The sequence below is a fragment of the Acidobacteriota bacterium genome (assembly GCA_009861545.1).
In the GTDB taxonomy this organism is placed as follows: domain Bacteria; phylum Acidobacteriota; class Vicinamibacteria; order Vicinamibacterales; family UBA8438; genus WTFV01.
Genome location: VXME01000040.1, coordinates 817 through 58187, shown reverse-complemented (window position 1 = coordinate 58187; position 57371 = coordinate 817). Strand labels below are relative to the sequence as shown.

Below are 57371 nucleotides of genomic sequence, written 5' to 3'. Positions count from 1 at the left end.
GCGGCTCGAGCGGCTTGATGTTCGCTTTCGTCATCGCCGTGGCGATGAACTTCGGCTCGTACTGGTTCTCCGACCGGATCGTGCTCAGGATGTACCGCGCGGAGCCGGTCGGTCCGGAGCACCCGCTGTATCGGATCACGGCGCGCCTGGCGCAGAGCGCCAACCTGCCGATGCCGAAGGTCTACGTCATCCCGGACGACTCTCCCAACGCGTTCGCCACCGGGCGGAATCCGCGGCACGCGGCGGTGGCGGCGACCACGGGATTGCTCCGGTTTCTCGACGAGCCGGAGATCGAGGGGGTGATCGCGCACGAGCTCGCTCACGTGAAGCACCGCGACATACTGATCAGCTCGATTGCCGCCACCGTGGCCGCCACGATCATGATGGTGGCTCGCATGGCCCAGTTCGCCGCGATTTTCGGCGGGTTCGGGCGAGATGACGAGGAGGGCTCCAATCCGCTTGCCCTGCTGGCGACGATCATCGTCGCGCCGCTCGCCGCGATGCTGATCCAGGCGGCGATTTCCCGTTCCCGGGAGTTCGCGGCCGACCGGGGCGCGGTCGCCATCGCCGGCAATCCCTACGGTCTGGCCGGCGCGCTGAAGAAGATCGACGCGGCCCAGCAGCGGATTCCGCTCGACGCGAATCCGGCTACGGCGCACATGTTCATCATGATGCCGCTGTCGGGCCGCGGCATCATGTCGCTCTTCAGCACCCACCCGCCGACGGAGCAGCGTATCCGCGCGCTGCTGGGAACGGTCTGAGGGATTCCGGGAAACCGAGGCCGTACTGGTGCGGCCGGCTCCGGTCGGAGATCGATGGGCGGGAGGTGCGCTGCTCGGGACCCGGCCGGTCTTTACTCTCCAGCCCGTACTTCGCCATCAGGGCTCCCATGACGGTCCGGAAGCGCGTCGCGTAGGACGCCGACGCGTGCTTGCCGGCGTAGAGGCGGCCGTACCCCGCGACGAGTTGCGGGTATTCGCGCGAGAGGAACCGGAGAAAGTGCCGGCGCGTGTCCCCCTCCAGATGCAGCAGGAGCGCACCGACATGGCTCGCGCCGCTGTCTGCGATCGCCTTCAGCGTCCGCTCGATTCCGGCCGGCTTCGAGCTGATGCCGGGGACGATCGGCGCCATCAGCACGCCGGCGTCGACTCCCGCGTCGCGCAGCCGGCGCAGGGCGCGGAGTCGTTGTAGCGGATGCGCCGTGCCCGGCTCGAGAGACCGCCAGGCGTCGACGTCCACCGTCGGGAGGCTGAACGTCACGGTGCAGCGAGTGCGGCGCGACAGCTCCACCAACAGGTCGGTGTCGCGCACGACCAGCGTTCCCTTCGTGATCAGTCCGACCGGCGTCGCGTGGGGGATCAGGACCGACAGGGTTCTTCGCGTGAGCCGGTGCCGGCCTTCTATGGGCTGATAAGGATCGGTGGCGGTGCCGAGGGCGACCATCTGGCCGTCGAGCGGCCGTCTGGACAACTCGCGCGCCAGCACGTCCGGAAAATTGCTCTTGACGAGCACCACCGAGGAGAAGTCGTCGCCCGCGTCGAGCTCCAACTGCGACTGGTAGCGGCGGGCGAAACAATAGTGGCAGCCGTGCGTGCATCCGCGGTACGGGTTGAGCGTCCAGCGGAACGGCATGCCCTCCACCCGGTTGAGGGCCGAGCGGCAGACGATCTCCTGGTAGACGGTGTTGTCCCCCCGGCGCACGCCGTCGGGGAGGCCGCCGACCCCGGCCTCGCGGACGGCGCGGGCCACCGCCCGCGTCGTCGGTCGCCCCGCGAGCTCGAAGAGTCTCGGCTGGTTCATCATGCGTCACTTTCGTTGTTTGTTCGCCTGCATCCTCGCACGAAGAGCCTGCGGCCGTCAACTGCCGGCGGGACGACCCTTCCCTCGGAGTCAGCCGACCGCGGCGCGCCAGTGGTCCAGGAGGTCGCGGAGGGTCTCGGACAGGGGAATCCGCGGCGCCCAGCCGACGTCCGCCGTGATTCGCGTGCGGTCGCCGCAGAGTACCGGGTAGTCGCTCGGGCGAAGCCGTGCGGGGTCGACGCGCACTTCGATCGGGATGGCCGTCAGGGAGACGAGCCTATCGAGAACCTCGCGCATGGGGTGAGCAGTGCCCGAGCAGACGTTGTAGACGGCGCCCGGCGTGCCGCGCTCCATGAGGTCACGGTAGGCGCGGACCGTGTCGCGAACGTCGAGCAGATCGCGTCGAGGGTCCAGGTCCCCTACCCGCAAGGCGGGTTCTGCGAGGCCGGCTTCGACGCGCGCGATCTGTCGCGCGAAGCTCGAGGCGGCGTACGACGGGTTCTGGCCGGGGCCGATATGCGTGAAGGAGCGTGTCCGAATGACGCCGAGGCCTTCGGCGGCGTAGCGTGCGGCCAGCATCTCCTGCGCCAGCTTGCTCAGGCCGTAGGGGCTCGCGGGACCGATGTCCGCGTCCTCGGCGAGCGCGCCGCGCCCCGGGCGATAGACGAGCGCCGAGCCGGGGATGAGGACCCGGGCCGACGGAGCGGCGCGTTCGATCGCCGCGAGCAGATGCTCGGTTCCGATGACGTTGGTCCGCAGCGTCGAGACACGGGCGTTCCAGGACCCGGCAACGGCGGCGGCTCCGGCGCAGTGGTAGACCTGGTCGGGCTCCAGCTCTTCGACGGCGCGGTGCACGGCGTCGGCATCGAGGACGTCGACCGCCCTGAGGGAGCGCCGCGCCGGACTGTCCGAAGCGGGGCGCCGCGCCTTGTCGCCGTCCGGGTTCGGGCGCCGCCAACCGACCACGTGCGGCGCCGGCTGTTCGGCGCCGAGCAACGCGACGAGATGGCTGCCGACGAAGCCGGCCGCCCCGGTCACCAGCACGCGCTGAGTCATCGGCGCCTCGCGATGCCCGGCGGGGCCGGACGGTACGCTACCGGTAGCGGCCTCCGGTGCCGCCGAAGTTGTTGGTGAACGTTCCCAGGCCGGCCAGCGTGAACGACACGGTGACGCGCCGGTCCCGCTCGACGAGTGCCCGGCTTCCGAGTCCCTCGAAGTTGAACACCTGGTAGTCCACGCGCAGGCCGCAGCACTGTGCGTTGTAGTAGAGGCGGATCATCTGGGCCAGGAACCGCCCGCGCCGGATGTCGTAATTGAAGTTGTACAGGCCGCCGAACCCGTTGTCCGACGTGCGGAACGACGTCGAGGAGTTGATGTAGTTGTCCAGTCGGGCAGGGTTGTCGAATCCGGGGAGGCCTTCGATGAAGCGGCGCTGGCTCCAACCTCCGTTCGTCGAGAGCCAGCCGCCGACCTCGTAGCTTCCCTCCGCGGAAATGGTCCGCATCGCTCCGGCGCGCAACAGAGGCACGTAAGCGCGGCGTGCGAAGTCCGGGTCGAACTCCATGCGCAACGTGCCGCCGATCTCGCGCGTGGGCTCGGCGCGCACGATCACCGACATCGGCGAAAAGTTGCTCGGCGGCGTACCGCTGAAGCTCGTCCGGAAGCTGCGGTCGTATTGCGCGGCGTTCTCGTCGGTGTAGTAGCTCTGGGTCACGGACGCGGAGAGGATCTCCCTCGCGACCGATTCCGGCCCGCCCTCGAAGACCCTGGCGTAGAGGCGGGTGTCGAGCCCGTACTCGACCCGCCAGACGTTGCCGACGATGGAATCGATGCCCTCGATGCGGACGATGCGATCGAAGTCGTCGATGGCGCTGACGCGCGAGATGCCCGTCCACGGCTCGATGAGGTGCTTCATCCGTTCGGAGTACCCGCTGTCCGGCGTGTCCCATATCTTGACGAACGAGGGACCGGTCGCGCGCGTCGACAGCTCGTAGAACTGACGGCCCACGCCGACCGCGACCTGTTCCCTGCCGCCTGTCGAGGCGGCGGTTTCGGGCATGTCGACGAGGCTCTCGTCCCAGTAGGTGGCTCGCCAGGCCGCAGTGGAGTCGATCTTCAGGAACGGCCAGCGGTTGAAGGGAATCTGCAGCACGGGGTACAGATCGAAGCGGCTGAGTCCGGAATCGACCTCCTGGGCCACCTCGTTCCGCACCCGGCGAGACTGTCTGAGCAGACGGGCGTACTCGGCGTCGAAGGAAACGTACATCGGGGTTCCGAAGAGCTCGGTCTTGCCGCGGCCGAACCCGATGCGCGGACCGGCGCCGTTGAGCGCCGAGTCGGTGCCGCCGAAGAAGGTCTCGTTGAGGTCGTAGGTGCCGCTCAGCTCGTATTCCCCTACCGGCCCGCTGACGTTGCCCGACGCGGTGCGCCGTGAGTTCGAGGCGTCGAAGACGTTCGTGTGATAGGTCTGGCGGACGGTGATGTCGGTGAAATAGTCCACCTGGGCCCGCGCGGTCCAGTCGCCCGGAAGCCCGTGACGCGCGTTTCCCCTGAACTCGTAGCTCCGCCGCTCCGGACGTGTGCGCGTCCGGCCGCGGGACGCGATATCGGCTTCCGGCTCGTTGAGGCGATACATTCGAAAGTCGCCCTGCGACCCACCGCCCCTCGTGTAGCGGTACTCGGCGCCGCGCCCGTCGCCGCCGTGCTGCGTGAACCAGTCGTGATAGAACGTCGCGTCCTGGCTCCGGTCGATCGCCCAGAAGAAGGCGTTGCTGAAGCTCGATCCCTGGTAGGTCGAGGCCCCGAACGTCGGCATGAGGAATCCGGTGGCGCGGCCGTCCTCCTGGATCGGGTAGAGCAGGCCCGGCATGTAGAACACCGGCACGCCCTTCACCTTGAGCACCGGGTGCAGGATCCAGGCGTAGCTGTCGAGGTTGAGGGTCAGCGACGTCGCGACGAGCTGCCATCGCGGCGTCGGCTGGAGACAGCTCGTGAACGCGCCCTTGGTGATCCGGTAGCTCCGCGGACCGATCCGCTCGATCATCTGACCATGGAAGAGCAGGTCCGGCTCCTGGGTCCCGAACATGCTCCGATCGACCTCCTCGCCCAGGTCGATCCAGCCGTGCGCCTCGTGGAACACGGCTCGCTGATCGTCGGTCCAGTACTCCACCCGATCTGCGGAGAGACGGACCTCGGGCGCCGAGAAGACGACGTTGCCGGAGGCGACCAGCCGGAGCGCGGGAGCATCGTCGTCGCTCGCGTTGTCGCCGTCCGGATCTTCGTTGTCCGGAACGGCGCCGTCGGCGGGTGGCGTTTCGCTCGCGGAGTCCTCCGGCGCTTCTTCCGGGTCGTCCAGGTAGATGTCGACCTGGTCGGCGTAGAAGTCGAAAGTGTCGCCCTCGAGCTCCACCTCTCCGGTCAGGCGCAGGTGGTCGGCGCTGATCATCTGCAGATTGAACTGCTTGTGGTCGAAAGGCAGACTCGCAAAGAACTGCGCCGCCGCTGCATCGGGGAGCAGCACGATCGCCAGCAGGCCGGCCAGAGAGAATCGTACCCCGGACGACGGTCGCGCGCGGCCGGCGGAAAAGGGGGGGTGATCGCGGGTTCCCGGCACTGCGCGCATCCAGCAACTGATTCTACTCCTGCTCGGGACCGGCTCGCGGGCCGAGGCGGCCCCGGTCGAACTCGTGCAGGACCTCGCCCACGAGATACATCGAGCCGGCGACCACCGCCAGGGGCCCGGTCCGCCAGGCGGAAGCGAGCGCGGCGACCGGCGAGGCGGCGAACTCGACCGGCACGTCGGGCCGGGTGGAGCGAGCCGCAGCGGCGAGATCCCGCGCGGGCCTCCCTCGCGGGTTGGCGATCGGTGAGCAGATGATCCGGCTCACGGCGTTGCCGAGCGCGGCCAGCATGCCGGCCCCGTCCTTGTCGGAGAGCGTGCCGAACACGAAAGGCAGGCCGGTGGGGCAGATCTCGGTCACGTAGGCGCCGAGGGCCTCGGCGGCGGCCACGTTGTGGGCCGGGTCGACGAGGATGCGCCGTCCGGCGGCGCAGTCGACCCATTCCAGGCGTCCACGCCACCGCACGCTCGCGAGGGCCTCCTCGATCGCGGCGCGGGTCGATGGTCCCCCGACAGGCGACAGCTCTTCCAGCAGTCGCACCGCCACCGCCGCGTTCCGGAGCTGGTGCCGTCCTCGCAGCGCGAAGCGCAGGGGACCGTAGCTCGCACGGGGCGTTCTCAGCTTCTCGATCCGGGTGACCCCGGCGTCGATGTGCCAGCGCGCGTCCACCTCCGCCCCGGCGTCGATGAACCGGGCGCCCCGCGCGGCCGCCGCCCGCAGCAGCACGTCGCGCGCCTCCGCCTTCTCCTCCGCGCTCACGACCACGGTGCGCGGCTTGATGACGCCCGCCTTCTCGAAGGCGATCTCGGCAAGCGTCGCACCCAGGTGCTGTTGATGATCGAGATCGATGGACGGGATGCCGACGGCCTGCGGGTGCACCACGTTCGTGGCGTCGAAGCGGCCGCCCATGCCCACCTCGAGGACCGCGATGTCGATCTCCCGACGCCGGAAGAGGGAGAGCGCCAGAGCCGTGGTCGCTTCGAAGAACGTGGGTGGGTGGGCGAGCCGTCCGGATGCGCGGAGCCGCTCGATCGTCGCCCGGAGATGCTCCGCTTCCTTCAGGAGGACGGCGTCGTCCACGGCACGGCCGTCGAGGGCGAACCGTTCGCTGAGATTGATCAGGTGCGGCGAAGTGTAGAGACCGGTGGAGTATCCCGCCGCGCGCAGCCCCCGCTCCACCATCGCGGCAACCGAGCCCTTGCCGTTGGTGCCCGCGATCAGCACCGATCGGAAGTGCCGTTCCGGATGCGCGAGCGCCGCGGTGAGCGCGTGCATGTTCCCGAGGCCGAGCTTGATGCCGAACCGCTGCAGGCCGAACAGATAGGAGAGCGGATCCTCGGGCTGCGGGCAGGCGGGCGACCGGATGACCATGCGACGGATCCGCTTCCGTGGCAGACGGCGCGGCTACACGGCCATGCGCGGCACGTAGTACCGCGTGCGGCCGCCCATGCCCTCGATCTGCTTCAGCAGATCGTCGAGCGCCGGCTCGCCCCACGCGCGATCTGAATCGGACATCTCCACTACCAGCAAGGGTGTAGCGGTGTAGTGAAAGAAGAAGTGATGGTAGGCCTCGTTCAGCTCGCCGAGATAGCGGTCACCCGGCGCGGCTTCGATTTCGCCGCCCCCTCCCCGGGCGCGCGCCCGCTGCCGCAGGAGGTCGGTGGGGGTTTGGAGGTAGATCACGAGGTCCGGCGCGACGATATCCGGCGCCAGCAGGTCGTAGAGCCGCTGATAGATGAAGAGCTCGTTGTCGTCGAGGTTGAGGTGCGCGTAGATCTTGTCCTTGTCGAACAGGTAGTCGGAGATGGTCAGGCGGTTGAAGAGATCGGACTGCCGCAGCCCGATCTGCTGCCGATGGCGCGCCAGCAGGGAGAAGAGCTGGGCCTGGAAGGCCGCGCCGGCTCGGCCCGCATAGAAGTCGGCGAGAAACGGGTTCTCCGTGTCGTCCAGAATCACTCCGGCGTCGAGCCGCGCCGCGAGACGCTCGGTGAGGGCTCCCTTGCCGACGGCTATCGGGCCCTCGATCGCGATGTGCCGAAAGTCCACCTCACGCGAGTATAGACAATGCGCGTGCTATGATGGCGGCGCTCGCCGACATCGTTCCCATGCAGCGCGCATCGCTGGCCGCCTGTCTCGTTTTCGTCGCGGGGTGCGCGTCCTCGCCGCCCGTTGCCGCCCCGCGTTCTCCCGAGCCCGCGGATCTCATGTCCTGGATCCTGAGGCTCGAGGATGAGCGCCGGCTCGCCGATCCGGCGCCCGCTCCCGGCGCCGCCGTTTCGCCGCCGCGGGCGACCGGTCCCGTTCCGCCTCGCGCGGATCTGCTGGCCCTGCTCGAGGTGCCGGAAGCGCACCTGCGCCGCAGGGCGGCGCTGGCCGTCGGGCGCGTCGGGCTCTCGGCCGGTGTCGACGCGCTGGCCGGGTTGTTGGCGGACCCGGAGCCGGAGGTGCGCCAGATGGCGGCGTTCGGCCTCGGCCTGATCGGCGACCCGGGAGCGGTGGACGTCCTGGTCGCCGCCCTCGACGATCCCGCGCCTCCCGTCCAGGGCCGCGCGGCGCAGGCGCTGGCCCGACTCGGCGCGGACTCCGCCGCCCCGGCAATCGGAGCCATGGTCCGACGCCATGTGACGTCGGCGTACGACCTCGACCCGGACGACATGACCTACCCGCAGAGCGCCTCGGTCGAGGCCTTCAGGCTCGGCCTCTACGCGCTCGGCGAGCTGCAGGCGTTCGAGCCGCTGGCCGAAGCGGTGCTCGGCGAGGATTCGCGGCCGATCCTCTGGTGGTGGCCGGTCGCCTACGCATTGGGGAGAACGGCAGACGAGCGGGCCCTGCCCGCGCTCGTGACCCTCGCGGGCGTTCGGGGCAGCGTCGGGGTGGCGCTTGCCGGAGAGGGGCTCGGCAGGCTGGCCGATCCGGATGGAACAGAAGCGCTCACAGACCTTCTCAGCCTGGAGCGACGGGGCCGGGCAGTGGTGCTCAGCGCCCTCCGGGCGCTCGGTGAGACGGACGATCCGCGCGCCGCCGAGGAGCTCGACCGCTTCGTCCGCATCGCGGGGCTGGACCGGCAGCTCCGGCGGGCGGCGGTGGACGCGCTGGCGAATCACGCGAGCCGGGCTTCGATCGAGGTCTTCGTCGAATTGCTCGGACACCCGTGGGCGCCGCTGCGAGCCGCTTCGATCCGGGCGCTTTCGCGGGTGGACCCGGAACGGTTCCTGCTCGTCCTGTCCGGCCTCGGCTCGGATCCCGACTGGCGGGTCCGGGCGGCCGCCGCCGAAGGCCTCGGCCACGCCAGCCCGGAGGCAGCCAGAGCCACGCTGGAAGCGATGCTGAACGACGACGATCAGCGGGTTCTGCCAGCCGTGCTCGACGCGCTGGCCGCCGGAGAGCCGACCGGGATCGCGAGCCTGCTGCTCGACCGGCTGGAGACGCCGGACGTCGTCGTTCGCGCGACCGTAGCGCGCCTGCTTGGGGAGCTGCAGCCGCCGGACGCCGAGGCTGCGCTCGCCGCCGCCTATGAAGCGGCCGAGCCGGACGCATCGTTCCTGGCCCGTGGCGCGATCGTCGATGCGCTGGCCGCGTACGGCGGCGATACGGCGCAGGAGACGCTCGGTGTGGCGCTGGCAGACCGGGATTGGCCGGTTCGCGTCCGCGCAGCGGAGCATCTCGCCCGCCTGGATCCCGAGTCGGATCCCGCCGCGGCGATCCGGCCGGCGCAGGGGCTGCGACGTGTGGACCACGCCGCTCCGCATCTGACGAATCCGCAGGTATCGCCGCACGTCTACATCGAGACGGCTCGCGGCACCATCGAGATCGAGCTCGCCGTGCTGGACGCGCCGTTGACCGCGGAGAGTTTCACCACTCTCGCACGCCAGGGCTTCTTCGACGGGTTGACGTTCTACCGGGTCGTACCGGGGGAAGCGGCGTACAGCGGGGATCCCCGGAGCGACGACAAGGGAGGAGCCGGGTTCACGCTCCGCGACGAGCCGAGCCAGCTACCGTTTCTCCGGGGCACGGTGGGGCTGGCGCGCGATCGGCCGGATACGGGTGGCAGCCGCTTCTTCATCACGCTCGCGCCGCAGCCCAGGCTCGACGGTCGCTACACGGCTTTCGGTCGTGTCGTCGCGGGGATGGAAGCCGCGGATGCGTTGCAGACGGGGGACCGGATCGACCGGGTCCTCGTGTGGGACGGCGTCCAGCCGCTCGCGGGCGCCGGCCAGCGTTGATTCGGCGCGGTGTTGCGGTCGCGGCGCGACGCCGTGGGTCTCGCCAGACTACTGCGGCGCAGGTTCTTGAGCCGTGTCGGTCAGGCTGGAGCGCAGCCGCCGCCGGCGCCGATGACGCGTGATCGCGAGATCGATCAAGCGGTCGATCAATGTCGGGTAAGACAATCCCGACGCCTCCCACAGCTTGGCGTACTGGCTGATCGCGGTGAACCCGGGCAGCGTGTTCGCCTCGTTGACGTACAGCCGGTCGCCGGATTCGTCCAGCAGAAAATCGACCCGCGCCATGCCGGCGCAGTCGAGGGCGCGGTATGCGTCGAGGGCCAGCGCGCGCACCTGCGCCGTACGCTCCGCGGAGAGCGGCGCCGGGATGACGATTCTGGACCGGTCGTCCAGGTACTTCGCCTCGTAGTCGTAGAACCCGCCGGGCGGTGGGATCACTTCGCCCGGCACGGATGCCTCCGGGGCCTCGTTGCCGAGGACGGACACCTCGATCTCCCGCGCAGCGGGCACCGCATGCTCGACGAGGAGCTTGTCGTCGAAAGCCCACGCCTCGTCGAGCGCGGAGCGCAACGTTTCCGCGTCGGTCGCGCGGGAGACGCCGACGCTCGATCCGAGATTGGCCGGCTTGACGAACACCGGGTAGCCGAGGCCGGCTTCGAGTCGCTCGAGGACCCCGCCGGGGTCGTTCTCCCACTCGACGCCGCCGACCACGCGGCCCGGGACCACCGGCAGTCCATGCGCCGTGAAGAGCACCTTCGCCACCGCCTTGTCCATGGCGACGGCCGAGGCCAGAACGCCGGCCCCGACGTAGGGCACGTTCGCCAGCTCCAGCAGCCCCTGCAGGGAGCCGTCCTCACCGAATGGCCCGTGGACGATCGGAAACACGACGTCGAGTGCGAGCTCGGCTACGCTTGCACGGCCCGTCGCGCGAGTTGCCGCGGACGCCCGCGGACCTGGATCCCGGTCGATGGTCAGGAGGGGGCTCGGTGTCGGATGGGCGACCAGGTGCACCTCGGTCTGCCGTTCCGCCGGCAGGCTCGAAGCCCTGCGGGCGTCGTCGATGACCTCGCCCGCAGACTCGATCTCCGGCGGTCGGTCCGCAACCGTCCAGCGCCCGGACTTGTCGATGAGGAGGGGGATCGGCTCGTAGCGGTCGCGGTCGACGTGCCTGAATATGGCGGCCGCGGATGCGAGCGACACTTCGTGCTCGCTCGATCGGCCGCCGTAGATGACGCCAATGCGAAGCCGGCCCACAGGTGGCTTGTAGTATACGTGACCGGGATGACGCAGAGGGCCGTTTTCGAGGTGGAAGCGCGCGACGGCCGCGCGCGCCGCGGCCGTCTGCTGACCCCGCACGGCGCGGTCGAGACGCCGGCGTTCATGCCCGTCGGGACCGCGGGCGCGGTCAAGGGGATGACGGCGCGGGAGCTCGCCGCGGCCGGCGCCGGCATGGTGCTGGCCAACACTTACCATCTTCACCTGCGGCCGGGCGACGAGCTCATCGCGCGGCGGGGCGGCCTGCATCGCTTCATGGGGTGGTCGGGGCCGATCCTGACCGACAGCGGCGGGTACCAGGTCTTCAGTCTGGCCGCCCGCCGCGTCATCGGCGAGGAAGGCGTGCGCTTCCGGTCGCACCTCGACGGCAGCGAGCACGAGCTGACGCCGGAGAGCGCCACCGAGATCCAGGCCCGGCTCGGCAGCGACGTCGCGATGGCGTTCGACGAGTGCACGCCCTGGCCGGCGTCGGTCGAAGAGGCGCGTCTCTCCATGGAGCGGACCCTGCGGTGGGCGCGGCGCTCGCGGGAGCGTCACGACCTGCTGTCGGGTTCGCCGCTCGGCGCCGGGGCCGCCATGACGACCCCGGGTCAGCTTCAGTTCGGCATCGTGCAGGGCGGCATGTATCCGGCGCTGCGCGAGCGCAGCGCACGCGAGACGATCGCGCTCGGCTTCCACGCCTATGCGATAGGCGGGTTGAGCGTGGGAGAGCCGACGCCCGTGATGTACGACGTGGCAGGCGCTGCGGCCGGCATGCTGCCGTCCGACCGGCCGAGGTATCTGATGGGGGTCGGCATGCCGGACGATCTGGTCGAGTCGGTAGCCCGCGGGATCGATCTGTTCGACTGCGTGCTGCCGACCCGCAACGCGCGCAACGGGCAGCTCTTTACGGGGCGCGGACCGCTCTCCATCAAGGCCGCGGCCTACGCGGAGGACGACCGCCCGGTCGATCCCGAGTGCGCGTGCTACACGTGCTCCCACTTCTCGCGGGCCTACCTTCGCCACCTGCACGTGGCCAGGGAGATCACCGGCGCCGTGCTCAACACCGTCCACAATCTGCACTTCTACCTTGACACGATGCGGCGGATCAGGGACGCTATCCAGTCGGGCGGTTTCGAACGGTTCCGGCAAGCCTTCCACCACGCGTACCGTCGCCGGCCGAGACCGGAAACCCCGGAAGCTTTGACGCACCAATGAGTCCGCACGACATCGACGCGCTGCTCGCCATGGCCCAGCCGGCCGGCCAGCAGCCGGGGCCGTTCATCCAGTTCCTGCCGCTGATTCTGATCCTCGGTATCTTCTACGTGATCATCTGGTTGCCGATGAAGCGGCGGCAGAACAAGATCCGGGAGTTCCAGGCAGCGCTGAAGGTCGGCGAGAAGATCGTCACGACCAGCGGCATCTACGGTTCCATCACGAAGCTGCACGACAAGTCGGTGCAGGTGCAGATCGCCGACCGGGTGCGGATCGAGATCGCACGCAGCGCCATCGGCGGTTATCAGGGCCAGGATCCCGTGGTGCAGGACGGGAGCGGCTCGTAGGGGACGCCATGCAGAAGAACCTGCAGTGGAAGCTGCTCGCAATCGTGGCGGTGACCGCGCTGGCCGTCTGGGGCGTCTACCCGCCGGGCGACCAGATTCGTCTCGGCCTCGATCTGAGCGGTGGCGCGCACCTGGTGCTGCGCGTGGAAACGAGCGACGCGTTGCAGGTGGAGACGGAGACGGCCGCCGAGCAGCTCGGCGAGCAGATGTCCCTTCAGGGAATGGAGGCCGCGACCGTGATTCCGGTCGATGCCACGACCATCCGGGTCGAGGGCGTGCCGGGCGAACGGGACGGGGCATTCCGCCAGTTGTCGGACGAACGGCTGGCTGCGTCCTACGATCGAGAGCCGGGGGCGGGCGGCGCGTACACCTTCCGGATGCGGGGTCCGGTGACCGCCTCCCTGCGCGAGGAGGCCGTCCGCCAGGCGCTTCAGACCATCGAGCGCCGCGTCAACGAGCTGGGGGTCTCCGAGCCCATCGTCGCGCCGCACGGAATCGGGGGCGACCAGATCCTCGTGCAACTGCCGGGCGTTTCCGACGTGGCTCGGGCGAAGGCGCTCATCCGATCCACCTCGCTGCTCGAGCTCAAGCTAGTGGAGGAGGGACCCTCACCGAGCCGCGAGGCGCTGTTGCAGGCGCGGAACGGGGTCGTGCCGCCGGACATGGAGATAGCGACCCAGCCGTCCGCCGCCGGTACCGAGCCGTTCTACTACCTGGTGCGGCGGGTGGCCGCGGTGACCGGCCGCGACCTCCGCAACGCGCGGCCGTCGCTCGACGAGTTCAACCAGCCCGCGGTGAGCTTCACTCTCAACCGCGAAGGCGCCGTCAAGATGGGCGAGATCACCAGCGCCAACCTCGGCCGCGGGCTGGCGATCATCCTCGACGGGCAGGTTCGATCGGCGCCGACCATCCAGGGCCGAATCACCGACAGCGGCCAGATCACGGGCGTTTCCCAGCAGGAGGCCGAGGATCTGCAGATCACGTTGCGGTCCGGCGCGCTGCCCGCGTCGCTCACGTACCTGGAGGAGCGGACCGTCGGCCCGACTCTCGGCGCCGATTCGATTCGGGCGGGGGTCGCCGCTTCCATCGCCGGGCTCGTGCTCGTGGCGTTCTTCATGCTCGCGTACTACAAGCTGGCCGGCATCAACGCCGTGGTCGCGGTGGTGCTGAACCTGCTCATCCTGATGGCGTGCATGGCCTACGTCGAGGCCGTGCTGACGCTGCCCGGTATTGCCGGGTTGATCCTGACCATCGGCATCGGGGTCGATTCCAACGTGCTGATCTTCGAGCGCATCAAGGAAGAGTTGCGCTCCGCGAGGAGCGTCCGGTCGGCGGTGGCGGCAGGGTTCGACCGCGTGCTGCTGACGATCATCGACACCCACGTCGCGTCGCTGATCGCGGCGGCCTTCCTGTTCCAGTTCGGGTCCGGGCCGATCAAGGGCTTCGCGACCACGTTGTTCTTCGGTCTCGTGTCGAACGTGTTCACGGCCGTTTTCGTTTCGCGATCGATGTTCGAGGCCGTGCTGTCCCGTCGCCGCGTCGCGACGCTGAGCATCTGAGATGGCGTTGTTCAAACAGCCCCGCATCGATTTCGTGGCGCGCCGCTGGCAGGCGTTCGGCCTGTCCGCGCTGGTGATCGTGGCGGGCATCGTCGTGCTGTTCACGCGGGGCGGCCTGCCCCTCGGGATCGACTTCTCCGGCGGATCCCTCATCGTGTTGCAGTTCGAGGAGCCGACCGGCGAGGGGGCGGTCCGCGACGCGCTCGCGAGCGTGGAGGAGAAGGTCGTTCAGCAGTACGGGGATGCGGGGGACAACGAGGTGCTCGTGCGCCTTCCCCTGTCCGGGCCGGAGGTCGGCGCGAGTCTGGAGGCCGGTGCGAACGAGGTCGTCGACGCGTTACGCGCCAGCAGCCTCGGCGAGTTCGAGGTCATCAGCCAGGAGCTGGTCGGTCCGGTCATCGGACAGGAGTTGCAGCGCCGGGGCATCAGCGCGTTCGTCTTCGCGATGGCCGGCATTCTCGTCTACATCGGTCTGCGGTTCCGCTTCAGCTTTGGGGTGGGTGCGGTCGTCGCGGTCGTCCACGACATCGCCGTCACGCTCTCGCTGCTGACGTTCTTCGGCTACGAGCTGTCGCTGAACGTCGTGGCGGCGATGCTGACGATCACGGGTTATTCGGTCAACGACTCGATCGTGGTCTTCGACCGCGTGCGGGAGAACCTCCGCGTGATGCGGCGCGACACGTTCGGCCATCTCGTGAACACCAGCATCAACCAGACCCTGGCGCGCACCGTCATCACGTCGGGCACGACCGGGTTCGCGGTGCTGGCGCTGTACGTGCTCGGCGGCGAGGTGCTGCGCGGTTTCGCCTTCACGATGCTGGTGGGCGTTCTGAGCGGCACGTACTCGACGATTTTCGTGGCTGCGATGATCGCCCTTGCGATTACGGAACGGCGCGGCGCGCGGGTGCAGCGGACCGTGCGCGCGGTGGCGGAGGAAAAGCCGCAGCCGCCGCAGCAGGAGACTCCGCAGCGATCCAGACGGCGCTCGCGGCGCGCCCGGGCTTCGTAGAAGAACGCGACCGGATGTTCGGGCGCTGCGATCCGTGACCGCGCTGGAAGCTGCGTTGCTCGGGACGGTTCAGGGGCTGACGGAGTTCCTGCCGATATCGAGTTCGGCGCACCTGCTGCTCGCCCGGGCTTTCTTCGGCTGGGAGACCGGGGCCCGGTTCGGTCTGGCGTTCGACGTCGCATGCCACATCGGTACGTTGCTCGCCGTGGCCGCCTACTATCGCCGGGACGTGGTGGAACTGACCCGCGCCGCGGCGATGCCGCGGACATGGCTGGGCGGGCCGGGCGACTCGGCTGCTCTCGTCCGTTCGATCGCCATCGGCACCGTGCCGATTGCCGTCGTCGGCCTGGCGCTGGCCGACCTGGTGACGGGCGCTCTGCGCACCGTTACGGTTGCGGGAGTGAGTCTGGCGGTCGGTGCGGTGATGATGTTGGCCGCCGAACGCGTCGGGTCGCGAGGCCGCGACGAGACGACACTCCGGCCGCTGGAGGCGCTCGGGCTGGGTTGCGCCCAGGCGTCGGCCTTGATCCCGGGGGTCTCCCGGTCGGGCGCGGTCCTGATCGTGGCCATGCTGCTCGGTCTACGCCGCGAGCGGGCGGCCCGGTTCGCCTTTCTTCTCGGCATGCCGGCCATCCTCGCGGCGGGTGCCAAGGCGGCGCTCGACCTGGCGGGGCAGGGGGTGCCGTCCGGCGATCTGGTTCTGCTGGCGGTGGGCTTGGTTTCGTCGGCGGGAGTGGGATACGCCGCAGTGAAGTACTTCATGCAGTACGTCGCGCGTCATTCACTCGACCCGTTCGCCGTTTATCGCCTGGTGCTCGGGTGTCTGGCCCTGGCCTGGGTCCTCGGGTCGTGATCGACGTCGAGCCATAGACCGATGCAGTGGCTGCGCCGCAGTCTGATCGCGGGTTTCGTCGTGATTGTGCCGCTGGTGATCAGCGTGGCGGCGTTCGTCTGGTTGTTCCAGTTCATCGACGGCGTGATGGGACCGGTGTACGTGCGGTTGATCGGCCGGGAGATTCCGGGCTTCGGCCTGGCGACGCTCCTGCTGCTGGTGGTCGCCGTCGGGGCGTTCGCGACCAACGTGCTCGGGGAGCGGCTGCTTCGCCGGGGGGAAGCCTATCTGATGAAGCTGCCCGTGTTCCGCGGGATCTACTCGCCGGTCAAGCAGCTCGTCGAGGCGTTCTCGCCGGACAATCAGCTCGGCTTCAAGCGGGTCGTGCTGGTGGACGATCCCAAGCGGGGGCTGGTGCTCGGCTTCCTGACGAAGGAGTTCACCATCGAGGGACAGGACGAGGCGGGCGCGCACGTCGCCGTGTACGTGCCCACCAACCACGTCTACTTCGGGGACGTCCACATCTATCCGCGGACGGTCGTTTCGTACCCGTCGCTGACGGTGCAGGAAGGGTTGCAGGTGTTTCTCACGGGCGGCATGGCGCTGGCCGGGCGCCTGCAGATCGAGCAGGAGAAGCGGCAGGCCTGACGCGTCGGTCGCGGGCCTGCCTGGTCGAGGGTTTTCAAGTGTGGCGGAGCGCCACCGTGCGGCAGAGGGTTGAATGGAGCAGCAACTGTACTACGTGCTCGGGTTCGGGATGCCGGTCGCGGCGGCGGCCTTCGCGTTCTTTCTGATCGGCCGGATCAATCGCCTGGAGCCGGGAACCGAGCGGATGCAGCGCATCGCGGCGCTGATTCGCAACGGTGCGATGGCCTTTTTGAAGACGGAGTACACCGTGTTGGCCGGCTTCGTGGGCGTCATGTTCGTGGCGCTCGTTCTGCTGCTGCCGGGCAACGCGCTCTTGACCGGGGTGGCGTTTCTCGCCGGCGCCGTGCTCTCGGCGACGGCGGGGTGGATCGGCATGCAGACCGCCACCAGCGCCGCGGTTCGCACGACGCACGCGGCCACGACGAGCCTTTCGAGCGCGTTGCGCGTCGCGTTCTCGAGCGGCGCCGTGATGGGGCTGACCGTCGTCGCGCTCGGCACGCTCGGCATCGCCCTCCTCTACTACCTCTACGGGGGCTTGAGCGGGGCGGGAGCCAGCGCCGTCGAATCGCTGTTCGGGTTCTCTCTGGGCGCCTCGTCGATCGCGCTGTTCGCCCGCGTGGGTGGCGGCATCTATACGAAGGCGGCGGACGTGGCGGGCGATCTGTCCGGCAAGGTGGAAGCGGGGATTCCCGAGGACGACCCCCGCAACCCGGCCACGATCGCCGACAACGTCGGCGACAACGTCGGCGACGTCGCCGGCATGGGAGCGGACCTGTTCGAGTCGTACGTGGGCAGCATCATCTCCTCGATAGCGCTCGCCTGGGCGCTCACGGCGCCGTCCGCGAGCGCGCTGTGGGGCGTGGACGAGGCCGGGTTCGGCACCCTGCAGTCGACGCTCGTCGTCTTCCCGATCCTGCTGGCCGGCGTCGGCATCCTCTCCTCCATGCTCGGCACGTTCGTGGTGAACACCGACGACGAGACGAAGATCGGCAGCGCCCTGCAGAGGGGCTTGCTCGTGGCGTCGGTGCTCGTCTTCCTGGGGGCAGGCGGACTCGTCTCGATCCTCGATGTTCCGCTGGCGGTGCTGTGGTGCGTGGTGGCCGGCGTCGTCTCCGGCGTGGCGATCGGCCACGTGACGGAGTACTACACGGGCAAGGACAAGCCGCCGGCCCACAGGATCGCGCAGCAGTCCGAGACGGGGCCGGCCACCAACATCATCGCGGGGCTGGGCGTGGGAATGATGTCGTGCGCGATCCCCATCCTGATCATCTGTCTGGCCATCTACGTCAGCTTCTCGCTGGCGGCGCTCTACGGGATTGCGATCGCCGCGGTCGGGATGCTCTCGACGCTGGGAATCAGTCTGGGCGTCGACGCCTACGGGCCGGTGGCGGACAATGCCGGGGGCATCGCGGAGATGAGCGGGCAGGAGGCTTTCGTGCGCGAGCGAACGGACGCCCTCGACGCGGTCGGAAACACGACCGCCGCCATGGGGAAGGGCTTCGCCATCGGGTCCGCGGCGCTGACCGCCCTGGCGCTGTTCAGCACGTTCCGGACGACGGCCGACGCCGCGGTTCTCGAGGCGGGCGGGGCGTCCGCCTTCGACCCGCGTCTCCTGAGCCTCGCGCTCGACAATCCGAACGTTCTGATCGGCATGCTGCTCGGCGGCATGCTGCCGTTCCTCTTCTCCGCGCTCACGATGAACGCGGTCGGACGTTCGGCCAACGACATGATCGAGGAAGTCCGCCGGCAGTTCCGTGAGATTACCGGGCTGCTCGAGGGCGAGGCCGAACCCGATTCGGCGCGGTGCGTAGAGATCTCCACCCGCTCCGCGATCCGGGAGATGGTCGCGCCCGGGCTCATCGCCGTGCTGGCGCCCGTGCTGACCGGCTTCCTCCTGGGCGTGTCCGGACTCGGAGGGTTGCTGGCCGGCGCCCTCGTCGCCGGGGTGCTGATGGCCCTGATGATGGCGAACGCGGGCGGGGTGTGGGACAACGCGAAGAAGTACATCGAGGAGGGGCATCACGGCGGCAAGGGGTCGGAGCCGCACAAGGCCGCGGTCATCGGCGATACCGTCGGGGACCCCTTCAAGGACACGTCGGGGCCGAGTCTCAACATTCTCATCAAGTTGATGACCATCGTCGCGGTGATCTTCGCGCCGCTCGTGGTCGTGTGGATGCAATAGCTCCGGGTTGACGCTCCGTTGCCGGGCGGTTAAGATGCCCCACCCTGCGCGGCCCGCCAGGGGAACGGCAAGTGGGCCGGGCGCACGCGTTGCGAGATGGCAGCGCGAGCGAAATCCGATAGTCCGTTTCTCTCTGTCCGGTGTCTAACATCCGGTGAAGGCGATGTCGTTCGGCTCGTTGACACGGAGGAGCGGCCTGCTATAATCGGCGCTTCCGAAGCGGCGTCCGAGGAATCGAGCAGGCCAGGAGGCGTGCTGTGGCTGACACGAGAAAGAAGAGCAACCCGGCGAAGGGGGCACCGGCACCGGCCAAGAAGGTCGAGCCGGCGATGTTCGGGGAGATCTCGAACCCGTCCATCACGGTCGGTGCGCGGAAGTGGTACACGCTGCCGCTGTCCATCATCGCGCACGTGGTCGCGATCGGCGCGGTCGTGATCGTCCCGCTGATGGCCATGGACGCGCTGCCGACGCCGGCGTCCATGATGGCGTTCGTCGCGGCCCCGCCTCCGCCGCCTCCGCCGCCTCCGCCGCCTCCGCCGCCGGCCGCCGCCGAGGCCGCGCCTCCGCCGGTTCTCGACGTCAACCCGAACGCGGCCCCGATCGTCGCGCCGGAGCAGATCGTCGAGGAAACCGGTTTCGACATCAACCGGGTGCAAGGCGTCGAGGGCGGCGTGGCTGGCGGTGTGGTGGCCGGCATCGTCGGCGGGCTGCCGACCGCGCCTCCGCCTCCGCCGCCTCCGCCGGAGCCGGTTCGCGTCGGCGGCAACATCAGTCCGCCCACCAAGATTCGGGACGTTCCTCCGGTGTATCCGCCCGTGGCGCAGCAGGCGCGCGTGCAGGGCGTCGTGATTCTCGAAGCGGTGATCGGTCCCACCGGTGCGGTCACCGACGTCAAGGTGCTGCGCTCCGTTCCGTTGCTCGACGAGGCTGCAATCACGGCCGTGAGGCAGTGGCAGTACACGCCGACGCTGCTGAACGGCGTGCCGGTTCCGGTCATCATGACCGTGACTGTCAACTTCCAGTTGTCGTAACGTACGCCTCGGGGATTCTGAAACCGATAGAAGAGACTGGGCGGCCAGTACGTCTCGCCGCGGGAGGAACAGATGGACTTCTTCTTTGTCGCACAGATGGACTTTCTCGAGTTGTGGGAGCAGATGGGGATATCCGTCAAGATCCTGATGGGTGTGCTCGTGGTCATGTCGATGGCGTCGGTCGGCGTCTTCTTCGAGCGGTTGTTCACCTTCATCCAGGCGACGAACCAGTCGAAGCTGTTCGCGCCGCAGGTGGCGAAGCATCTCAAGGACGGGAAGCTCAAGGAGGCCATCAGCGTCTCGCAGTCCAAGGACTACCGGTACAGCCACCTCGGCAAGGTCGTGCTGGCCGGTCTCCAGGAGTACCAGTTCCAGCAGGACAGCGGCGTCGACCTGCACAAGGACGACGTGGTCGACAGCGTCCACCGCGCGATTCAGCGCGCGGCGGCGCTCACTTCCTCCGACCTGAAGCGAGGCATGGGCATTCTGGCTACCATCGGCTCCACGGCCGTGTTCGTCGGCCTGCTCGCGACGACGCTCGGCGTCATCAACGCGTTCCAGGGCATCGCGGCCACGGGCTCCGGTGGTCTGGGCGCCGTGTCGGGCGGCATTTCCGAGGCGCTGGTCGGCACCGCGATCGGCCTCTTCGTGGCGATTCCGGCCGTCTGGTTCTTCAATTACCTGACCGGCCGCCTCGAGTACTTCGCCGTCGAGATGGACAATTCGTCGTCGGAGCTCGTCGACTACTTCATCAAGAAGTCCTAGACGGGTTCCTGTTCCGGGATCCGATCGGGCTCGCCGCCGGGCGCCCTGCGCGCCCGGCGGCATTTCTGCTCAAGGAGCGTTCATCATGGGAATGTCAGTCGGCGAGAAAAGCGGCGGCTTGAACTCGGAGATCAACATCACGCCGCTGGCCGACGTGATGCTGGTGCTGCTCATCATCGTCATGCTCATCGCGCCTCTGTTGACGGCCGGCGTGACGCTGACCCTGCCTGAGGCTTCCAACACGGGCGACAAGCCCGACAACGACAACAACACCACCGTCGCGGTGACCTCCGACGGCCGGTACTTCGTGGACAACGTGCAGACGACGCCGCAGGAGCTGCTCAACTCGATCAACAGCGCGCTGGATCGCAAGCTGGAACGGATCCTTCTCGTCAAGGCCGACGTCAACGCGCAGTACTCGTCGGTGATGGAGTTGATGGACCAGTTGCAGCGGGCCGGCATCGAGAACGTCGGGCTCATCACCGAGCGTGAGGTCGGTGGCGGGGGAGGGGAATAGACATGGCGAAGAAGAAGCACCACGGTGCGGACGCCGTCGCGCAAGCGACGAACCCCCACGCGAATTCGGAGATCAACATCACGCCGTTCATCGACGTGCTGCTGGTTCTGATCGTCATCTTCCTGGCGGCCCTTCCGCTCGGGCAGCGGGGGTTGGACATCAACCTGCCGCTCGAGACCCAGGGTGCGCAGCAGGCTGCGACCGACAGCAGCCAGATCCTGCTCGAGTACACGGCGGATCGGCGTATCTCCGTGAATCAGCAGCCGATGCAGATGGCGACGCTCGAGTCCGAGCTCCGCTCGATCTTCGAGACGCGCCGCGAGAAGACCATGTTCATCGCTGGCGCCGGGTCCTTGACCTACGGCGAGATCATCGACGTGATCGACGCGGCCCGGGGCGCTGGTGTCGAGAAGGTCGGTATCGTCACCGAGGGCATGCGGCGCGCGGCTGGCGCGGCGCCCGTCGGCTAGACGCGATCTTTTGGGTCGCGGTGCGACCCTGCTGGCGGGTCGGGTGGGAGCGTTCGCTCGCGCGAGGGCTCCTGCTTCGCAGATACCACCAGGACAGTAGCAGGAGGGCCCGGACCACCACGTGTGGTTCCTGGCCCTCTTCTTCTGTACGGAGGTTTCCTGGGGAGAGCCTCGCCCCGGACTTGGGCAAGACCGGGAGGGGGTCGTTGGGTTCCGTCCCCCCACTTGCCTCGCTTGCCTCCCGGCAACGCCTGTCCAGCGACCCTGCTCTGCTCGGCGACGCCTCGTCCCCTGGGTCGGCCTCCGCGCGGGCGCCGTCGCACCGGCGGTTTCCCCGAGATTTCAGAACAGGCGGACAACCCCGCCGGCGCAACCGGCCTGTCCACCAGGGACGGCGCCAGCAGGTGTGGTTCCCTGGGCCGCGCTGGGGGGAGAAGCAGTCCAGGAGTAGAGGGCGGCCGGGCGGCGCAGGCAAGAAAAAAGGCCGGGCGCCATCGTGGAGGCGCCCGGCCACGAGTATCTCGGACCGGAAGTGGAATGCGCCGCCGCGCCTACTGACCGGCGCCCGCCGCGCCGCCGCCCCGCGCCTCGTCCTGAATCTCCTGCGCGCGGTCACGCAACTCGTCGGCCTCGGCGATGAGCGCGTCCTGCTCGTCCTGGTCATCGCTCATGTTCGCCTGCATCCGGAGCAGGATGTTCTTGTAGACCAGCGCGTCGACGTACCGCTCGTTCAGTGCGATCGCCTGGTCGGCCGCTTCGATGCCGGCCAACACGTACTCGGCCTTCTCTTCCTGGGTGATTCGGAAATCGCGGAACGCCTTTTCCCAGTAGAAGGTGGAGATGGTGTAGAACGCCTCGGGGTTGTCCGGCTCGATGTCGGCCCGCTGGCGCAGCGCGTCGATGGTCTGATCGAAATCGCCCGCACGGTTGTAGAACCCGGCGAGCTGGAGGTAGACCGTCGGATCGTCGGAAAGCATGTTGCGGACCTCGAGATAGATCGTCTCGGCGTCCTCGAACAGCCCGGATTCCTCGAAGAGCTGCGCCAGCACGAAGTAGTTGTCCGGATTGCCGGGGTCGAGCTGGATCATCTCCTGCAGCAGCATCGCCCGGTTCGTGGGGTCGTTCATCTTGTCGGGGCCGTAGGCGGCCACGAGGTACTGCATCGACAGCGTCCGGAACTCCCGGTTCGGGATGTTGTCGGCAGCCAACCGGTAGTACTCCACCGCCTGGTCCAGCAACGCGTCGTTCTCCGGCTCGCCCCGGAACGCCGGCGTGTAGAGATTGTCGTAGCAGTTGGCGATGTAGAAGTAGGCCACGCTCATCGCCTGCGACAATTCGCTGTTCGGGTCTTCGCTGACCACGTCGACCACATGCTGGTACTCTTCGATCGCCGCCTCGTAGTCCCCGCGTCCGTAGAAGAGGTTGGCTTCCTTGAACGTGCGCATGGCGCCGAGCTGGTCGAAGAAGCCACACGAGACCAACGGCATCACCATCGCCACAACGAGGCCCAGTCTCAACAAGGTCCGTCCCGTCTGCATGATCCTCTCCCTCATCAAGTGCGAAACTCCCGGCCGCGGCCGCTTCGCCCCGCCACCCGGCGGGCGGCGCGCCGCCAAGCGGGCGCACACGATACGCTCTCGCGCGGCGGCAGGCGCCGGCGACCTGTTCCCTCCCCAAGCGAATGGCTATAGTGAAGCAAAAGGAATAGCAAGTCAACAGCCGGGAAGGGCGTTCTTGACCCTCCTGCGTGCTCCCCGTATCGTCGTTTCGGACGGCGGTTTCCATGCTCAGCTTCGAGAATCTGCTCGGCTCGGTCCGCTCGTACAACCCGGACACGGATGCGGATCTGCTGCACCGGGCCTACGAGTTTTCGGCCCTGGAGCATGCGGGCCAGATCCGCCGGTCCGGAGAGCAGTACATCACGCACCCGCTGGAGGTTGCGCACCTCGTAGCCGAGATGCATCTCGACGACGTGACGATCGCGGCCAGCCTGCTGCACGACGTTGTCGAGGACACGCTGACCACCATCGAGAACGTTCGCGGACTCTTCGGTGCGGAGATCGCCCACGTCGTCGAAGGCGTCACGAAGATAAGCACGATTCCATTCTCGTCGAGCGAGGAGCGGCAGGCGGAGAACTTCCGGAAGATGCTGCTGGCGATGGTGGACGACGCGCGCGTCATCCTCGTCAAGCTGGCGGACCGCCTTCACAACATGCGCACCCTCGGTCATCTTCGCGAAGACCGCAGACTGAAGATCTCGCAGGAGACCATCGACATCTACGCACCCATCGCGCACCGCCTCGGGATGAACAAGGTGAAGAACGAGCTCGAGGAGCTTGCGTTCCGCCATCTCGATCCGCCGGGCTACGAGTCGCTGCTGGAGCGCGTGGAAGCACGCCGCCGCGCGACCGAGCGGACCGTCGACAGTCTCAAGAGCACGCTTGCGGAGAAGTTGCGGGACGCCGGCGTGCCGATCGTCTCTCTGGAAGCGCGGATCAAGAGCATCTTCAGCATCTGGAAGAAGATCAGGCGGCAGAAGATCTCCCTGGACGAGGTGTACGATCTCCTCGCTGTCCGCGTCATCACCCAGTCGGAGCGCGACTGCTACGCAGCGCTCGGCATCATCCATCAGATCTGGGCGCCGGTGCACGGCCGGTTCAAGGACTTCGTGGCCATGCCGCGTCCGAACGGCTATCAGTCGCTGCACACGGCGGTCATCAGCGATGTCGGGCTGCCGTTCGAGGTGCAGATCCGCTCGGAGGACATGCACCGGATCGCCGAGCACGGCATCGCCGCGCACTGGAAGTACAAGGAAGGCCGAGTCGGCGCCGAACCGGACGAGAAGTACTTCCTCTGGCTGCGGCAACTCCTGGAGTGGCAGCAGGAGGTGCCGGACCCGAGCGAGTTCATTCACAGCCTCAAGCTCGATCTCTATCCGGAGGAGGTGTACACCTTCACGCCGAAGGGCGAGGTCAAGGCGCTGCCCCGCGGAGCGACCCCCATCGATTTCGCCTACGCGATTCACACCGACGTCGGCCATACGTGCGTCGGCGCGCGCGTCAACGGCCGGATGGTTCCGTTGCGGACGCCGCTGCAGAGCGGAGACATCGTCGAGGTGGTCACCCGGACCGGCAACCGGCCGAACCGCGACTGGCTGAACATCGTGGCGACCACGCGCGCGCGCAACAAGATCAAGCACTTCATCCACGTCGAGGAGAAGCTGCGGGCCGTGGAGCTGGGACGCAAGCTGATCGAGAAGGAGGTCCGCCGATTCGATCTCAAGCCCAGGACGGTGCTGGATCCGGACGCGGTCGCCAGGGTCTGCTCCACGCTCGGGGCGTCGAAGCCGGACGACCTCTATGCGTCCGTCGGATACGGCAAGGTCTCGTCCCGCGCCGTGCTGGACGTCCTGATTCCCCGTGAGCAGCGCGAGCATCCGAAAGCGGAAGCGTCCATTGCGTCCGTGGTTCGCCGCGTGCTTCGTCCGAACCAGGAGACGATCAAGGTACGGGGATTCGACGACCTGATGGTGTTCCGGGCCGGCTGCTGCAATCCGATCCGCGGGGAGAAGATCGTCGGTTACGTCACCCGCGGGAAGGGCGTCTCGGTGCACGCCGCGAGCTGTCCGAACGTCGTGAACCTCTTCTACGACCCGGAGCGGCGGATCGACGTTGCCTGGGACAAGGCGAACGACGAGTCGACGTTCACGGTCTGCCTCACCATTCAGGTCGAGGATCGCCGCGGCATGATAGCCGACGTGACGTCACGCCTCGCGGACCGGAGAATCAACATCCTCAAGGTGGAAGCGTCCGCCAACAAGGACCGGCACGGCCATATCAGCGTGACGTTCGACATCAGCGACATGCAGCACCTGCAGCGCGTCATCAAGGTCGTGCGGGCCGTGGCCGGCGTGCTCGACGTCGAGCGCGTTCACCGAAAGCCGTAGAGCCAGCGACTCCTGCTCCGACAAGGGCCGGTCGCGGGCGGGCAGCAGCAGGTTCAGGCGGGAAGCCGGACGATGGCGTCGATCTCGATCCGCGCGTCCTTCGGGAGACGCGCGACTTCGACGGCGGCGCGTGCCGGCGCCGGTTCTGCGAACCAGGTGGCGTACGCGCGATTCATGGTCACGAAGTCGTTCATGTCGGCGAGATAGACGGTCGTCTTCACGACGTCGTCGAACGTCGCGCCGGCCGCGCGGACGATGGCGTCGAGACTCCGCAGCACGCGGTGGGTCTGCGCCGCCACGTCGCCGTCGATCAACTGCCCCGTTTCGGGATCGATCGGTACCTGTCCGGAGACGAACAGAAGGTCGCCGGCCCTTACGGCCTGCGAGTAGGGGCCGATCGCGGCCGGTGCGCCGGTGGACGTGATTGCGGTCCGCGCCACGTGAGGTCCGGTCAGGCGGGCTTCGTGATCCGATTCGAGCGGATGCAGCGGGTGCAGACGCGCACGCGCTTGACCCGGCCGCCGACGACGGCGCGAACCGACTGGATGTTGGCCTGGAACCGCCGCCGCGTGACGTTGTGGGCGTGACTGACGTTGCGCCCTACGGCGGGTCCCTTTACACAGAATTCGCAGCGTTTCGCCATGGACTGACTCTCTCCCGGAGCCGAAACGGGAATTGTATACCACGGAGCCGCTTCGTCACCGCGAACGTCACGGTGGCAGGATCAGTCCGGCCGGCGTCGTTGGGCCCGCGGCGTCGCCGGACGGACCGCGTTCCGCGCCGTCGGCCGCCGATGTCCAGACCCGCTTGAGCATCGCCAGCCAGGCGCGCTCGTTGTCGCCGTCGTCGAGTGCGCGTCGAGCCTCATGGGCCCCGGCTTCCACGCGCCGCAGGACGCCAGCGGTATCGTGATCGGACAGGTGGGCGCCGTTGGTGCGGTCGGTTTCGATGAGTCGCTTCAGTTCCAGGGCCAGCCTCTGCCCGGCCGCCGTGCCGGCGGCGTGCTCGTACACGATGCCGCGGCTCGCGGTCTCGTAGGTCCGGGCGAGGGCTGTCGCGGCCTGCTCGACGTCCGCGTCGACGAGGCCGGGGGCGTCCGGCCGATCGCCGGCGAGATACTCGAGCAGCATTGCGGTCAGCCGCTGCTGGCGACCCGTCAGGCCGTGCAGCAGGGCGACGAGGAACCCGCCGTCGCGCTCGCGCTGCCGCTGGATGACGGCGGGGGGATGCGTCGTCGCCGACTCCAGGTACACGCAGTCCGGCGGGCACGCGATCTGCTTGCGTCGCTTGGCGCCGCAACACGCGGAGCAAATCTGCTCCCCGAGGGCGGGGCAGGATCGGCGCGCACGGCGGCGACCGCAGAGCGAACAGACGGGCTTGCCCATGGCTTCTCGTCGCGGAGGCTCAGCTTGGCACAACGCGCAGTCCGGATCAACGTTGGGGCATGGTGGCGCCTTCGCCTGGCGGATCTCCAGCGGACGCCTGTCCACTGGAGAGGGCGACCGATTGCGGGAAACCGAAGAGCGGTCATCGTCGTCTAAGTGATTGTGGCCGGTTCGATGCCGGCACGCAGTTTGCTTTTCGGTGTGGCGGAAGGAGCCGTCATCATGAGCACGAAGACGAAGAACCGTATGGACAAGGCCCGCTACGACGAGCTCAGGTGCATTCTGGAGGCCCGACGCCTCGAGATCATCGGAGAGGTCCAGCACAAGATGCGGGATGTACGGGCCGAGGGAGCCGCGGCGCCGCTGCATGACGTTCGCGACGACGCCGAGACCTCCGAGGCCGACATCCAGGACGATATCGAGTTCGCCCTGCTGCAGATGAAGGCGGAGACCCTGAACAAGATGACCGAGGCGCTGTCGCGCCTCGACGAGGGGACGTTCGGCTACTGCTACGAGTGCGGGAAGGAGATCTCCAGCGGGCGGCTGCGTGCATTGCCGTTCGCCGTGCGGTGCACGGATTGCGAAGCGATCCGGGAGGTCGAGCTGGAGCGCGAGGTGCATGTCGCCCGGCGCGGGGCGGTATCATTGTTTGCCGATGTCGTCGGCTGACGCAGCGCTTCGGAGCTCGTTGCCCGGAGCGTCGCCTCGCCCGGGCGGTGCACGATGAACGACGAACCCACGCGTCCGGACGCGCCGGCGTCTCCGCCGGACGAGCCTGAGCTGTCGGTTCCGGCGGAGCTGCCGATCCTGCCGCTCCGCGACACGGTGTTGTTTCCCGGCGCATTCATGCCGCTGGCGGTTGCGCGGGAGAGTTCCGTGCGGCTCGTCGAGGCGGCCGTCGAGGGCGAGCAGCTCGTCGGGGTCTTCACGCAACGCGAAGCGTCGGTCGAAGAGCCCGGTCAGGCTGATCTCTACGACATCGGCACCATCACGCACATTCACAAGATGTTCAAGCTGCCGGATGGCAGCTTGCGGCTCATCGTGCAGGGGCTGGCCCGCGTCACCCTGGACGGAATCACGGCTTCGGAGCCCTTCCTGCGTGCGGCCGTGCGCGCCGCGGAGGAGGTCGTGTCCGACGACGATCGCCTCGAGGTCGACGCGTTGCAGCGGAACATCAAGAACAACTTCCAGCAGGTGGTGTCCCTTTCTCCCCTGCTCTCCGACGAGCTGCAGGCGTTGTCCGGGAACATCTCGGAACCGGGCAAGCTGGCCGACTTCATCGCGGCCAGTCTGGCGACGCTGGCCACGGCCGCCCGGCAGCAGGTCCTGGAAACGCTCGATGTCCGAGCCCGAATGGATCATCTGAACCGCATCCTGGTCAAGGAGATCGAGGTGCTGGAGCTCGGCTCGAAGATCCAGTCGGAGGTGCAGTCGGAGATGGGCAAGAGCCAGCGCGAGTACCTGCTGCGCGAGCAGCTCAAGGCGATAAGGAAGGAGCTGGGCGAGAACGACGACCAGGCCAAGGAGATCGAGGAGCTGCGGCAGAAGGTCGAAGCGGCAGGCATGCCGGACGCCTCGCTGAAGGAGGCGCTGCGCGAGCTCGACCGCCTCTCGCGCATGCCGGTCGCGGCGGCCGAGTACACCGTGTCGCGCACCTACATCGACTGGTTGATCGCCCTGCCCTGGAATCAGCGGACCGAGGAGAAGATCGATCTCGCGCGGACGCGGGAGACATTGGACGGCGACCACTCCGGACTCGAGAAGGCGAAGGACCGCATCCTGGAGTACCTCGCCGTGCGGAAGCTGAATCCCGACGTGAAGGGACCGATTCTCTGCTTCGTCGGCCCGCCCGGAGTCGGGAAGACGTCGCTGGCCAAGGGCATCGCCGCGTCCATGGACCGCAAGTTCGTGCGCGTCTCGCTGGGAGGCATGCGGGACGAAGCCGAGATCCGCGGCCATCGGCGGACCTACATCGGCGCGTTGCCGGGGCAGATCATGCAGGGGCTCCGCCGCGCCGAGTCGAAGAACCCGGTGTTCATCCTCGACGAGATCGACAAGCTGGGGATGGACTTCCGGGGCGACCCGGCCTCCGCGCTACTGGAGGTGCTCGATCCCGAGCAGAACTCGACTTTCCGCGACCACTACGTCGACCTGCCGTTCGATCTCTCGGAAGTGCTCTTCATCACGACCGCGAACGTCCTCGATCCGATCCCGCCGGCGCTGCGCGACCGGATGGAGGTCCTCGAGTTGCCCGGCTACACGGAAGAGGAGAAGCTGCTCATAGCGACCGAGCATCTCCTCGGCCGGCAAGTCGAGAACCACGGCCTGACGTCCGAGCAGGTGCGTTTCACCGAGGAGGCCTTGCGCGCCGTCATTCGCGGCTATACGCGCGAGGCTGGCGTGCGCAACCTCGAGCGCGAGATCGGCGCTCTCTGCCGCAAGGTGGCGCGGCGGCGGGCCGAGGGGGACGAGACGCCGGTCGAGATCAGCGCCGAAGTCGTCGTCGAGATGCTGGGTGCGCCGAAGCATCTCGATGAGGAGGTGGCGCAGCGCACGAAACGACCCGGCGTGGCCATCGGACTGGCGTGGACGCCGGTAGGCGGCGACGTGCTGTTCGTCGAGTCGCGCCGGATGAGCGGCAGCGGCACCCTCACCCTGACCGGACACCTGGGCGACGTGATGAAGGAGTCGGCGCGCGCCGCGCTTTCGTGGCTGCGGGCCAATGCGTCCCGCTACGATGTCGATCCGGCTTTCTACGGCGAGGCCGAGGTGCACCTGCACGTGCCGTCGGGCGCCATCCCGAAGGACGGGCCTTCAGCCGGGGTCACGATGGTCGCCGCGCTGGTTTCCGAGCTGACCGGGCGCCCGGTGCGGGGCGACCTGGCCATGACCGGCGAGATCACCCTTTCCGGAAACGTGCTTCCCGTCGGCGGCATCAAGGAGAAGGTGCTGGCCGCGCGCCGGCTCGGGATCGTCGAGGTCGTCCTGCCGAGGCAGAACGAGAAGCACGTCAACGAGGATCTCAGCGAAGACCTGCGCCGCGAGATCGACGTGCACTACGTGTCGATGATCGACGAGGTTCTGGACTTGGCGTTGCTGCCCGCCCCGCCGGCGCCGCCCCGCGCGGAAGACCCTGCCGGCGCCGAGCAGGTGCACGGAACCGTCCAGTAGCCGGTCCGGCCCCGGATGGAGGACTCCGCGGGCGCCATGGCCGGTCCGCGATATCGTCCATTGGCGTAGCCAGAGCGGTTCCAGGGCTTTCCGTATGTTCATCCCGACTCTTGCCGGGGCGGGACACGATTGGACTAGATTAGACTAAACCCCAGCGCCGTCTTCATGTCGGCCACCGGTCCCTCGGCGACAGCCTCCCGCGCCTCGTCCAGAGTGAAGATCCGCGGCTTGAGTACCTCGTCCGCATCGAGCGCCAGCCGGGACGTGGCGGTGAGCCCGGTCAGGCGGTAGAAGATCATCACCTCGTCGCAGTAGCCGGGGCTCGGATAGAAAGCGCCGATCCGCTCGACGCGCCGGGCGGTCCAGCCCGTCTCCTCCGCGCATTCCCGCCGGGCCGCCGCCTCCGGATCCTCGCCGGGCTCGACGTTGCCGGCCGGCAGCTCCCAGATCCAGCGGTCGACGGCATAGCGGTACTGGCGGACCAGGATCACCCTCCCGGGGTCGGGCTGCGGCACGAGGATCGCCGACGCCGGGTGCCTGACGACGTCCATCGCTGCCTCGCGGCCGTTCGGCAGCCGTACGCGGTCCTGGTAGGTCCTGAAGGCCCGCCCCCGGTGGACGGCGCGGCTGTCGAGCGTGGAGGCAGAGCTTTCCTTCACGCGTGTTCCTCCGATTCCGATGGGGGCACGGCGGCGTGGCTCCAATCGCCGGCCCGTCGCCGCGTGACGTCGCGGATCTCGGCGCCAAGTCTGTCCAGGTCGTCGGGCAACGCGCAGGAGACCGCGATACGCCGCCCGTCGCGCGGGTGCGTGAACGCGAGCCGCGCGGCGTGGAGAAAGGGGCGGTCCAGCCGCTGAACCACGCGCAGATGCGGCGGCGGGTGGCGCCTGCGGCCACCGTAGGCGGCGTCCCCGACCACCGGGTGCCCGATGGCGCTCAGGTGAACCCGGATCTGATGCGTACGGCCGGTGGCGATCGCCAACCGCGCGAGCGTGACGCCGTCGAGCCGCTCGGCCATGACCACCCGCGTGACCGCCTCGCGGGCGCGCCGCGAACGCGTTGAGATGCGCTTCCTGTCCACCGGGTCGCGGCCGATCGGCAGGTCGATCCGTCGCCCCTGCCGCACCAGGCCCCACACGAGCGCGACGTACTCCTTCTCTACCTCCCGGTCCGCGAACTGCCGGGCGAGCTCGGCGTGCGCCCCATCGTGCTTGGCGACGACCATTACCCCGGACGTGCCGCGATCGAGGCGATGCACGATGCCGGGGCGCAGCTCGCCGCCGATGCCGCTCAGATCCCGCACGTGGTGCAGTAGCGCATTGACGAGGGTGCCGTCGGCGTGGCCCGCGGCGGGATGCACGACCATGCCCGCCGGCTTGTCGACGACGACGAGATCCGCGTCGTCGTAGAGGACCGCGAGTGGAAGTGCCTCGGGTCGCGGCGCCGCCGGGGCGGGCGCCGGGATCACGATGCGCACGACGTCGCCGCTGCGGACCGCGGTGCCCGGGCGCGCCGCGGTGCGGTCGATCTCGACCCGACCCTCCCGGATCAGCCGCTGGATCTGTGAACGTGTCCGGTCTGCGAGGCGGGAAGCGATGAACTGATCGAGGCGGGATCCGGCGTCATCGGCCGGCACGTCGAGGTCGATGCGCTCGGACGGTGGCGGCTCGCCGCTGTCGCGGGTGGCCATGACTTGTGCGCCGCGCCCGGCTGTGGTCAGGCGCCGCTCCGCGCCGGCGCGGGCCCCGGACTCGATCCGCCGGCGCGCGCCAGCAGCACGAGCATCACGATGCTCAGCGGAACCAGCAGCACGGAGACGAACTGCGAGGTCGAGAGCGTGTCGAGGACCGTGCCGCGCGGGTCGCCGCGGTAGAACTCGATCACGAAGCGCACCGCGGGATAGAGCAGCAGATAGGCCCAGAAGGTGCGGCCCGGGAACGGACGCCCCCGGCGCTCGAAGGCGAGCAGGACGCCGAGGATGACCAGCGCGGCGACCGATTCGTAGAGCTGTGTCGGGTGCAGACTGACGTCGAGCGGCGTGCCGACGTTGGCCGCCGCCAGTGGGTCGGTGAACGTGACTCCCCAGGGCAGATCCGTCGGGTGACCGTAGCAGCACCCCGCGAGGAGACAGCCGAGGCGGCCCACCGCCTGACCGGCCGCGATGCCGGGGGCGAACGCGTCGCAGGTCGCCCACAGGGGCAGGCCGCTCCGCTGCATGTACCAGAACGCCACCGCCACCGCGAGCAGCATGCCCCCGTAGAAGACGCCGCCGGAACGGACCAGGGTCCACAGCTCCGCCGGATTGCGCGTGAAGTGGTCGAACTCCACCACGAACAGCAGCAGCTTGGCGCCGACCAGGGCGCTGACGATGATCGCGATCCCCAGGTCCATGATCCGCTGTCCGTCAAGTCCGCGCGCCCGGCCGCGGACCACCGCCACCTGCAGCCCGATCAGGTACGCCGACACCAGCAGCAGGCCGTACGAGTAGATGCTGATCGGACCGAGTTCAAGCAGTTTCGGATACATGGGAGTTCAGGAAGACCATGTCGAGGATCAGGCAGCAGGCCCCCACCGTGATCGCGGCGTCGGCGACGTTGAAGGCCCAGAAGTGCCAGCTTCCCCAGTAGACGTCCACGAAGTCGACGACGTAGCCCGACGCGATGCGGTCTATGAGGTTGCCGATCGCGCCGCCGATGATCGCGGCCAGTCCGAGTCGGGCCAGCGGCTGACCCGGCGGAAGACGGCTCGCGTACAGGGTGATGGCGATCAGGGCGAAGAGGCCGATCGCGGTCATCAGCGCCCGCTTGAACGGGATGTCGACCGTGTTGAGCAATCCGAAGGCGGCGCCCGTGTTGCGGACGTAGCTGAAGTCGAGAAGTCCGGGGATGATGGTCACGCTCGAGTACAACGGCAGCCAGGCGTGCACCATGGCCTTCGAGACCTGATCGAGAAGCACGATCCCGACGACGATGCTCAGCATCAGCCCGCGCGACGGGAAGGCCGGCGCAGGCGTCCCCGCCTCGGAGGGCGGCCGCCGATCGGCGGTCGACGGGCCGGCGGGCGGCGGTTCAGCCGACACTTTCCATGGCCTCCGACAACGCATCGACGCAACGGGTGCACAGGCCGGCCGGGTCGCCGTGGCTCACCGACGGCACGTAGCGCCAGCAGCGGTCGCACCTGACGCCTCCGGCGCGCTGCGCCTCGATGATCGCCGCGCCCCCCGGCTCGGTGAACCGGGTGCCGGCGGCGGTTGCCGCGTCCGCGTCGAGCGGGAGATCCGGATCCGGCGCAACCGAGACGTCGGACGTGATGAACAAGGTAGCCAGGTCGGCGGCGTACCGTTCGGCGAGCTCGGCCGTCGACCCGTTCGCGCGCACCGAGACGCCGGCCTCCAGCGAAGTGCCGACCGTCTTCTCCTGGCGGAGCCGCTCGAGCTCGACGTTGACGGCGTCGCGCAGGGCCAGCAGCCGTTGCCAGCGGGCGAGCAGCTCGCGGTCCACCAGCGCTTCGCAGTCCGCCGGCAGATCCGCCAGGTGCACGCTGTCCTCGCGCGCGCCGGGCAAGAAACGCCAGAGGTCGTCGGTGGTCACCGGCAGGATGGGAGCGAGCAGTCGCGCGAGCCCGTCGGTCATCGTGTAGATCGCCGTCTGCGCCGACCGCCGCGCCTTCGACCGCCGCGCGAACGTGTAGAGCCGATCCTTGGAGATGTCGACGTAGAACGCACTCAGGTCGACGGTGAGGAAATGGTTCACGGCGTGCGCGATCGGCTGGAACTCGTAGCGCTCGTAGGCGGCGAGGACGGTGCAGCCGATCTCCCCGTAGCGCGCCAGGGCGTAACGGTCCACCTCTTCGAGGTCGGCGACCGGCACGCGGTCGGCGACCGGGTCGAAGTCGAACAGGTTGGCCACCAGAATCCGCAGCGTGTTCCGGATCTTGCGGTACGCCTCGACTACGCGCGCCAGGATCTCGTTCCCGAGGCGCACCTCCTCGCGGTAGTCGACCATCGCCACCCAGAGTCGAAGGATCTCCGCGCCGTAGCGCTTGATGATGGTCTTGGGATCGATGATGTTGCCGATCGACTTCGACATCTTGTGCCCTGCCGCGTCGACGACGAAGCCGTGGGTCAGGACCTCCCGGAAGGGCGCCGCGCCGCGCGTGCCGAGCCCGACGAGCAGCGAGCTGTGGAACCAGCCCCGGTGCTGGTCCGAACCCTCCAGGTAGAGGGTGGCGGGCCACTCAAGATCCGGTCTCTGGTCGAGCACGGCCTCGTGGCTCGAACCCGAGTCGAACCAGACGTCGAGAATGTCGCGCTCGCGCTCGAAGTTCCGGCTCTCGCACGACGGGCAGGCGAAGTCCGGCGGCAGGAACTCGTCGAGGTCCCGCTCGTACCAGGCGTCGGCGCCGTGCTTCTCGAAGATCGTGGCCGCCTGCTCGGTCAGGGCCGTCGTCAGCATCGCCTCGCCGCACGACGTGCAGTAGAGGGCCGGAATCGGCACGCCCCACGACCGCTGCCGCGAGATGCACCAGTCGGGTCGGTTGGCCACCATGTTGCGGATCCGCTCTTCTCCCCAGGCGGGAAACCACCTGACTCGCGCGATGGCGTCGAGCGCCCGCTGCCGCAGTCGGCCCCGGTCGAGCGCGATGAACCACTGCGAGGTGGCGAGGAAGATGACCGGTTTGTGGCAGCGCCAGCAGTGGGGGTACGAGTGCTCCACATCGGAGCGGCCCCAGAGCCGGCCCCGCTCGGCGAGGGCGGCTTCCACCCGCGGGTTGGACTCGAAGACGCCCATTCCGCCGAATAGACCCACATCGTCCGCGAAACGACCTCCCGGTCCGACCGGCGCGTAGACGTCCAGGCCGTACTTGACACCCGTATGGAAGTCGTCGGCCCCGTGCCCCGGCGCGGTGTGCACGGCTCCCGTGCCCTGCTCGAGGGTCACGTAGTCGGCCAGTACCGCGATCGAGTCGCGGTCGTACAGCGGATGCCGGAACCGCAGTCCCTCCAGGTCGGCTCCCCGGAACGTCGCGAGCGGAGCTCCCAGCACCCGGCCGATCTGCTCGGCGACGCGGTCGGCCAGCGGCTCGGCCAGAATGATGGCGCCCGCCCTTCCGTCCTGCGTCGTGGTCGCGTATGCCCCGTAGGTCACCTCGGGGTGAAAGGCGACGGCGAGGTTCGACGGAATGGTCCACGGCGTCGTCGTCCAGATCAGCACCCCCGCGGCGCGGTCGGCCAGGGCCGGCGCCAGTGCGCGCCGCGCCGGCTCGCTCCCGGTGGAGAGCGGGAACTCCACGAAGATCGACGGCGACCGGTGGGGTTCGTACTCGACTTCGGCTTCGGCCAGCGCCGTGCGGCACCCTATGCACCAGTGCACCGGTTTCTTGCCGCGGTAGACGAGGCCCTGCTCGACGAACCGGCCCAGCGCGCGGACGATGGTCGCCTGGTAGGCATAGCGCATCGTCTGGTACGGCGCGGCCCAGTCGCCGAGCACGCCGAGACGCTTGAAGCCGGCGCGCTGAATGTCGATGTAGCGCTCCGCGTACCGCCGGCACTCCCGGCGCACGTCGGCCACGCTCATGTCCCGCTTGCGCTTGCCCAGCTCGCGGTCCACCCGCAGCTCTATCGGCAGCCCGTGGCAGTCCCAGCCGGGCACGTAGGGCGCGTCGAAGCCGGCCATCGTGCGGGCCCGGACGATGAAGTCCTTCAGGATCTTGTTCAGCGCGGTGCCGACGTGGATCTCGCCGTTGGCGTACGGGGGCCCATCGTGGAGCACGTAACGGGGCGCGCCGCGCCGCCGCTCCCGGATCCGGCCGTACAGATCCTTCTCCTCCCAGCGGGCGATCGCGTCCGGCTCGGTGGCGGGCAGCCCGGCCTTCATCCGAAAGCCGGTCCGCGGCAGGTTCAGAGTCTCTTTCCAGTCGGGCATGGCGAGGCGGCGCGCGGTGCCGACGCGGGCGGGCGGCGCCACTCGCTTCAATTGTAGTGCAAATATAATGGTCCTCATGCCGGTCGGGACGCCCCCCGCGCCGCACGCCGCACGCTCCCGCACCGGCCCCGCGCGACGCGTCAACGCCGTCTTCTTCGACGTCGACTTCACCCTCATCCATCCCGGACCCGCCTTCGACGGCGAGGGCTACCGGGACTTCGCCGCGCGCCACGGTCTCGAGGTCGACGCGTCCCGTTTCGAGGAGGCGGTGCGCGACGCCGCCGTGGAGCTCGAGCGGCTGCAGGACGGCGCCTACCGGCCCGAGCCGTTTCTGCGCTACGTGTCGCGCGTTCTGATCCGGATGGGCGCGGTCGGCGAGGGCATCGAGGCCTGCTCACTCCAGATTTACGACGAGTGGGCCCTGTGTCACCACTTCACGCTCTACGACGACGTGTCGCCGACGCTCGCGGCCCTGCACGCGGCCGGCTATCGCATCGGCCTGATCTCCAACACGCACCGCTGCCTGGACGCGTTCCAGTCCCACTTCGCGTTGGAGCCGTTCATCACCGCCGCGGTGTCGTCGTCGGACCACGGCTACCTGAAGCCGCACCCGAGCATTTTTCGCGCCGCTCTCGACCGCATCGGGACCTCCGCGGCGGACGGGGTCATGGTGGGCGACAGCATGACCCACGACATCGCGGGGGCCCGCCGGGTAGGCATGGCGGCGGTGCTGCTCGTCCGATCCGGGCAAACGCCGGAGAACGTGGACGGCGTGCCGGTGATCCGGACGCTCGCCGAGCTCCCGGCCCTGCTCGCCGAGGGCTGCGGCGGGCGTCGCCCCGCGCAGGCTGACGGGAACTGAGGGACGTGGTGTTGCACAAGGGACGTGGTGTCGCACAAGAGAGAGACAACGGTCCGTGATGGGAGTAGGATGGGGCGATGGCTTTCATGATGCCGCCGTGCGCCGCCTCGTTGCGTTCGGCTCCGCGTGCCCGTCGCTTCACCGTTCTGGCCGTCCTGCTCGCCCTCTGGGGACTCCCTCCGACACCGGCGGACGCCCAGTCGCGGCGGCTCTACGTGCAGGCGTTCGAACGGGGCACAGGCTCCATCGTCACCGATCTCGGAGTGCCGGAGGTGATCGTGCGGGAGGACGGCGTCGTCCTGCCGGTGACCGACGTGCGGCCGGCGAACCTGCCGACCAAGCTCGTGGTCCTGGTGGACAACAGCCGTACCGCCGCGCGCGCGTTCGATCGCGTCCGCGACGGACTGCGCGGCTTCTTCGACCGCCTTCCGAACCAGGAAGTGTCGCTGCTCTCCCTGTCGCCGCAGCCTCGCTGGTGGGTCCAGGGCGCGATCGGCCAGGAAGAGATCGACGCCGGGCTGCGCCGGATGGAGGTCGGGGGGCGCTCGATGCGGCTCATCGACGGTCTGGCGGAGGCCAACGAGTGGATAGCCGAGGATACGGGACCACACCGGCCCGTGATCGTGATCGTTGCGTCGTCCGGGCGCGACCGGAGCGCGGATCGCACCGAGAGGTTCCTGGATACCGCCCAGGAGTTGCTGCGGCGCGGCGTCACCGTGCATTCGTTGTTGATGCTGCCGCCGGCGCCGGGCTCGCTGCAGCGGCGCGTGTCGGTAGCCGAGGCGGTCGGCCGTGACCTGGAGAACTTCACCGGCGGGTCCCAGGCGACCATCTTCCTCGGGTCGCGCCTCGAGGACCCGCTGGGCGACATCGCGAGTCGCATCGTGCAGCGGAACCGGGAGCTGTCGAGTCAGCACGAGGTCCGCTACGAGCGCCCCGAAGACCTTCCGCGCGGGCAGATTCAGGTCGACGTCCTCCGCCTCGGGGTCCGCTACATGGTGTCGGCGAACGGCAAGCTGGCAGAGTCTGCCGGACGTGGAGCAGCCCGGATCTCCAACGCTCGATGAGGATGAGGGCCGCTTCGGAACGGGCCGGCCGGTGACCGTCAGCCGCCCGCTGTGTTCCTTTGTCGCGCCTTGCCGCGCGGGCGCCTCGCCGCTCGCGGCGCGGCGCGGGTTTCCACAACGGACTGCTGGAGGAGAGTTCGGTCATGCGTGACGCGCGTCTCGTTTTCGGGGTCGCAATGGTCTTGACCACGGGGGCTGGCGGGGCCGCGGCTCAGCCGCCGGCGGCCCCGGTCCCGACATTCGCCCGCGACGTTGCCCCGATCGTCTTCGACCACTGCGCGAGCTGTCACCGGCCGGGCGACATCGCCCCGATGTCGTTCCTTTCGTACCGCGAGGTGCGGCCGTGGGCGCGCGCCATCCGGGACAAGGTGGTCTCGCGCGAGATGCCGCCCTGGCACGCCGCGCCGGGAGGCGTCCCGATCCGCAACGTGCGGTCGCTCAGCCAGACGCAGATCGACACGGTCGCCGCGTGGGCGGACGGCGGCGCGCCGTTGGGGAATCCCGCCGACCTGCCGCCGTTGCCGGTGTTCACGGCGAACGAGTGGCACCACCCGAGCGGCCGTCCGCCGGACATCGTCCTGGACCTGCCGGTGGTCATGGAGATCCCGGCCGACGGCGAGTTGCCGTACTACAACATCTACTCCGAGATCCCGTTCGCGGAGGACGTCTTCGCCGAGGCGGTCGAGATGCTGCCGGGCAACCGATCCGTCGTGCACCACATGAGCGCGCACGTCACGACGCTGCCGGCGGGAACGACCATCGTCGAGGGCGTGCCGCACCAGGACGGCCGGCCGCTGACCGCCGGCGAGATCCGGGCGGCGAGCGACCGCGACTCGAACGTCCTCGGGGCCGGGGCCGCCAAGCTCATCTGCTTCGTGCCCGGCCGCGGGTTCGAGATGTTCCACGCCGGGGTCGCCAAGCGGGTCCCGGCCGGCAGGTTCCTGCGCTGGAGCCTGCACTACAACGTGACCGGCCGGCCCGAGACGGACCACTCGCGCATCGGCATCTGGAAGGCGCGCGACAGGGTCACGCACGAGATCCTCTCGCGCACCATCGGGAGCCCGCTGCCGACGACGCCCGACCGGACCCTGCCGGTGACGGTCAACGGCGAGGAAGTGCCCCGGCGCGCCGTGCCGCCGATTCCGCCCCATGCCGACGACTGGGAGATCGTGATGCGCACGGACGTGGCCGAGCCGATCACGTTCTACGCGATATCGCCCCACATGCACTTGCGAGGGAAGGACATGCGGTTCGTCCTGCAGTGGCCGGACGGCCGCGAGCAGGTGCTGCTGGACGTGCCCCGCTACGACTTCAACTGGCAGACCGAGTTCGAGCTGGTGGAGCCGCTGCGGATTCCCGGCGGGAGCACCCTGATCGTCGAGGGCCACTACGACAACTCGTACCGCAACCGCTACAACCCGGCTCCGCAGAAGGAGGTCTACTGGGGCGAGCAGAGCTGGGACGAGATGTTCGAGGGCTGGATCAAGTACTCGATCGACAGCCAGGACCTGACCGCGGTTGCGGTGACCGACGGCCAGGGACAATAGCCGTCGGCCAGGGTGCCGCGCCGGCCGCGGGGTCGCTTCGCGCGGCGGCAGCCGATCGGCGCACGTCCCGTCATGGCGCGGGTGGCGCCGCCGTCTCGAGCCGTTCGGCCTCGGCGTAGTGGCGTCGAGCCCCGTCGGCATCGCCCAGCTCCTCGAGCGCGATCCCCAGGTTGCGGTGTGCGCGTACCCCCGCCGGATCGAGTCGAACCGCCTCCCGGAAGGCCTCCGCCGCTTCCGCCATGCGAGTTCCCGAGGCAAGGGCTATCCCGAGGTTGTTGTACGCCTCGGCGTCCTCCGGCCACGCGTCCACCGCGAAACGGAACTGCTCGGCCGCCTCCGCGTACAGGTTCGCGGCGAGCAGCGCGTTTCCGAAGTTGTAGCGCAGGTCGCCGGTGGCGGGGTCGGCGGCGATCGCCTGCCGATAGTGCTCGATGGCGCGGTCGGTCTCGCCGCTGGCCGCGAGAGCGCTCCCGATGTTGCTGTGGGCCTGCGCGTAGTCGGCGTCCAGGGTGAGGGCGGTCTCGTAGAGCCCGATGGCCCGCTCCAGATCTCCCCGCTCGCGATACGCGGTGGCCAGGTTGTTGTAGGACGCGGCGCGCATGTGGTCCTTCGACAGCAGCGGCCAGTTGGCGCCGACGATGCAGGCGAGGACGATCCCCGCGACGAGGGGCGCGTGCGCGACGGTGGCGGTGCGCCGTGCGACGCGCACCAGATGCTCTCCTCCAGCCGCCGCGAACAGCACGAGGAGCGGCGCCAGGGGATAGCGGTAGCGGGCGAAGACGTAGAACGCGATCACGCTCGCCGCGTACAGCCCGAGCATCAGGTACAGCGGGAGGAGTCGTCGGCGCTGCGGCCAGGTGACCGCGATGCCGACTACGGCGAGAGGCACGAGCAGCCCGAAGTGGGTGAACCAGCCGGTTGCGGCCAGCGGCACGGAGTGCTCCGCGTGGGCGTACTGGCTCTCGGTGTCGATCACCTCGACCGCATTGAAGGTGAGCGCCGTCTTGCGGACCAGCAACTGCAGCCAGCGTCCCGGCGCCGCCGCGATGTCGTCGAACGCCTGGCCGACCCAGTAGCGCGACACGCCGGCCGGTGTGAGGTCGCGTCCAACCGCCGCCTCGGCCAGGGCGGTCGCGTCGTCGCGCTCGAACGCCGCATCGCCCCGGCCGTACCGCAACGGACGATAGGCGCCGTCCGCGTCCGCACTGTTGCCGATGTAGAAGTTCGGTCCGAACTGCGATGTCGTCAGGTGCCATTCGCCGCCGACGGCGCCGTTGCGCAAGGCGACCGGAACCAGCACGATGGCGACCCCGGCGGCCATGAGCGCGGCCTGTCGCAGCCAGTCGCGCCGCTCGCGCCGTCCCAGCCAGAGCCAGGCGCCCAGGGCCGCCACCAGGATCAGCGCGTTCTCGCGGGTCAGGCACAGCGCACCGAGGATGGCGCCGACGCCGACCCAGCGACGGGCGGGAGGTGCGCCGTCCAGGGTTCGGCTCAGCATCCAGAGGAGTCCCGTCAGCAGGAAGACGTCGACCACCGACTTCTGCAGGGTCGCGTCGACGAAGATTGCCGGCGCATAGAGAGCCAGCGCCGCCCCGGCGACGATGCCCACCCGCGGCGAGAGGAAGCGTCCCCCGGCCGCCGCGAGCAGGACCGCCGAGGCCGAGCCCAGCGCCGCCTGGCAGACGCGCACGAGGGTGACGTCCGATCCGAGCGCGGAATAGATCACGCCGAGGAGGTAGGGATAGAGCGGGGCCTGGTAGAAGACCTCGGCGCCAAGCCAGTCGCCGGCCGCGAGCTCCCGCGCCCAGCGATCGTACCCCGCGGAGTCGCCGAGCAGGAGGTCGCCGAACGGGGAGGCGCCGAGCTGCCAGACGTGAACGAGGCGGACGAGCAGGGCCGTCGCGAAGATCGCGGCCAGCGCCGGCGTTGCGACGCCCGGCGCGCCGGCTGCCGCCGCGCGGCTCGCAGCAACGTGAGCGCCGCGCTCCTGGCGGGCCCGGCGCCGCCGGGCTGTACGTCGTCCCATGTTCTTCCGCCCGTAACTATAGCGACAGCGACGGTCGGCTCGGTGCCCGCTTTCCGTGTCGAGCCGTCTCTCTCGTCCTGTGGCAGACTCGTGAGGGAGTACCGACCATGGCCGACGTTAGATCCGTGCCCATCGCCTCGATTGCGTCGGCTGCCGCGTGCGGCGCGGTCCTCGCCGCGTGCGCAATCGGGCCCGGAAGCGGCGGCGCGCCTCCGCGCCGCGACCCGGGCGCCGGCGAGAGCGGCGTCGCCTACGTCGACGACGCGTCGTGCGCCGACTGCCACGCGCGGGAGCACGAGGCCTGGTCCGGCTCGCATCACGACCTCGCCATGCAGGAGGCCACGGCCGAGACCGTGCTCGGCGACTTCGACGGCGCGACGTTCACCCACTTCGGCCTGACCTCCCGCTTCTTCGTGCGGGACGGCCGGTTCTTCGTCAACACGGAGGGGCCCGACGGGCGGCTCGCCGACTTCGAGCTGGTCTATACCTTCGGCGTCGAGCCGCTCCAGCAGTACCTGGCGGCGTTTCCCGGCGGCCGCCTCCAGAGCCTGACGATCGCGTGGGATACGGAACGCGGCGAGTGGTTCCACCTGTACCCCGACCAGGAGATCCCGCCGGACGACCCGCTGCACTGGACCGGTCGCTACCAGCGCTGGAACCTCATGTGCGCGGAGTGCCACTCGACCCACCTGCGCCCCGACTACGACGTCGAGAGCGATACGTACCGCACCACCTGGGCGGCGATGGACGTCGGCTGCCAGGCGTGTCACGGTCCCGGCGCGGCGCACGTCGACCGGGCGCGCGCCGCGCCGCCGGATCGGGCGTCGGCGCCGGCCGGGCTGGTCGTCGACTTTCCGGCCGGTGCCGCCGATACCGAGATCCGGGCCTGCGCCGGCTGCCATTCGCGGCGCCAGCGCCTCGCCGCGGTCGATCGTCACGCGCGCCCGTTCCTCGACGACTTCCTGCCGGCGAAGCTGGACGAGGGGCTGTACTACCCCGACGGGCAGATTCAGGACGAGGTGTACGTCTGGGGATCGTTCGTCCAGAGCCGAATGCACGCCGCGGGGGTCCGCTGCTCGGACTGCCACGACCCGCACCGGCTCGGGTTGCGCGCCGACGGCGACGCGGTCTGTCTCCAGTGCCACCGGGAGGCGCCGGTAGAGCGGTTTCCGATGCTCTCGCCCGGTCGCTACGATACGCCCGACCACCACTTCCACCCGCCGGACTCGGCCGCGGCGCGCTGCGCGAGCTGCCACATGCCGGCGCAGACCTACATGCAGGTCGACCCCCGCCGCGATCACGGCTTTCGCATCCCGCGCCCGGACCTGTCGGCCACCCTGGGTACGCCGAACGCCTGCACGCGGTGCCACGACGATCGGCCGGCCGCGTGGGCGGCTGACCGGGCCGCCGAGTGGTGGGGGGCGCCGGCCGAGCCGCACTTCGCCGCGGCGCTCGCGGCGGCCCGCGCCGGCGATCGGGACGCGGAGGCGCCGCTGCTGGCGGTCGCCGGCGACGGCGCCCTCCCGGCCATCGTGCGGGCGACGGCGATCGAGGCGCTGCGCGGCTACGGGCCGGCGGCGCTGCGGGCCATCGCGGCCGCCGCCGCCGATCCCGATCCGCTGGTGCGCGCTTCCGCGGCGGGCGGGCTCGACCGGTTGCCGCCGCCGCGGCGGGCGGCCGTGCTCGCGCCGCTGCTCGCGGACCCGATCCGGGCGGTCCGCGTAGCGGCGGCCCGCGGGCTTGCCGCGGTGCCCCGTTCGGTCCTCACGCAGGCGCAACGGTCGGCATTCGACGCCGCGCGGGCCGAGCTCGTCGACGTGCAGATGGCGGCGGCCGATCGGCCCGCCTCGCACCTCAACCTCGGCGTCCTGGCCGCCGGCGCGGGCCGCCGGGAGGAGGCCGAGGCCGCCTACCGCACGGCGCTGCGGCTCGACCCGTTCTTCGTGCCGGCCCGCTTCAACCTCGCCACGCTGCTCAACCGGCAGGGACGGAACGCCGAGGCCGAGACGGTCCTGCGCGACGGTATCGAACGGGCGCCCGGCGACGGGGAGCTGCACTACTCGCTGGGCCTGCTGCTGGCCGAGGAGGGGCGTCTCGACGAGGCCGCGGACAGTCTCGGGCGCGCGGCCGCGCTGATCCCGGACCGGGTGCGCGTCGCCTACAACCACGGGCTGGCGCTCGAGACCCTCGGACGCCTCGCCGCGGCGGAAACGGCGTTTCTGGAGGCGAGCCGGCGCGACTCCCGGGATGCCGACGTGCTGCTCGCGCTGGCCCGGATCCTCCTGCGGCAGGGGGAGCTGGAGCGGGCGCAGGACTACGCCCGGCAACTGATCGCGGTGGACCCGGGTTCGCCTGCCGCGCAGCGGATGGCCAACGAGATCCAGCTCCGCCGGCTGCGCGAAGGGCCATAGTGTCGCCGCCGCCTGCGCGGAGGTCGCCAGCTTCGACTTCGCCTGACCCGGTGTACGGGGCGCGGCAGCGTCAGCCCCGCTGCTCCTTCAGCAGCGCCCTGGCCGCGTCGGTCGCTTCCTCCAGCGTCGTGACCCCGCCGTCGAGCTGGCGCTCGTAGACCCGCTTCAGGATGGACCCGACCGCGGGCCCGGGCGGAACCCCGAGAGCCAACAGGTGGCGGCCCATCAGGATCGGCGCCGGCGGGGCATGTTCGACCCCGAGCGACTGCGCACGCTGCAGGAACCAATCCATCGCCGAGCAGTCGAAGCGGCCGGTGCGACCCTCGCAGTCGGCCTTCGCGAGGCGGGCCAGCAATTCCAGGTCCACCTTGCGCGCCAGCCGCCGGAACGCACCGTCGCCCACCTTGGGGGCGGCCCGCCACATCCCCGGCTTCAGGTGGTGCGCCACCAGGCCGAGCACCTGGCCCCGGACGTCGTAGCCGTCGAGCGTGTGGATGTTGAGCCGGTCCAGGAATGCCGTGGCCGGCGGGACCCCCATCTCCTCGTGGTTCAGCGACCGGATGCGGCCGTCGAGGTACGCCGTGGTCGCCGGCTTGCCGAAGTCGTGGCAGACGGCGCCGAGCATCACCGCGAGCTGCCGCGGGCGCGCGAGACCGTCGAGCCGGCCGCGGGCCTTGTCGATCACCATCAGGGTGTGGATCCAGACATCGCCCTCCGGGTGCCACTCCGGCTCCTGCGGGCAGTCGACGAGCGCCGCGAGCTCCGGGAAGAGCCGATCGACGACGCCCAGCTCACGCGCCAGGGTGAAGCCGAGCGACGGCCGTTCGGCCTGGAGCAGCAGCTTCTCCATCTCGCCCCACACGCGTTCTGCCGGCAGATCGTCGAGGGCGATGGTGCGGCAGACGGCCCGGGTCGGCTCGTCGACCTCGAATTCGAGGCGCGCCGCGAGCTGTATCGCGCGCAACACCCGCAGGCTGTCGTCGCCGAAGGTTGCCGGGTCGACCATGCGCAGGCGTTTGCGGCGCAGATCGTCGCGGCCCCCGTGCGGGTCGACGTGCTGCCGGGTCAAGGGGTCCCAGGCGATGGCGTTGACGGTGAAGTCGCGGCGGCGCGCCGCCTCCGCCAGCGGCAGCTCCGGAGCGCCGGTGACGACGAAGCCGCGGTGGCCGCGGCCCGCCTTCGATTCGGTGCGGGGGAGCGAGACGTCGAGCGGACCGAGCTTGAAGACCGCGAAGCTGGCCCCGACGGCGTTGACCCGACCGAGTGCCGCCAGCACCGCCCGCAGCCGGTCCGCGGGGAGTCCGAAGACCTCGATATCGATGTCCTGGGGAGAGCCGTCCCGCGCTGCGCCGTCCCCCGCTGAACCGGCCTTCGACGCGCCGCCCAGCAGATCGTCGCGCACCCAGCCGCCGACGATGAACGCGCGTCCCCCTGCGTCGTGCACCGCGCGGGCGACGCGGTGCGCGAGATCCAGCTCCTCAGACATCGCGGGCGATCCGGAAGCCGTAGTCGGTGTAGCGGAACGACGGGTCGAGCTTGCTGCGCGCGGCGACCCGGCTGATGGTCACCGCGTGACGCCAGGATCCGCCGCGCGAGGCACGCCGCCGCCCGCTCGCGGGTCCGGCGGGATTGCGCGACGGCGAGTCTGCGTAGTAGTCCCTCGCGTGCCAGTCGGCGCACCATTCGTGGATGTTGGCGGCGATGCCGCGGATGCCGAAGGCGTTGGGCGGACCGAGGCCGACCGGCCAAGGCCCGTCGAGCGGCCCCCGGCCGCCGTTCGGAATCCAGGCGGGGATAGCGTCGCCCCAGGGATAGTCTCCATCCTGGCGTCCGCCCCGCGCCGCCCGCTCCCACTCCGCCTCGGTCGGGAGGCGCACCGGAGTCGCCCCCAGGGACGACCGCCAGATACAGTAGACGACGGCGTCGTTCCAGCTCACGCCCACCACCGGCAGCTCGGGGTCGGCGAACCGCGGGTTGTCCCACTCGCGAGGCGCCGCCCGCCCGGTCGTCTCCCGGAAGCGGGCATACTCGGCGCGGGTCACCGGATCGACGGCCAGCTCGAAAGCATCGACCCAGACCCGGTGCACCGGCGCCTCGTCGCGCTGACCATCGGGGCTGCCCATGACGAACCAGCCGGCGGGAATGCACTCGAAGGCGCCCACCCGGAAATGATGACACGGGATTGGCGACGCGATCGGGCACCCGTTCCCTGCGGACGCCGGCTGCGGCGCATGCTGCCGGGCGAGCCCGAAACAAACCGGCCTGATATGATCGGCGGTTGAACAGGTGTCGAGACAAGCACTCGGATCGGGCGCCCGCATCGTCTTCGCCGCCGTGGCGGCGCTGGTCTTCGCCGGTTGCTCGCTCCGCACCATGGCGGTCAACGCGGTGCTGCCGACGCTGGTCAATCCCGCCGTCTACCTCTCGGAGGAAGACCCGGAGCTGGTCCGCGACTCGCTCCCGTTCCTGCTCAAGACGATCGAATCGATCATCGACGCCGATCCCGCGCGGCAGGACGTGCTGCTGTTCGCGAACACCGGGTTCGTGCTCTACGCCAACGCCTTTCTCCAGGCGGACGCGGCCATTGCGGAGTGGGACGACTACGACCTGGCGCTGGAGCTCAACGACCGGGCGCGCCGGATGTACCTGCGGGCGCGGGACTACGGGCTGCGCAACGTCGAGGTCGATCATCCCGGCATCACCGCGCGGCTCCGAACCGATCCCGAAGCGGCGGTAGAGGTTTTCGGACGCGAGGAAGTCGAGAGTCTGTACTACCTCGGCGGCGCCTGGATGCTGGCCATCTCGGTCGGACTGGATCGGCCCGCCCTCGTTGCCGACCTGCCGGCGGCCCGCGCCCTGCTCGATCGGGCGATCGAACTCGATGAAGGCTTCGAGCGCGGCGCGCTGCACTCCGCGTTCATCACGCTCGAGTCGGTGGGCGAGGCGATGGGCGGATCGTACGCGCGGGCGCGCGAGCACTTCGCCCGGGCCGTCGAGCTGTCCGACGGACAGGATGCCGGCCCCTACGTCGCGCTCGCTACCGGCGTCTCGGTGGCCGAGGAGGACCGGGAGGAGTTTCACGAGCTGCTGGAGACCGCGATTGCAATCGATCCGGACGAGGCGCCGGCGAACCGGCTGCTGAACCTGATCGCGCAGAAGCGGGCCCGGGTGCTGCTGGATCATATCGACGATCTGTTCTTCGAGCCGTTCGACGAGCTCGACGAGGAGTTGGAGAACCGACCATGAGAGCGTTCCGTCTTGCCGTCGCGGTCGTGCTGCTGCTGAGCCCCGTCCTGCTCGAGGCGCAGCGCACCAACCTCCGGCTCGGCACGATCCTGCCCGCCAACTCGGTCTGGGACCGGTCGCTGCGGCAGATGGCGTCGGCGTGGCAGCGGTCCACCGACGGCCGCGTGCGGCTGCAGGTGCGGGGGACCACCGGCGACGAATCGACCATCATCCGGCGGATGCGGCTGAACAACCCGCAGGTCGCGGCGCTGACGCTGCCCGGACTGACCGAGGTCGACGAGAACTTCAACGTGTTCGGCATTCCGTTCTTCTTCGAGTCCGACGAAGAGGCGCTGCACGTGCTCGAGGCGCTCACGCCGCGGCTGCGCGATTCGCTCGCGGACAGCGGACTCGTCCTGCTCAACTGGGGGCACGGCGGGTGGGCGCACATCTTCTCGGCGCAGCCGATACGCGACATGCGCGACCTGCAGAGGGCGAAGCTCTTTACGTCGGCCGGCGACGACGACATGGTGCGCTGGTATCGCGAGAACGGCTTCGAGCCGGTGCCGCTGGAGCTGACCGACGTCCTCATGGGGCTGAACACCGGGCTCATCGACGCCTACCCGAGCCCGCCGTACGGAGCGCTGGTGTTCCAGTGGTACCGGCAGACCTCCCACATGCTCGACATCCCCCTCAGCCCGGTCTTCGGCGCCACCGTGATGACCGAGCGGGCCTGGGCCCGAATCGGCGAGGCCGACCGCGAGGCGCTGCTCGACGGCGCGGCCGCGATGCAGGACTTCCTGTTCGACGAGGTGCCGCGGCAGGACCGGGACGCGGTGGCCGAGATGCAGAAGCGGGGCCTGACCGTGTCGGCGGTCAGCGAGGCCGAGGCGGCCGAGTTCCGCGTCGTGGCCGACCGGTTGACCGCGACCTGGCGGGGCAGCCGCGTGCCGGGGGACATCTACGACGCGGCCGTCGCCGCCCGCGCGGAGTTCCGGGCCAACTGAAAGATTCGATCGCGCCTCGTCGGGGATCGAAGATGAGCGGCGGGCACAAGTGGCATCCGATTCGCGACTACGAGGTCGAACCGACGTCGCCGGAACAGGGCGAGCTGGCGGCGTTGGCCAAGGTCTGGCAGGAAGAGCGTGAACGTCTTGCGGACTCCGAGGCACTGCCGAAGTTCAACGAGAAACTGCGCAGAGAGTGGGCGATCGAGACCGGCCTGATCGAGCGCGTGTACGAGTTCGACAGGGGCGTCACCGAAGTCCTCATCGAGCACGGCATCGACGCGGCGCTGATTCCCCACGGGGCGGGTGCGACGCCGGAGACGGTCGCATCCATGATCCGCGATCACGAGGCTGCGATAGATCATGTATTCGCCTTCGTCAAGGACGAGCGACAGTTGTCGACCAGCTATGTCAAGGAGCTGCACGCGCTGCTGACGCAGAATCAGGAAACGGCCGAAGGGAGAGACCAATTCGGTAACCGGGTGCAGATTCCGCTGCTGAGAGGCGCCTACAAGAAGAGGCCCAACAATCCGACCGGGCGGTCGGGCGAGGTCCACGAGTACTGTCCACCTGAGCAGGTTGCATCAGAAATGGATGCCCTGATCGAAATGCACCGGAAGCACGTCGGCGTTGCGCCGGAAGTCGAGGCGGCGTGGCTCCATCATCGCTTCACGCAGATCCATCCCTTTCAGGATGGCAATGGGCGGGTGGCTCGATCGCTGGCGACCATGGTGTTGGTGAGGGCGGTCCGTTTTCCGCTGGTGGTGCGAAGCGCCAGCAAGGGCACGTACCTCGACGCTCTGGAAGCGGCTGACCAAGGAGAGTTGAAGCCTCTGATCGTCTTTTTTTCGGAGATTCAGCGCCGGGAGTTCGTGCGCGCCCTGGGATTGTCTCGCGACGTTGGAAGGTTGGTCATTGCGGAGGACCTGATCCGTTCGACCCGGAGGGAACTGGAGCATCGACGCGACGCACTGCTCGCGGAGTGGAACACCGCGAAGGATCGGGCCGAAGAGCTCAGGCGAATCGCGGGGGAGCGGCTGAGACAGGTGACGGTGACTTTCGAGAGGGAGGTCAAACCCCTGCTCGATCACGTTACGGTGTTCGTCGACGGGACGAGCGATCACGACGCGCGCAGTCACTACTTCCGGCAGCAAGTCGTCGCCGGAGCGAAGGCCCTCGAATACTTCGCCAACATGGAAACGCATCGGGCGTGGGTCCGACTCGTGATTCAGAACGCGAATCAGAGCCAGTTGCTGATTGCGTTTCACGGCATCGGTCACGAGTTTCGGGGCGTGCTCGCCTGTTGCGCCGTCTTCTTCCAGCGAGTGCAGACAGATGGAGACGACAGGGAGTCCAGTCCTGCCAAGGCACTGGCGCGGGCCGTGTTTCAGATCAACTACCGGGAAGATCCGCAGTCCATCGAGGATCGATTCCGCGCGTGGCTCGAGGAGTGCATCGTCGCCGGGCTGAGCGAGTGGCGAACCGCGGACCTATGATGCCGGGTGTGACCGTGAGGATGAGCGCGATCACTGCTTCCGTTGCGCGCCGTGCGGCGCCCGCGCTCGGGTTCCTCCACAGGTCGGAAGAGCTGCTCGCCGCCGGCGCGCTGGCCGCGATGGCGATCCTGCCGCTGGCCGAGATCGTCGTCCGACCCATTGTCACCGGAGGCATCCCCGGGTCGATTCCCTTCGTCCAACACCTCACGTTGTGGGTCGGCTTCCTGGGGGCCGGCCTCGCCGCGCGGCAGAACAAGCTGATCGCGCTGGCCACCGCCACGTTCATCCCGGAGGGGGCGGCGCGGCAGGTCGCGCAGGGATTCGCCGCGACGGTGGGCGCGGCGGTCTCGGCGCTGCTCGCCTGGTCCGCGATCGACATCGTCGTCATCGAGATGGAGATAGGTGGCGAGATAGCGCTCGGGATTCCGTCGTGGGTCTTCCAGTTGGTGCTGCCGTTCGCCTTCGGCGTCATCGCTGTGCGGTTGGGATGGCGGGCCGGAGGCTGGGGCGCCCGCGCCGTCGCGGCGGCCGGCATGCTGATCGGCATCTGGCTGAGCGGGACCGGGGCGGCCTGTGCGAATGTGGACGAGGCGTCGTGCGTGCTCGCCGGAGGCGCCGGTTGGCCCTGGGTGCTCCTCGTAGTGCTCGCGGCGCTGGCCGGGGCGCCGATCTTCACGGTGCTGGCCGGGGCGGCGGTGTTCCTCTACATGGTCGACGCGTTCGACCCGGCGGCGGTGCCGCTGTACGCCTACGACCTGGCGACCGAGCCGCACCTGCCGGCCATTCCGCTCTTCACCCTGGCCGGTTTCATCCTGGCCCAGGGGCAGTCGTCCGGGCGGCTGCTGCAGGTGTTCCGGGCGCTGGTCGGCTGGATGCCGGGCGGTACCGCTGTGGTCTGCGCTGTGGTCTGCGCGTTCTTCACTATCTTCACCGGCGGCTCCGGGGTGACGATCCTGGCGCTGGGCGGACTGCTGCTGCCGGCGCTGCTGGCCGACGGCTACCGCGACCGCTTCTCGGTCGGCCTGCTCACCGCCTCCGGCTCGCTCGGGCTGTTGCTGCCGCCGGCGATGCCGCTCATCCTCTACGCCATCGTCGCGCAGACCGCGCCGGAGAACCTGTTCATCGGGGGCATCCTCCCCGGCGTGCTGCTCATCGCGCTGGTGGCCGCCTGGGGCATGCGCGAGGGGATCGTCACCGGCGCCGGCCGCCACGACTTCGCCTGGAGAGAGGCGCGCGAGGCGCTGTGGACGGCGAAGTGGGAGCTGGCTCTGCCGCTGGTCGTGCTGGGCGCGCTCTTCAGCGGGCGCGCGACCCTGGTCGAGACCTCCGCCCTGACTGCCCTGTACGCCGCGATCGTCACCGGCCTGGTCCACCGCGACTTCCGGCTCGGGCCGGGCCTGCGGCAGGCCTTCCGCGAGTGCGTGGTGCTGATCGGCGGCGTGCTGATCATCCTCGGCGTGGCCAAGGGCTTCACCGCCTACATGGTCGATGTCGACATCCCGTTCCGGCTGCTGGAGTGGACGCAGGCGCGCATCGAGTCGCCGCTGCTGTTCCTGCTCGCGCTCAACGTGTTCCTGCTGATCGTCGGCTGCGTGATGGACATCTTCTCGGCCATCGTGGTCGTGGTGCCGCTCATCAGCACGATCGGGGCCGCGTACGGCATCGATCCGGTGCACCTCGGCATCATCTTCATCGCGAACCTGGAGCTGGGCTACCTGACCCCGCCGGTCGGGCTGAACCTGTTCCTCGCCTCCTACCGCTTCGACCGCCCGCTGCTGGAGGTCTACCGCGCGTCGGTGCCGCTGCTCGTGATCCTCGGCATTGGCGTGCTCGTGATCACTTATGTACCATGGCTCACCCTCGGGCTGCTGGAGCTCGTGGGCCGGCAATAGCGCGCATCCGGATTGTTCCGGAGCGCGGTTGCTTCCTCCGGGAGAGTGCGTTGTGCAGAACCATCTCCACGTTCGTTCGCTGTTGATCGCCGTAGCGCTGGCCGCGGGCTTGGCGGTCCCGCTCGCGGGCGGCGCGCCCGCCGGGGAGTCGGTCGGGGAGAGCCGGCCAGCGGTCGAGAGTGCCGCGCAGGCGGCGGCAGGCTCCGGCGGCGAGGTCCACCTGGCCAACATCCGCCAGCTCACCTTCGGCGGCGAGAATGCCGAGGCCTACTTCTCGTTCGACGGGCAGAAGATCATCTTCCAGTCCACCCGCGAAGGGGTGCCGTGCGACCAGATCTTCACGATGAACCTGGACGGCTCGGACCAGCGGATGGTGAGCACCAGCAGCGGGCGCACCACCTGCGGCTACTTCTTTCCGGACGGCAAGTCGATCATCTACGCGTCGACGCACCTGGGCGGCGCCGAGTGCCCGCCGCCGCCGAGCTTCCGGATGGGCTACGTGTGGGCCATCTACGACAGCTACGACATCTTCCGTGCGAATCCGGACGGCACGGGGCTGACCAGGCTGACCGACGAGCCGGGCTACGACGCCGAGCCGACCGTCGGGCCGGACGGCCGCGTCGTGTTCACGAGCGTGCGCGACGGCGACATGGAGATCTACTCCATGAACGGCGACGGCTCGGACGTGCGCCGGCTGACCCACCGGCAGGGACCCGACGGCGGTGCGTTCTTCTCGCCCGACGGCTCGAAGATCATCTTCCGCGGACGCGAGATTCCCGACGGCCCGGAGTACGACGACTTCAAGCGGCTGCTCGACCAGGGCCTCTGGCGGCCCACCGCGGTCGAGGTCTTCGTGATGGACGCCGACGGGAGCAACGTGCGGCAGGTTACCGACTCCGGGGGGGCCAGCTTCGCCCCGTACTGGCACCCCGACGGCGAGCGCATCATCTTCTCGTCGAACATGCACAACCCGGACGGCCGCAACTTCGACCTCTTCATGATCAACCTCGACGGCACCGGGCTGGAGCAGATCACGTTCACCGACGTGTTCGACGGCTTCCCGATGTTCTCGCCCGACGGGACGAAGCTGATCTTCGCGTCCAACCGCAACGCCGCGGCCGAGGGGGACACGAACGTCTTCATCGCCGACTGGGTGGACTGACGGGCGGCTCGGGTCCACGCGGAGAGCCCGCGGCCAGCGGGCTCAGAAGCGGAACAGCCGGTTGATCTTGACGATGAAGGCGCGGTTCTCGAGTTGTGGGAACCGGTTCGGGCGCAGGGCGTCGTCGCGATTCTCGTTGTAGACGATGAACAGCTCGCTGCCCGGGTGGTACTCCCAGCGCAGCCGAATGTTGGTGCCGACGCTGCCGGTGGCGGAGTTGTACTGCACCAGGGCGCTGACGAACATCAGCGGGTTCACGGCGTAGATCGTCCGCGTGCTCACGAGCGTCGTATCGAAGCGGCCCACGGGCAGATCGATCCGGTTGAACGACACGTTCGGCTCTATCGACAGTTGTGGCGTAATCTCCACGCGGGTCCCGGAGAACGCGCTGCCGAGCCCGAGGTTCAGGCTGGTCTTCGTGCCGCCGTAGAAGCCGCCGTGCTGGGCGGAGACGCGGCCGGAGACGCGGTGCTGCTGCCCCAGCCAGTACCCCACCTCGACGTCGTCGAAACGGTGGCCGCCCACCGGGATGGCGACGCCCGGGGCAATCTGAAACGGGTGTGCGAGGAACTCGTAGTTGCGGCTGTAGATGACGTCGAAAAGGTCGCCGCTCTCCAGCTCCGTTGCGAACCGGCCACGCGCCTGCCGTGTCTCGAGCACGCCCTGCCGGTCGGTGATGTAGTCGAGCTGTCCTTCCCAGAAGAACTGCCGGATCGACTCGATCGACCGCGGGCGCGGACTGAACCGGAACAGCCCGAAGCTCTGCTCGAAGTCGCGGCGCCGCAGGAAGCCGATCTCCGGGTTGAAGTCCTCGCCGACGGTGAGTCGCTCCAATTGCAGGCCGTAGCGGTCGCCGGTGTAGTCGAGCTGGGCACGGTGGCTCGTCTCGTCGTCGCCGAGACCCGCCCCCGGTGTGCGCGTCTCGGCCCAGTAGGTGCTGATGTTGAGGTTCTGATGGAAGGAGAAGAGGCCGTCGACGCCGTACGCCGCGTTGGATCCGGGGCCGACCCGCGACACCGAGCGGCCGGTGAACAGCGCCCCGATGTTGCTGCGCCGGAGGATGTCGCGCCTGACGCGGAGGACCGAGAAGTTGGTGGCGCGTGCACTCGCGGCCGGCGCGTCGGCGGTCTGGATGTTCAGCATCCCGAGGCTGTACCTGCCGATCCTGCCAGTGAGACGGCCGCCGGCGTCGATAGGCACCTCGCGTCCGCGGTTCAGTCCGATCTGCCGGCTGTAGAAGAGGATCGGCGTGTTGCTGATGCCGGCGAACTGGCCGGCGCCGGCCTCGCCGCCGAAGGAGAACACGCCCTGGTTCTCGAGGAAGAACTCGCGCTTCTCGGGGAAGAAGAGACTGAACCGGGTGAGGTTGATCTGCTGCTCGTCCGCCTCGACCTGGGCGAAGTCGGTATTGAGGGTCAGGTCGGCCACCAGGTTCTCGGTGACGCCGTACTTGACGTCGACGCCCATTTCCCCGGTCAGGTCGTTCGAAAGGCGCGGCCCCGCCGCGCGAACGCCGCTGGCCTCGCCGATGGCGTAGGGCTTGAGCTCCAGGTCGAGGCCCGCGTCGGGCGCCTCGAGGCCGACCAGCGTCGCGGCCTGCGACACCTGCATGATGGCGCCGTAGCCCCACGAGGCGGGCAGCGGCACCAGCGCCGAGAGCTCGTTCTTCCAGACGACGCGCCGCTCGACGTTGAAGCCCCAGGTCTGGGCGCGGCCCGGCCGATAGCGCAGCGACCTGAACGGGATGGCCGCCTCGAACGACCAGCCGCCGTCGAAACGGCCGACCCGCACGCTCCAGACGGGATTCCAGTCGCCGTTCCAGGCGCGCTCGTTGGTGATCTGTCCGTCCAGCCGTCCGCCGAGCGGGTTGATGACCAGCTCGACGGCGTTGCGGCGGTCGTGGAACGTGTCGAGCAGGATTCCGACGTACTGTCCCAGCCCCATGCCGTCGCGGCGCATGTCGTTGGCCACCCACTCGGATTCCGGCGCCGCGTTGAGACAGCGGCCCGACACGTACAGGTTCTCGTCGTCGAACGCCACCCAGATCTCGGTCTGCTCCGTAGCGAGATCGCCCTCGTTCGGCAACACCTGGATGAAGTCGGAGGCCGGTGGAGTGTCGCGGTAGATGCGCTCGTCGAGCTCGCCGTCGATGGCCAGCGACTCTTCCAGGCGCACCGCCCGGAGCGTGGCGCGGCCGGCCGCGTCGCGGGCGATGATCGCCGGGGGGCTCGGCGGCGGCGGTCCATCGAGTGCGCGGACGTCGAGTGCGCCGGCAGTTGTCTGTCCGGCCTGGGAGGGGATGGCCCCCGCGAGGGCGGCGGCGAGACCGAAACAGACGCCGGCCGAACGAGCACGGCGCCTCTCCCGCCACGATGCTTCGCCGAGTCGCATCACGCGTCCTGGGCCGCGGCGCCGCTACGCACCGTACCCGCGCTGATCGCCGAGCTGCTCGTGCAGGAGGCTGCGCACGACGAACAGCACGTTCGCCGGACGCTCCGCGAGCCGGCGCATGAAGTAAGGGAACCAGTCGCCGCCGAACGGCAGGTAGATCCGCACGGCGTAGCCCTGCGCCTCGAGCGCCGCCTGCAGGTCGCGCCGCACCCCGTACAGCATCTGGAACTCGAACCGGTCGCGCCCGATGTCACGCGCGCCGGCGGCCGCGCGGACGGCGCGGATCATGCGGGGATCGTGGGTGGCGAACGCAGGATGGACGCCGGTGTCGAGCAGCGTCTCCGTCAACTGCACGAAGGCGCTGTCGACCTCCCGCTTGTCCTGGAAGGCCACGTCCGCCGGCTCTTTGTACGCACCCTTCACGAGCCGGACCGGGAGGCCGAGCTCGGTGACGCGGGCCAGATCGTCCGGCGTACGGCGGAGAGCCGACTGCAGGACGACGCCGAGATGCCCGTAGCCGCTAGTGCGCATCGCCGCCACGACGTCCAGCGTGCGGTCGATCAGCGGCGAGCCCTCCATGTCGACCCGTACGAAGCAGCGGCGGGCGTCGGTGTGGGTCAGGATGCGCTTCAGATTGTCGCGGCACAGTCCGGCGTCCAGCTCGAGCCCGAGTTGCGTCAGCTTCACGGACAGGTTGCAGGTCATGCCGGCCAGGCTGACCGACTCGATCACCCAGAGGTAGGCGATGGTGGCCGCTTCGGCCGCTTCCGGGCTGCGCACGTGCTCGCCCAGGTAGTTGAACGTGTGGAGCAGGCCGTGTCGCTCCAGCCGGCGGGCTGCTTCGATGGCCTCGGTGACGTTGCGGCCGCCGATGAAGCGCCGGGCGACGCCGTGCGGACCGCGCATGCCGTACCGGGAGGCAGCGTCCTTGAGCGTACGACTTCCCGCCAGCGCGAGAAACAGCCGGCGCGAGACGGCATCCAGCACGGTCGAGGGGGTGAACTCCACTAGTGGGTCAGGGCCGATTCCCCACGATGGGCGAGCAGGTGATCGAGCGACCGCGCATAATAGCGCAGGACCACCCGTTCGCGGACCCGGAAACGCGCTCCTTCCACCACCAGGATGCCGCGGGCCGCCAGCGGATCCGTCGCCGATTCGACGGCGGCGCAGCCGGTCTCGACGTCCAGGTTCGCGCCCGCGGATCGCAGCACCTCGATGAGCCCGTCGATCCTGTCCTCGAGCTCCGCGCGTTCGATGGAGGGCCGAATCGCCGCCGCCAGCAGGGCCGTGGGAACCACCTTGTACAGGCGGCCGATCGCGTCGCGCACGCGGCGCTTGAGGCGCACCATGTCACGACGATTGTCGGGATCGTAGTCGTCGAAGCGAATCGGGGGTCCGAAGGTGACGATGCTCCGCGACTGGTAGCCGACGGTGTATCTCAGCATCTCCGCCAGCTCCTGGTGGAAGGGGCGCTGGACGCGCTTGACCCGCTGGCGGGACAGCACGAAGTCCTCGATGACCAGGTCGTAGGCGATGGCGGTCGGGACGATGACCAACTCCTTCTCTTTCCGGTCCGCCTGTGCCGCGGCATGCAGCAGCCCGGTCTTGAACGGCTTGATCTCGCCGCTGTAGCTGCGTCCGCCTTCCAGGTACAGGAGGAGATCGGTCCGGCGGAGCAACTCGGCCACGTACGCCTTGAGCGTGACGAGATAGGCCGGGTCCTTCGTCCCCCGGCGAATGGGGATGGCCCCGGTGACGTGCTTCTGGATGAGCCCTAGCGCACCGCCGTAGAGGTTGCTGCCGGCCGCAATGACTGGCGGGCGGATGCCGACATCGTCGATCACGAGCGGCTGCACCATCCAGTCGGTGTGGCTCTTGTGATTCGACGCGTAGACGACCCGCTTGGTCCGGGTCGCCGCGCGGACGATGTCGATTCCTTCGCTGATGCGATCGATCTTGCGGAGCAGGGGGTAGAGCGGATGCTGCAGCGCGCGGTATATGCGGTACCGCTGCGTGGTGCGAAGCTCTTCGAGGTAGCCGTGAATGGCGGCGCGCGCCTGATCCCGCGTCTGTCCGCCGCGACCTTCCAGATACCGGACCACTTCGTCGCGGGCGAGCACGGCTTGCGTGATCTCGTCCTGCGCCACGGCCAGCACTATAGCACGGAGATGAACGGCCTCCGGGCCCGCCGGCTATTGCTCCACGGTCACGCTGACCGGCCGCGAAAGGCGGACGGTCAACGTCGTACCCGCCGCCAGCGTCGCCGGCTCCGCGTCGCCCGCGGCGGCCGCCCCGGGGCCCCCCGGGGGGCCCCCCGCCGCCGCGGGCGCCCCGCCCCCGGCCCCCCCCCGCCACCCGCGCGCGGCGGGGCCCCGCACCCCCCCCGC

At 69.2% G+C, this 57371-nt stretch carries 46 protein-coding genes and 1 pseudogene (1 of these 47 running past the window's edge); 26 read left to right on the top strand and 21 right to left on the bottom strand.

Going from position 1 to position 57371, the window contains the following annotated elements; all coding sequences use genetic code 11:
* Nucleotides 1-761 carry the 3' portion of a zinc metalloprotease HtpX gene (locus F4X11_05515; protein MYN64473.1) on the top strand. Its footprint begins 76 nt before the window's first position, so only the last 761 of its 837 coding nucleotides appear in the window; its start codon lies off the left edge, out of view; the stop codon is at nucleotides 759-761.
* On the opposite strand, the gene F4X11_05510 is transcribed toward F4X11_05515, so the two are convergent.
* The 5 genes from F4X11_05510 to F4X11_05490 form a co-directional block, all read right to left on the bottom strand.
* Entirely contained in the window at nucleotides 706-1803 is a 1098-nt protein-coding gene (locus F4X11_05510; GenBank protein MYN64472.1) for a radical SAM protein, read from the bottom strand. The genes F4X11_05515 and F4X11_05510 overlap by 56 nt on opposite strands.
* A gap of 87 nt (nucleotides 1804-1890) precedes the next feature.
* Nucleotides 1891-2856, bottom strand: a complete 966-nt coding sequence (locus F4X11_05505; protein ID MYN64471.1) for an NAD-dependent epimerase/dehydratase family protein — start codon at nucleotides 2854-2856, stop codon at nucleotides 1891-1893.
* A 37-nt stretch (nucleotides 2857-2893) separates the two neighbouring features.
* Nucleotides 2894-5422: an LPS-assembly protein LptD gene (locus F4X11_05500; GenBank protein ID MYN64470.1), complete on the bottom strand. Its 2529-nt coding sequence runs from the start codon at nucleotides 5420-5422 to the stop codon at nucleotides 2894-2896.
* Between the two features lie 13 nt (nucleotides 5423-5435).
* Nucleotides 5436-6791 carry a bifunctional folylpolyglutamate synthase/dihydrofolate synthase gene (locus F4X11_05495; protein MYN64469.1) on the bottom strand — a complete coding sequence of 452 codons (1356 nt, stop codon included), beginning with the start codon at nucleotides 6789-6791 and terminating at the stop codon, nucleotides 5436-5438.
* A gap of 33 nt (nucleotides 6792-6824) precedes the next feature.
* Entirely contained in the window at nucleotides 6825-7466 is a 642-nt protein-coding gene (locus F4X11_05490) for a deoxynucleoside kinase (GenBank protein MYN64468.1), read from the bottom strand.
* Between the two features lie 29 nt (nucleotides 7467-7495).
* On the opposite strand from F4X11_05490, the gene F4X11_05485 reads away from it, so the two are divergent.
* Nucleotides 7496-9643: a hypothetical protein gene (locus tag F4X11_05485; protein MYN64467.1), complete on the top strand. Its 2148-nt coding sequence runs from the start codon at nucleotides 7496-7498 to the stop codon at nucleotides 9641-9643.
* A 48-nt stretch (nucleotides 9644-9691) separates the two neighbouring features.
* On the opposite strand, the gene F4X11_05480 is transcribed toward F4X11_05485, so the two are convergent.
* Nucleotides 9692-10897 carry a D-alanine--D-alanine ligase gene (locus tag F4X11_05480; GenBank protein MYN64466.1) on the bottom strand — a complete coding sequence of 402 codons (1206 nt, stop codon included), beginning with the start codon at nucleotides 10895-10897 and terminating at the stop codon, nucleotides 9692-9694.
* A gap of 27 nt (nucleotides 10898-10924) precedes the next feature.
* On the opposite strand from F4X11_05480, the gene tgt reads away from it, so the two are divergent.
* The 7 genes from tgt (at nucleotide 10925) to F4X11_05445 (ending at nucleotide 18689) form a co-directional block, all read left to right on the top strand.
* The gene (gene tgt / locus F4X11_05475) at nucleotides 10925-12115 is read left to right on the top strand and encodes a tRNA guanosine(34) transglycosylase Tgt (protein MYN64465.1); all 1191 of its coding nucleotides are present in this window, start codon (nucleotides 10925-10927) and stop codon (nucleotides 12113-12115) included.
* The gene (gene yajC, locus F4X11_05470; GenBank protein ID MYN64464.1) at nucleotides 12112-12459 is read left to right on the top strand and encodes a preprotein translocase subunit YajC; all 348 of its coding nucleotides are present in this window, start codon (nucleotides 12112-12114) and stop codon (nucleotides 12457-12459) included. The genes tgt and yajC overlap by 4 nt, the downstream gene beginning before the upstream one ends.
* Nucleotides 12460-12467: 8 nt before the next feature.
* Nucleotides 12468-14018, top strand: coding sequence for a protein translocase subunit SecD (gene secD / locus F4X11_05465; GenBank protein ID MYN64463.1), 1551 nt, complete (start codon nucleotides 12468-12470; stop codon nucleotides 14016-14018).
* A gap of 1 nt (nucleotide 14019) precedes the next feature.
* On the top strand, nucleotides 14020-15027 hold the full coding sequence (secF, locus tag F4X11_05460; GenBank protein MYN64462.1) for a protein translocase subunit SecF: 1008 nt from the start codon (nucleotides 14020-14022) through the stop codon (nucleotides 15025-15027).
* The gene (locus F4X11_05455; GenBank protein MYN64461.1) at nucleotides 14894-15880 is read left to right on the top strand and encodes an undecaprenyl-diphosphate phosphatase; all 987 of its coding nucleotides are present in this window, start codon (nucleotides 14894-14896) and stop codon (nucleotides 15878-15880) included. The genes secF and F4X11_05455 overlap by 134 nt, the downstream gene beginning before the upstream one ends.
* A gap of 21 nt (nucleotides 15881-15901) precedes the next feature.
* Nucleotides 15902-16507 carry a DUF502 domain-containing protein gene (locus tag F4X11_05450; protein ID MYN64460.1) on the top strand — a complete coding sequence of 202 codons (606 nt, stop codon included), beginning with the start codon at nucleotides 15902-15904 and terminating at the stop codon, nucleotides 16505-16507.
* A 73-nt stretch (nucleotides 16508-16580) separates the two neighbouring features.
* Nucleotides 16581-18689, top strand: coding sequence for a sodium-translocating pyrophosphatase (locus F4X11_05445; protein ID MYN64459.1), 2109 nt, complete (start codon nucleotides 16581-16583; stop codon nucleotides 18687-18689).
* A gap of 199 nt (nucleotides 18690-18888) precedes the next feature.
* Here the strand turns inward: F4X11_05445 and F4X11_05440 are convergent, their stop codons facing one another.
* Nucleotides 18889-19272, bottom strand: coding sequence for a hypothetical protein (locus F4X11_05440; protein MYN64458.1), 384 nt, complete (start codon nucleotides 19270-19272; stop codon nucleotides 18889-18891).
* Between F4X11_05440 and F4X11_05435 the strand changes: the two genes are divergently transcribed.
* The 6 genes and pseudogenes from F4X11_05435 (at nucleotide 19169) to F4X11_05410 (ending at nucleotide 25418) form a co-directional block, all read left to right on the top strand.
* Nucleotides 19169-19720 carry an energy transducer TonB gene (locus tag F4X11_05435; GenBank protein MYN64457.1) on the top strand — a complete coding sequence of 184 codons (552 nt, stop codon included), beginning with the start codon at nucleotides 19169-19171 and terminating at the stop codon, nucleotides 19718-19720. The genes F4X11_05440 and F4X11_05435 overlap by 104 nt on opposite strands.
* A 123-nt stretch (nucleotides 19721-19843) precedes the next feature.
* Complete coding sequence (locus tag F4X11_05430; protein MYN64456.1) at nucleotides 19844-20485, top strand: flagellar motor protein MotA; 642 nt, start codon at nucleotides 19844-19846, stop codon at nucleotides 20483-20485.
* Nucleotides 20486-20570: 85 nt separating this feature from the next.
* Nucleotides 20571-21002, top strand: coding sequence for a hypothetical protein (locus tag F4X11_05425; GenBank protein MYN64455.1), 432 nt, complete (start codon nucleotides 20571-20573; stop codon nucleotides 21000-21002).
* Nucleotides 21003-21004: 2 nt separating this feature from the next.
* Nucleotides 21005-21472, top strand: a complete 468-nt coding sequence (locus tag F4X11_05420; protein MYN64454.1) for a biopolymer transporter ExbD — start codon at nucleotides 21005-21007, stop codon at nucleotides 21470-21472.
* Between the two features lie 1221 nt (nucleotides 21473-22693).
* Nucleotides 22694-22750 (top strand): annotated as a pseudogene (locus F4X11_05415) (hypothetical protein).
* A 505-nt stretch (nucleotides 22751-23255) separates the two neighbouring features.
* On the top strand, nucleotides 23256-25418 hold the full coding sequence (locus tag F4X11_05410) for a bifunctional (p)ppGpp synthetase/guanosine-3',5'-bis(diphosphate) 3'-pyrophosphohydrolase (GenBank protein MYN64453.1): 2163 nt from the start codon (nucleotides 23256-23258) through the stop codon (nucleotides 25416-25418).
* A gap of 53 nt (nucleotides 25419-25471) precedes the next feature.
* Here F4X11_05410 and F4X11_05405 read toward each other — a convergent pair whose 3' ends face one another.
* The 3 genes from F4X11_05405 to F4X11_05395 all read right to left on the bottom strand — a co-directional run bounded on the left by F4X11_05405 (nucleotide 25472) and on the right by F4X11_05395 (nucleotide 26671).
* On the bottom strand, nucleotides 25472-25858 hold the full coding sequence (locus F4X11_05405; protein MYN64452.1) for a RidA family protein: 387 nt from the start codon (nucleotides 25856-25858) through the stop codon (nucleotides 25472-25474).
* An 11-nt stretch (nucleotides 25859-25869) separates the two neighbouring features.
* Nucleotides 25870-26061 (bottom strand): 50S ribosomal protein L28, encoded by a 192-nt coding sequence (gene rpmB / locus F4X11_05400; protein ID MYN64451.1) that lies wholly within the window; start codon nucleotides 26059-26061, stop codon nucleotides 25870-25872.
* A 67-nt stretch (nucleotides 26062-26128) separates the two neighbouring features.
* The gene (locus tag F4X11_05395) at nucleotides 26129-26671 is read right to left on the bottom strand and encodes a hypothetical protein (protein ID MYN64450.1); all 543 of its coding nucleotides are present in this window, start codon (nucleotides 26669-26671) and stop codon (nucleotides 26129-26131) included.
* Between the two features lie 306 nt (nucleotides 26672-26977).
* On the opposite strand from F4X11_05395, the gene F4X11_05390 reads away from it, so the two are divergent.
* A complete protein-coding gene (locus tag F4X11_05390; protein MYN64449.1) occupies nucleotides 26978-27472 on the top strand; it encodes a TraR/DksA family transcriptional regulator in 495 nt (164 codons plus the stop codon).
* A 54-nt stretch (nucleotides 27473-27526) separates the two neighbouring features.
* Complete coding sequence (gene lon, locus F4X11_05385; GenBank protein ID MYN64448.1) at nucleotides 27527-29974, top strand: endopeptidase La; 2448 nt, start codon at nucleotides 27527-27529, stop codon at nucleotides 29972-29974.
* Between the two features lie 134 nt (nucleotides 29975-30108).
* On the opposite strand, the gene F4X11_05380 is transcribed toward lon, so the two are convergent.
* Genes F4X11_05380 through ileS form a run of 5 tightly spaced genes read right to left on the bottom strand, consistent with a single transcriptional unit; the run spans nucleotide 30109 to nucleotide 35898 of the window.
* On the bottom strand, nucleotides 30109-30633 hold the full coding sequence (locus tag F4X11_05380; protein ID MYN64447.1) for an NUDIX hydrolase: 525 nt from the start codon (nucleotides 30631-30633) through the stop codon (nucleotides 30109-30111).
* On the bottom strand, nucleotides 30630-31664 hold the full coding sequence (locus F4X11_05375; GenBank protein ID MYN64446.1) for an RluA family pseudouridine synthase: 1035 nt from the start codon (nucleotides 31662-31664) through the stop codon (nucleotides 30630-30632). The genes F4X11_05380 and F4X11_05375 overlap by 4 nt, the downstream gene beginning before the upstream one ends.
* A gap of 26 nt (nucleotides 31665-31690) precedes the next feature.
* Nucleotides 31691-32500, bottom strand: a complete 810-nt coding sequence (gene lgt, locus F4X11_05370; GenBank protein MYN64445.1) for a prolipoprotein diacylglyceryl transferase — start codon at nucleotides 32498-32500, stop codon at nucleotides 31691-31693.
* Nucleotides 32481-33077: a signal peptidase II gene (gene lspA / locus F4X11_05365; GenBank protein MYN64444.1), complete on the bottom strand. Its 597-nt coding sequence runs from the start codon at nucleotides 33075-33077 to the stop codon at nucleotides 32481-32483. The genes lgt and lspA overlap by 20 nt, the downstream gene beginning before the upstream one ends.
* Nucleotides 33043-35898 carry an isoleucine--tRNA ligase gene (gene ileS / locus F4X11_05360; GenBank protein ID MYN64443.1) on the bottom strand — a complete coding sequence of 952 codons (2856 nt, stop codon included), beginning with the start codon at nucleotides 35896-35898 and terminating at the stop codon, nucleotides 33043-33045. The genes lspA and ileS overlap by 35 nt, the downstream gene beginning before the upstream one ends.
* A gap of 76 nt (nucleotides 35899-35974) precedes the next feature.
* Here ileS and F4X11_05355 point away from each other — a divergent pair, with 76 nt between their 5' ends.
* The 3 genes from F4X11_05355 to F4X11_05345 all read left to right on the top strand — a co-directional run bounded on the left by F4X11_05355 (nucleotide 35975) and on the right by F4X11_05345 (nucleotide 39374).
* Nucleotides 35975-36760, top strand: a complete 786-nt coding sequence (locus tag F4X11_05355; protein MYN64442.1) for an HAD family hydrolase — start codon at nucleotides 35975-35977, stop codon at nucleotides 36758-36760.
* Nucleotides 36761-36837: 77 nt separating this feature from the next.
* Complete coding sequence (locus tag F4X11_05350; GenBank protein MYN64441.1) at nucleotides 36838-37827, top strand: VWA domain-containing protein; 990 nt, start codon at nucleotides 36838-36840, stop codon at nucleotides 37825-37827.
* A 143-nt stretch (nucleotides 37828-37970) separates the two neighbouring features.
* Complete coding sequence (locus tag F4X11_05345; GenBank protein MYN64440.1) at nucleotides 37971-39374, top strand: hypothetical protein; 1404 nt, start codon at nucleotides 37971-37973, stop codon at nucleotides 39372-39374.
* A 70-nt stretch (nucleotides 39375-39444) separates the two neighbouring features.
* Here the strand turns inward: F4X11_05345 and F4X11_05340 are convergent, their stop codons facing one another.
* The gene (locus F4X11_05340) at nucleotides 39445-41400 is read right to left on the bottom strand and encodes a tetratricopeptide repeat protein (GenBank protein ID MYN64439.1); all 1956 of its coding nucleotides are present in this window, start codon (nucleotides 41398-41400) and stop codon (nucleotides 39445-39447) included.
* Between the two features lie 107 nt (nucleotides 41401-41507).
* On the opposite strand from F4X11_05340, the gene F4X11_05335 reads away from it, so the two are divergent.
* Entirely contained in the window at nucleotides 41508-43811 is a 2304-nt protein-coding gene (locus F4X11_05335) for a tetratricopeptide repeat protein (GenBank protein MYN64438.1), read from the top strand.
* A gap of 70 nt (nucleotides 43812-43881) precedes the next feature.
* Here F4X11_05335 and F4X11_05330 read toward each other — a convergent pair whose 3' ends face one another.
* Both F4X11_05330 and F4X11_05325 read right to left on the bottom strand, forming a co-directional pair.
* Nucleotides 43882-45297, bottom strand: a complete 1416-nt coding sequence (locus F4X11_05330; GenBank protein ID MYN64437.1) for a CCA tRNA nucleotidyltransferase — start codon at nucleotides 45295-45297, stop codon at nucleotides 43882-43884.
* Nucleotides 45290-46219, bottom strand: a complete 930-nt coding sequence (locus F4X11_05325) for a formylglycine-generating enzyme family protein (protein MYN64436.1) — start codon at nucleotides 46217-46219, stop codon at nucleotides 45290-45292. The genes F4X11_05330 and F4X11_05325 overlap by 8 nt, the downstream gene beginning before the upstream one ends.
* On the opposite strand from F4X11_05325, the gene F4X11_05320 reads away from it, so the two are divergent.
* The 5 genes from F4X11_05320 to F4X11_05300 are packed head-to-tail and all read left to right on the top strand — an operon-like array spanning nucleotide 46185 to nucleotide 52593.
* Nucleotides 46185-47057, top strand: coding sequence for a hypothetical protein (locus F4X11_05320; GenBank protein MYN64435.1), 873 nt, complete (start codon nucleotides 46185-46187; stop codon nucleotides 47055-47057). The genes F4X11_05325 and F4X11_05320 overlap by 35 nt on opposite strands.
* A complete protein-coding gene (locus tag F4X11_05315) occupies nucleotides 47054-48043 on the top strand; it encodes a hypothetical protein (protein ID MYN64434.1) in 990 nt (329 codons plus the stop codon). The genes F4X11_05320 and F4X11_05315 overlap by 4 nt, the downstream gene beginning before the upstream one ends.
* Nucleotides 48044-48075: 32 nt before the next feature.
* Nucleotides 48076-49539: a Fic family protein gene (locus F4X11_05310; GenBank protein MYN64433.1), complete on the top strand. Its 1464-nt coding sequence runs from the start codon at nucleotides 48076-48078 to the stop codon at nucleotides 49537-49539.
* Nucleotides 49536-51431: a TRAP transporter large permease subunit gene (locus F4X11_05305; protein MYN64432.1), complete on the top strand. Its 1896-nt coding sequence runs from the start codon at nucleotides 49536-49538 to the stop codon at nucleotides 51429-51431. Before F4X11_05310 ends, F4X11_05305 begins: the two co-directional genes overlap by 4 nt.
* Nucleotides 51382-52593: a hypothetical protein gene (locus tag F4X11_05300; GenBank protein MYN64431.1), complete on the top strand. Its 1212-nt coding sequence runs from the start codon at nucleotides 51382-51384 to the stop codon at nucleotides 52591-52593. The genes F4X11_05305 and F4X11_05300 overlap by 50 nt, the downstream gene beginning before the upstream one ends.
* Nucleotides 52594-52635: 42 nt before the next feature.
* Here F4X11_05300 and F4X11_05295 read toward each other — a convergent pair whose 3' ends face one another.
* Genes F4X11_05295 through F4X11_05285 form a run of 3 tightly spaced genes read right to left on the bottom strand, consistent with a single transcriptional unit; the run spans nucleotide 52636 to nucleotide 57143 of the window.
* Nucleotides 52636-54984 carry a carbohydrate binding family 9 domain-containing protein gene (locus tag F4X11_05295; GenBank protein MYN64430.1) on the bottom strand — a complete coding sequence of 783 codons (2349 nt, stop codon included), beginning with the start codon at nucleotides 54982-54984 and terminating at the stop codon, nucleotides 52636-52638.
* Nucleotides 54985-55008: 24 nt separating this feature from the next.
* Complete coding sequence (locus F4X11_05290) at nucleotides 55009-55992, bottom strand: proline dehydrogenase (GenBank protein MYN64429.1); 984 nt, start codon at nucleotides 55990-55992, stop codon at nucleotides 55009-55011.
* Nucleotides 55992-57143 carry a hypothetical protein gene (locus F4X11_05285; protein ID MYN64428.1) on the bottom strand — a complete coding sequence of 384 codons (1152 nt, stop codon included), beginning with the start codon at nucleotides 57141-57143 and terminating at the stop codon, nucleotides 55992-55994. The genes F4X11_05290 and F4X11_05285 overlap by 1 nt, the downstream gene beginning before the upstream one ends.
* Nucleotides 57144-57371: the final 228 nt, after the last annotated feature.

What these genes read in the sequence shown, in the direction of transcription:
- F4X11_05510 (MYN64472.1), bottom strand. Translation starts at nt 1,803, where the DNA reads ATGATGAACCAGCCGAGACTCTTCGAGCTCGCGGGGCGACCGACGACG.
- F4X11_05505 (MYN64471.1), bottom strand. Translation starts at nt 2,856, where the DNA reads ATGACTCAGCGCGTGCTGGTGACCGGGGCGGCCGGCTTCGTCGGCAGC.
- F4X11_05500 (MYN64470.1), bottom strand. Translation starts at nt 5,422, where the DNA reads ATGCGCGCAGTGCCGGGAACCCGCGATCACCCCCCCTTTTCCGCCGGC.
- F4X11_05495 (MYN64469.1), bottom strand. Translation starts at nt 6,791, where the DNA reads ATGGTCATCCGGTCGCCCGCCTGCCCGCAGCCCGAGGATCCGCTCTCC.
- F4X11_05485 (MYN64467.1), top strand. Translation starts at nt 7,496, where the DNA reads ATGATGGCGGCGCTCGCCGACATCGTTCCCATGCAGCGCGCATCGCTG.
- tgt (MYN64465.1), top strand. Translation starts at nt 10,925, where the DNA reads ATGACGCAGAGGGCCGTTTTCGAGGTGGAAGCGCGCGACGGCCGCGCG.
- yajC (MYN64464.1), top strand. Translation starts at nt 12,112, where the DNA reads ATGAGTCCGCACGACATCGACGCGCTGCTCGCCATGGCCCAGCCGGCC.
- secD (MYN64463.1), top strand. Translation starts at nt 12,468, where the DNA reads ATGCAGAAGAACCTGCAGTGGAAGCTGCTCGCAATCGTGGCGGTGACC.
- secF (MYN64462.1), top strand. Translation starts at nt 14,020, where the DNA reads ATGGCGTTGTTCAAACAGCCCCGCATCGATTTCGTGGCGCGCCGCTGG.
- F4X11_05450 (MYN64460.1), top strand. Translation starts at nt 15,902, where the DNA reads ATGCAGTGGCTGCGCCGCAGTCTGATCGCGGGTTTCGTCGTGATTGTG.
- F4X11_05445 (MYN64459.1), top strand. Translation starts at nt 16,581, where the DNA reads ATGGAGCAGCAACTGTACTACGTGCTCGGGTTCGGGATGCCGGTCGCG.
- F4X11_05435 (MYN64457.1), top strand. Translation starts at nt 19,169, where the DNA reads ATGATGGCGTTCGTCGCGGCCCCGCCTCCGCCGCCTCCGCCGCCTCCG.
- F4X11_05430 (MYN64456.1), top strand. Translation starts at nt 19,844, where the DNA reads ATGGGGATATCCGTCAAGATCCTGATGGGTGTGCTCGTGGTCATGTCG.
- F4X11_05425 (MYN64455.1), top strand. Translation starts at nt 20,571, where the DNA reads ATGGGAATGTCAGTCGGCGAGAAAAGCGGCGGCTTGAACTCGGAGATC.
- F4X11_05420 (MYN64454.1), top strand. Translation starts at nt 21,005, where the DNA reads ATGGCGAAGAAGAAGCACCACGGTGCGGACGCCGTCGCGCAAGCGACG.
- F4X11_05410 (MYN64453.1), top strand. Translation starts at nt 23,256, where the DNA reads ATGCTCAGCTTCGAGAATCTGCTCGGCTCGGTCCGCTCGTACAACCCG.
- rpmB (MYN64451.1), bottom strand. Translation starts at nt 26,061, where the DNA reads ATGGCGAAACGCTGCGAATTCTGTGTAAAGGGACCCGCCGTAGGGCGC.
- F4X11_05390 (MYN64449.1), top strand. Translation starts at nt 26,978, where the DNA reads ATGCCGGCACGCAGTTTGCTTTTCGGTGTGGCGGAAGGAGCCGTCATC.
- lon (MYN64448.1), top strand. Translation starts at nt 27,527, where the DNA reads ATGAACGACGAACCCACGCGTCCGGACGCGCCGGCGTCTCCGCCGGAC.
- F4X11_05375 (MYN64446.1), bottom strand. Translation starts at nt 31,664, where the DNA reads ATGGCCACCCGCGACAGCGGCGAGCCGCCACCGTCCGAGCGCATCGAC.
- lgt (MYN64445.1), bottom strand. Translation starts at nt 32,500, where the DNA reads ATGTATCCGAAACTGCTTGAACTCGGTCCGATCAGCATCTACTCGTAC.
- lspA (MYN64444.1), bottom strand. Translation starts at nt 33,077, where the DNA reads ATGCGTTGTCGGAGGCCATGGAAAGTGTCGGCTGAACCGCCGCCCGCC.
- ileS (MYN64443.1), bottom strand. Translation starts at nt 35,898, where the DNA reads ATGCCCGACTGGAAAGAGACTCTGAACCTGCCGCGGACCGGCTTTCGG.
- F4X11_05355 (MYN64442.1), top strand. Translation starts at nt 35,975, where the DNA reads ATGCCGGTCGGGACGCCCCCCGCGCCGCACGCCGCACGCTCCCGCACC.
- F4X11_05350 (MYN64441.1), top strand. Translation starts at nt 36,838, where the DNA reads ATGGCTTTCATGATGCCGCCGTGCGCCGCCTCGTTGCGTTCGGCTCCG.
- F4X11_05345 (MYN64440.1), top strand. Translation starts at nt 37,971, where the DNA reads ATGCGTGACGCGCGTCTCGTTTTCGGGGTCGCAATGGTCTTGACCACG.
- F4X11_05340 (MYN64439.1), bottom strand. Translation starts at nt 41,400, where the DNA reads ATGGGACGACGTACAGCCCGGCGGCGCCGGGCCCGCCAGGAGCGCGGC.
- F4X11_05335 (MYN64438.1), top strand. Translation starts at nt 41,508, where the DNA reads ATGGCCGACGTTAGATCCGTGCCCATCGCCTCGATTGCGTCGGCTGCC.
- F4X11_05330 (MYN64437.1), bottom strand. Translation starts at nt 45,297, where the DNA reads ATGTCTGAGGAGCTGGATCTCGCGCACCGCGTCGCCCGCGCGGTGCAC.
- F4X11_05320 (MYN64435.1), top strand. Translation starts at nt 46,185, where the DNA reads ATGGCGGTCAACGCGGTGCTGCCGACGCTGGTCAATCCCGCCGTCTAC.
- F4X11_05315 (MYN64434.1), top strand. Translation starts at nt 47,054, where the DNA reads ATGAGAGCGTTCCGTCTTGCCGTCGCGGTCGTGCTGCTGCTGAGCCCC.
- F4X11_05310 (MYN64433.1), top strand. Translation starts at nt 48,076, where the DNA reads ATGAGCGGCGGGCACAAGTGGCATCCGATTCGCGACTACGAGGTCGAA.
- F4X11_05305 (MYN64432.1), top strand. Translation starts at nt 49,536, where the DNA reads ATGATGCCGGGTGTGACCGTGAGGATGAGCGCGATCACTGCTTCCGTT.
- F4X11_05300 (MYN64431.1), top strand. Translation starts at nt 51,382, where the DNA reads ATGTACCATGGCTCACCCTCGGGCTGCTGGAGCTCGTGGGCCGGCAAT.
- F4X11_05295 (MYN64430.1), bottom strand. Translation starts at nt 54,984, where the DNA reads ATGCGACTCGGCGAAGCATCGTGGCGGGAGAGGCGCCGTGCTCGTTCG.